Raw genomic sequence first — 57,671 nt, forward strand, 5'->3', positions numbered from 1 at the left:
GAAAGCGCCCAGCCACGGGGCGGCTGGGCGCTAATGATAGCTGATTACCAACAACAGTTGACAAAGAGCCTTTTTTTCTTCTTACGTTTTTTCTTTTTAGTCGCAGGGGGATCTTTCACAACTAGCTTGCGAGCTTTCTTCAACAACTTCTTCTGACCGGCAGCATCTAACTGTTGCCAAATCGTTAGCAATTCTGCATCAATCGTGGCTGGTGCCGTTTCTGGAATTGTCGCCCCGAGTAGCCATTCGGGATCGACTTTCAAAGCTGACGCTAAAGTGACGACCTTGTCATGTTTAGCAACATATTTGCTACTCAACCACTGACTAATCGAAGATCGCCCAATCCCAGTCGCCTTAGCCAATTGGGCGGATGTCATTTGGGCTTGTTGCATCGCGCTTTCAAGTCGTTCAGCAAAAATACTCATTCATAATTCCTCCCATCAAATTTAACTCAACGGATCCCAAGCAGGCAAGCGCCGCGCTGGTTCTTGGAGCAACGCTTGAAATTCAGGGGCTAAGAACTGCTTGTGAACGACCACTTCGTAGACATACTCATCGAACCAGTCTTGCGTCATGACGAAGTAACCTTTATCACCATTGGCATCGCCCCAACTATTTTCAACTTTCCATTTTGTTGGGGTATCATCGACAACATCAACCCCAGTCAACGTCATCGCATGACTCACTTCGCCTTCACCCGTCTGTAACCGTTGAGCTTTGGTCAAATGGCCATTAATGCCAAATAACTTAGCTGATTCATACAAGTGCGCATCTAAATACCCAGCTTTACGGTCCATTTGGCGCAAAACATCGTTGCCAAACCAAATTGTTTCGCCAGATTTAAGTTGTTGAACCGCAACATCCGTCAAAACGCCCATATCCACGTTCAAAAACTCAATCGGTTTGCCCCCGATGACATTGTCCTCATCCGGTAAACTGTATAGTTGATTTAACGGTTTATCTGGGGAATTAGTGACGACCACATAATCATCCAAATCAGTTTCAAAATAGTTCTGATAGAAGGCTTGCGGCGTTAACTGCGCTTCACGATGATACTTTTTATCGTCGTCACGATATTCTAAGTCAAACGTTGTCGGTGGTTCACCAAATGAATAGACCGCAATCCGATAAACTTCTTGTAACATGCTCTTTTCGAGTGATTGTAGTTCGGCTTCATCGGCGCCATCCATGACCAATTGACGCAGTTTTAGCCCATCTTTACGCAATTTACGACTCATGACTTCTTGAAAGTCACTCGTATTCGTCGTGTTGAATGTTTCTGGCATCACGCTGGCCGGCACAACACCGTACTTTTGCACAAGACTTGCCGCCATCGCCCATTGACCACCATCTTCACCAGGATTAGCAAATAAGAACTGAACTAAGCGATCACTAATTGGTTGGCGTGCAGTTTGTTCAACATTACGATAGAACATGTTAGCGCGTTCAATTTTATCCCAGAAAAACAAGTAATTTTGTGATAGTTCAAAATCTTTAACGTGATAATTAGTCGCAAATTTGTGCCGCAAGGTATTTAACAGCGAAAATTCCCAGCAACGGCCACTATGCTTCTGATTGCTAACTTTGCCAGTAGGTAACTCAATCGAGAACGTCCGATCCAATCGACTTGCCGCCTGGTTATCATAACTCGTTGCTTTAATACCATTTTTAGTGACTGCACGAGTCAAAACTGGTGCGAGTTGATCTTCTGCTTGTTTGGCACGTAGCGCAGCCAAAGCAGTTTTCGTTAATTCAGTTGCCATTTGATTACCTCCATTAATTCTCATTTAAAATTAATTTTATCTCATTAATCACAATTTTAGCCTTGTTGGCAGCGGAGTTCAATGTAAACGAACGCAATTTGTTTAGTTTTCTGAAGATTAAACGGGTTACTCTTCTAAACTAAATTAGTGGTGATCCCGCTCCGGCAGGCAGAATCGCTGTGCTATGGTGGGACTTTCCCAGCCATAGTGCGGTCTGTAACTTCGATTCAAAGTCGACAAACCGCGTCTTTGAATCGCCCTGTAAGATTAGGCGGCCAAGAACACCGACCAATCTTACCGACACAGCACAACGATTCTCCCTGCTTCCGCTAAACCTAGCCTAAAAACAGTTAAATTAGCTGGAAGTCGCCGCTGATGGCATCGGTCGTGATGGTGGCGTTGGGGCGGCATGTTTCTTGCCGGCGTTACGCCACGGACGGTCCGGGACACTTGCGATTTATGCAAGGGTTCCGGGCGAGGGACAAGACGTTCCTCAGGCTTGATCCGGTCCCACGACCGCATGTTATCAGTGGCGACTGGAAGCGGCCCTGTCAACTAATCTTCGTACCCTAATCATTGACATGGCGGTAATTGTTAGCGATTTTGATCTTTCAACCTTTTGTTCCAAACAAAAAGGGCTAATAACCAAGTTTCCCCGATTACTAGCCGATTATTTTTTAATAACTGATTGAATTAACATTACGCCGCTTCTTGGCATTCGTATCCCAGAATGGCACCTTAACCACGCCGAGAACCTTCTTAGCCGGCACGAAACCCCAGTAGCGACTGTCATTTGACACCGACCGATGATCTCCTAAAACAAAATAGCTGTTCTTGGGCACGCGCGTCGTTTTGACGGTCCAGCCATACTTGTCAGTCAGGCCACCTAAATCCCAATTACCGGTACCCTGAGTTCGCTCAAACTGGCTGATAAACTTTTCATTTAAGGCCTTACCGTTGACGTAAAGCTTTCCATCTTGGGAACTAATCGTGTCACCAGGCATCCCAATGACCCGTTTAACATATTTCACGGTTTTGGAATGTGCGTCTGGATCAACATTGTGCGCATAAAAAACAATGACTGATAAATGCTTCACTTTAGCTGGTTTAACCACCGCGACCCGTTCACTATTTTCCAAATTCGGCTCCATTGATGGCCCATCGACACGGACCATGGTGAAGACAAAATGTCGAATCACCATCGCAATCAGCAGCCCCACGACAATCGGTAACACCCAACTCATGATATTTTTGAAAGTTTTCATCCACCAGTTTCTCCCTTTATCCCCATGATAACTTTCAATAATTATAGCCTAATTACAAGTTTCTGTCCGATAATCGTCGATGAGTTTTACAAATTCGTAATTTCACCGTTCAATCGTTAGCAACTGCTTGCTGGCAAACATCCTAAATTTCCAGATTTTGAACCCACCGCCGTAAATTCCAATGCAAAATAAAAGCAGCGGCCACCAGGAAGTGATGACTGCTGCTTGTTAGTTTAATCTTGAACCTTAGCGATGCGCCCTTGTTGAATGTAAACACTCAAAATGGCAATATCAGCAGGATTAACGCCACTAATTCGTGACGCTTGTGCAATTGTTGCTGGTTGGATCTTCTTCAACTTTTGATGGGCTTCAGTAGCTAAGCCATCAATGGCATCGTAGTCGATCCGATCAGGAATCTTTTTCGCTTCCATCTTCTTCAAATGGGCTACACGTTCTTCAGCTTTCTTAATATAGCCAGCATATTTGATTTGGATTTCAACTTGTTCCACGATGTGCCGTTCCAATGGTTCAGCTGGTGCCGGGATAAATTTCATCAAGTCATCATAGCGCACTTCTGGCCGCTTCAAGAAATCCGTGGCTAAAACGGCGTCCTTGAGTGCCCCAGAATTGTGGGCTACCAAGAACTGATTCACTTCGTCATTAGGTTTGATGCGAATGTTGTCCAAACGGTCAAGTTCGTTGGTGATTGCTTGGCGTTTCGCTTCAAATGCCGTATAACGTTCATCATCAATCAACCCAAGTTCGTGACCCTTATCCGTCAAACGTAAATCGGCATTATCATGTCGTAAAATCAATCGATATTCGGCACGACTTGTTAACAACCGGTAGGGTTCGTTCGTTCCTTTAGTCACTAAGTCATCAATCATGACACCAATGTAAGCATCACTGCGCTTCAAGGTGAATTGACCACGATCCAAGGCACGTAAACCGGCATTAATTCCAGCCATTAATCCTTGACCAGCGGCTTCTTCATAACCAGAAGTCCCGTTGGTTTGACCAGCAGTGTAAAGATTCTTAACGAGTTTCGTCTCCAAGGTTGCTTTCAATTGATAAGGTGACACGACGTCGTATTCAATGGCATAGCCCGGCCGCATCATTTCAGCGTCTTCCAATCCCTTAATTGAATGCAAAATTCGTTGTTGCACTTCTTCAGGCATTGAAGTCGATAAGCCTTGAACATACCATTCATCCGTGTTTCGGCCTTCTGGTTCCAAGAAGAGTTGATGCCGCTTCTTATCAGCGAACCGGACGATCTTATCTTCAATTGATGGACAGTAACGAGGGCCAACGCCTTCAATCACACCAGTAAACATTGGTGCTCGATCCAAGTTTTCACGAATAATCTTGTGAGTTGTTTCATTAGTATAAGTTAACCAGCAAGATAATTGATGCGCAAGATCCAAATAATCTTCATCTTTCGTTTCAAAACTAAAATGATGTGGTTCTGGATCGCCAGGTTGTTCTTCCGTCACGCTGTAATCAATGGTATTCCCATCAACTCGTGGCGGCGTCCCAGTTTTGAAACGTTCAAGGTCAAAACCGAGTCGCTCTAAATCACCAGATAATTTCATCGCTGGTTGCGAGTTATTCGGACCAGAAGAGTACATCAATTCCCCGATGATAATTTTTCCACGGGCGGCGGTCCCAGTCGTTAACACCACACTCTTGGCGCTATAGCGGGCGCCCGTGTTCGTGATAACGCCTTTGCAGACACCATCTTCCACGATTAAGCCATCAACAATCCCTTGACGCAAAGTTAAGTTAGGTTCGCGTTCAATCGTATGTTTCATTTCTGAGTGGTAAGCGTGCTTATCCGCCTGTGCCCGTAATGCGCGGACTGCTGGGCCTTTACCCGTATTGAGCATCCGCATTTGGACATAGGTCTTGTCGATATTACGGCCCATTTCGCCACCCAAGGCATCAATTTCGCGAACAACGATCCCTTTAGCCGGTCCCCCAACGGATGGGTTGCAAGGCATAAAGGCGACCATATCCAAATTAATCGTCATAAGTAGCGTGCGATTGCCCATCCGCGCCGCTGCTAAAGCGGCTTCCGAACCGGCATGACCGGCCCCGACAACGATAACATCGTAGTCGCGACCAGTGTATTCCTTTACTTCTGTCATAATTAAGTCTTTCCTCCGTACCGTTTACTTACCCAAACAGAATTGGCTAAATAATTGATCGATTAATTCGTCTTCATAACTATCCCCGGTAATTTGACCGAGAAATTCCCAACAACGTGTCATATCAATTTGAACTAAATCAACCGGCATCCCGGTAGCAATGCCAGTTTGAACGTCTTGCAGCGCCTGTTTAGCTTGGTTCAATAAGCCAATGTGCCGCGCATTCGTTACCATCACGCTATTTTGACTACTTTCAATGCCCTCACTAAAGAATAACTTGGCAATCCGTTGTTCAAGTTGCTCAACACCGGCCCGTTGTAAGACAGACATGCTCAAAACATCAGCTGGATCGACCAACTTGAACAATTGAGTTTGGTCCAATTTAGCAGGTAAATCAGTTTTATTCAAAATAACAATCCGTTTAGACGCCTGCGTATCCGCCAATAAAGCTTCATCCTCAGCGGTTAGCGGTTGACTGTTATCCAACACTAATAACACTAAGTCGGCGGCACCAATCGCTTTACGACTGCGTTCAACCCCAATTTTTTCCACTTTATCGTCAGTATCACGAATCCCGGCCGTATCGACCAATTTCAACGGCACACCGCGGACGTTGACATACTCTTCGATCACGTCACGCGTTGTCCCAGCAACATCCGTCACAATCGCCTTATCTTCATGCAACAAGTGATTCAGCAAGCTCGATTTACCGACATTGGGACGACCAATAATCGCAGTCGCCAGGCCTTCACGCAAGACTTTCCCTTGCTTAGCCGTTGCCAATAGTTGGTCAATGCTTTGACTGACTTCGGCGGCTTTTTCCTTCAACATCTTAGTCGTCATTGCTTCAACGGCATCATATTCTGGGTAATCGATGTTGACCTCAACTTGCGCCAAGACATCTAAAATATCTTGCCGTAAATGCCGAATTAACGTGGATAAATCCCCGTCTAATTGATTTAAGGCAACTTTCATCGACTTATCCGTCTTCGCGCGGATCAAATCCATGACAGCTTCCGCTTGAGAGAGATCCAAACGACCGTTTAAGAAGGCACGTTTAGTAAACTCACCGGGTTCTGCCATCCGTGCGCCATGGCTCAAAATCAATTGCAAAATTTCGTTCGTGGCAACGAGACCACCATGACAATTGATTTCAATAATATCTTCACGCGTATACGTTTTAGGCGCCCGCATCACTGAAGCCATCACTTCATCAACTTCTTGTTGTGAGTCGGGATCCACAATGTGGCCGTAATTAATCGTATGAGAGTTAACCTGTCTCAGGTCTTTCCCTTTAAAAATTCTTGCTACTACATCAAATGTTTTATCACCGCTAATGCGAATGATAGAAATCCCACCTTCACCAGGTGGCGTCGAAACCGCCGCAATTGTATCAAATTCCGTGGTCGCTGGCATAACCGATCAAGTCCTTTCTTAACGTCGTTTCAGCGTTTTACCGCCTAATACCATACCAAATTTTACTTACCATTAGTTAATAATATGTCCTAAAATGCAGAAAAAAAGTGCCTACTCCACGCCACCTTAAAGCGTGGATAAAGCACTTTGACTACTTTATCTAAAAGATAAGAATGATTAACACTTACTATAATAGCACAATTGTCGTTTGTCAAACGCTTGTTTGCGTGCCAAATGACCGGTTATTTACGCGCAGCAACCACGACCGCCCGATGCGGGTCACGGCCCTCTGAGAACGTCGTTACGTGGCGATTATTCGCTAGTTCCGCGTGAATTAATTTCCGCTCAAATGATGGCATTGGGTCCAAGAAGACCTGTTTGCCAGTCGCGATGGCCTCCCGTGCCGTGCTCTCTGCCAACCGTTCCAACGTTTCCTCACGCCGTTCACGATAATCATCGACATCCAAGACAACGTTCACGTGTGACGCGCCATGATGGTTCATGTAAACTTGGGCCAAATCTTGCAGTGCATTGATCGTGCGACCATGTTTCCCGATCAAGAGCCCTTGCTTCACCGTATCAAAATTCAACGTCGCATAACGGTTACCAAAGTCAACGTCCAAATCAGCTGTGATGCCCAATTGTTTCACCACTTCAAGCAAATACGCACTCAAATCGCGAACCGCTTGCTCATTAGCCGCTTGCCGCGCAGCAATTTGTTCAGGTGTCCGTTCCGGCGCCGTCGTGTCAGCAGGTTTCGTTATCACGGTGCTAGCAGCCGCTGTCACAACTGGTTTTTCCGAAACAGGAGCGGCGGTAATTACTGGCTTGGGCATCACAACTTTCTTTTGCGTCTTAGGCGCGGTAGTTTTAGCTGGTGTTGCCGTCTTGGTCGTCACTGCGGCCGCTGAAACGCCTGCGTCAGTCGCAGCCGATGGGGTACTTTTAGCCGCCATCGACGCCGCACGAGCTGGCACGGCCGATTTTGGCTGTGGCTTTGCGGTTAAACGCACCTGGGCCGCTTGTTTACCAATTCCTAAAAACCCCTTCTTGGGTTCCGCGAGCACTTCAAGCTCAACTTGCTCACGGGTTAAATGCAATTGTTTTAAACCAGCTGCCGTGGCAGCTGCGACGGTATTACCTTCAAATACTGTCATCCGATTTCCTCCTCGATAAAAATACCTAGCACTATTATAGCATTACACTGTGGCAGGCGGGAATTTGAGGTGGATTACGGCTTGAACGTACTTTGGGCGATGGGGATGCGTAGTTGACTTAATGGGCAGTGATTGCGTTCTGATTTATTGTTGACTGAGTGGTAAAGATGCGTGGGTGTTATGTTTGGTGGGGGTTTTGTGAGGGGGTTCTGCCTGAATTGCCGAAACGTGTTCACTCAACCTGCGTCCTCTGCTTAGCTACACTCTGGTTTTAATTGCCGAAACGTGCTCGACGCCACTGCGAGCTCCGCTTATCCCAGTGAAGCAACCACTCGGAAGTTCACCAAGTAATTGCTTCACTACGATAATGCTCACTAGCAACCCGTGGCGCCTCACACTCTGGTTTTTGCTTAATTGCCGAAACGTGGCAAAGCCAACTGCGAGTTCCGCTTATCCCGGCTAAGTCACTACTCGGAAAACCACCGAGCAATGACTTAGCCACGATAATGCTCACTAGCAACCCGTTGGCTTTGCCACTCTATAAAAAAAGACCCACCACATGGGCAGGTCCATTTGTATTTAACGTTTATGATTCCGAATCGCACGCTTTCTAGCTTTTTCAAGGTCGCGCTTGCGGTCACGTTCTTTTTGCTTCTTCTCTTCCCGTTCGCGATTAATCTTGAAGGGGTTTTGAAGCAACAAGGTCTGACCAACTTGGAAGGCGTTGGAAATAACCCAGTATAAGGATAACGCGGATGGCACGTTGATGGCAGTAATCAAAATGACTAATGGCATCAAGTACGTCATCGAAGTGGTCATCCCGTTTTGCTCTGGTTGCGACTTCATCGACAACCATGAACTAGCAAACGTGAATAACGCCGCTAGGATTGGCAAAACGTAATACGGATCTTTACTCCCAAGTTGTAACCATAGGAACGAACCGGTTTTCAACGCTTGTGTCCGCCAAATTGCTTGGTATAAGGCAATCAAAACTGGCATTTGAACTAGCAACGGCAACATGCTGGCCATCGGATGAACACCATACTGTGAGTACAGCTTCTTCATCTCGGACTGGAGCTTTTGTTGCGTTTCCATATCACGCGAAGAATATTGCTTTTGTAAAGCTTTCATCTGTGGTTGAATTTCTTGCATGGCAACCATGCTCCGAGTTTGGAAAATCATCAACGGTAAGATGATGATTCGGATGATCAACGTAAACGCGATAATCCCAAGTCCATAACTATGACCAAACAAGTGTGATAGCCAAATAATCGCCCGTGAGAAGTTCAAGATGATCATGCCATCCCAAAACCCAGTGCTTTTATCCGTGATTGGTGTATTACTACACCCACTCAAAACTAACACTAAGGCTAGTACGGCCAGCATTGCCAGTGGTTTTCTGTACTTTTTCAAACGAATGTCCTCACTTTAATCATTGTCCAGCAGGTGCGCTAGCTTTAGCGCATGGCTAAGATAAGCTTTGGTTTCGGCTTGCGACTTACCGGCAACGGTTGGTCGGGCAATGACGAGGAAGTCCGCATCTTGTTTTAGTTGCGGTTTCAACTCGGTGATTGATTGCCGAATCCGGCGCTTCACCCAATTACGAGCGACCGCATTCCCAATCTTTTTACCGACTGAGATACCGACTCGAAAATGTGGCTGCCCCGGTTTATCCAAAACGTAAATGACAAATTGACGATTGGCATACGAGTTGCGGGTCTCAAAAACTTGCTGAAACTCAGTTTCTTTTTTTACCCGATATGATTTTCGCATAATCCATCTCCATGTGTGCGCTCAAGCTAACCTGAGCGAATTGCTACATAACGATACAGTCCTGAACAACTCGGTCCAGGACTGTAAAGAAAAAGCCACTGATTATCAGTGGCCTATGCAGACAATACTTTTCTGCCTCGTTGGCGTCGACGGGCTAACACTTTACGGCCATTGCTGGTGCTCATCCGTTTGCGGAAACCATGGACACGTTGACGATGCCGCTTCTTTGGTTGGTAAGTTCTCTTCATCATGACACCTCCTTCTCTATAATGACATGAATCAATTCGATTAAGTCGTTATTTTCAAAACGCAGTCTAACTCTAAACGCATTTCCTGAATACTATAGCATATATTGTCAATTTTGAAAACCATAAAATTATTAAAGCCGTGTCTTACAACGCCCTGATCTTTAGCACCTTTTGATAAAAAGCTTGTGGAAACAGCTCGCATAAGTTTTGCCCATCCCCAAACTATGCACAGGCTTATCGACAAAATGACAGCCTGTGATTTTGTTTTCCACAGGCACTATTTCAGCTGTGCATAACTCTCCGTATCGTTATTAAACCGGGCTTGGTTTTAAACTGCTCGTTGTGTATAACTTGTCAAAAAATAACTTCAGCTGGCTTTTTAAACATCCTGTGGATAACACTAAAAACAGGCTGTGATTTATTTTAACATCTCTTTGTCCACTTGTGGAAAACTCCAGTTGTTCATGCTAGAATAGAATTACGTTTTTTAAGAAAAGGGGTATCCACGTGCTGGAACGTAATGACTTATGGAATATCATTAAGTTCTCCATGAAAGGCGATCTTTCCTCGATCACTTTTCAGACGTTTGTCGAACCGGCGAAACCACTCCAACTCAATAATTTGCAGATGACAATTGAAGTCCCAACTAAATTGCATCGTGATTACTGGGAAAATAACTTGGCCGCAAAATTTACAGATTATGCCTTCCAAGCTACTAATGAGCAGATTACGCCAGTGATGATAACTGAAGAAGAACGTCAGCAGCTTACGAAAAAATCGCAAGCGACTACCGGTAACGTTGCATCTGGTGAAAACACCACTGCAACTACCCCCACATTTATGCGGGAAACGAAACTCAACCCAAAATATACATTTGAAAGCTTTGTCATTGGTAAAGGTAACCAAATGGCCCATGCGGCGGCGTTAGTCGTCTCTGAAGAACCAGGCACAATGTATAATCCGTTGTTTTTCTATGGGGGCGTCGGGTTAGGTAAGACCCACTTGATGCACGCTATTGGTAACAAATTATTAGAGACCGACCCGAATAGCAAGGTTAAATACGTGACGAGTGAAGCTTTCACCAATGATTTGATCAACGCCATCCAAACGGGGACGCAGGAATCATTTCGTGAAGAATACCGTAACGTTGATCTCCTGTTGGTCGATGATATTCAATTCTTTGCTAATAAGGAAGCAACCCAAGAAGAGTTCTTCCATACTTTCAATGCACTTTATGAAGATGACAAACAAATCGTCCTCACTTCCGATCGGTTACCAAACGAGATTCCAAAATTACAAGATCGGTTAGTTTCACGGTTCAAATGGGGCTTATCTGTTGATATTACGCCACCAGACCTAGAAACGCGGATCGCTATTTTGCGGAACAAGGCTGATTTAGAAGGCATCGACATCCCGGACGACACGTTAAGTTACATTGCGGGTCAAATTGATTCCAACGTCCGCGAACTTGAGGGTGCTTTGGCCCGAGTACAAGCCTATTCACGACTAAACAACTCAGCAATCACCACCAGTTTAGTCGCCGATGCCTTGAAGAGCCTTAATCTAAGCAACAAACTATCGGAAGTATCAATTCCGGTCATTCAGGAAAAAGTTGCCAAGTATTATCACGTCACTATGGCGGAGTTAAAGGGTAAAAAGCGTAATAAACAAATCGTCATGCCACGGCAGATCGCGATGTACTTATCGCGAGAATTAACCGATAGCTCATTACCACGAATTGGCAATGAATTTGGCGGCAAAGATCACACCACGGTTATTCATGCCTATGATAAAATTGCAGCGGCCCTAAAAACTGACTTGGATCTTCAACAAGCGATCGGCGATTTGAAAAGTCAGCTAAAAGCTTAGTGTGGATAAAAAAGGCTAACTCGAAAAGTTTTCCACAGTTTATGCACATGTGGAAAACTCGATGCTTACAGCATTTCTTAAACTTTTCCACATTACCCACCGCTCTACTATTACTACGAACTTTTATTACTTAATTTAGTTATAGACACGCATCACAAAGGAGAGAGGATTCAGCCATGAAATTCACGATCAATCGATCAGCATTTATTAAAGAGTTAAATAATGTGCAACGCGCTATTTCATCAAAAACCACGATTCCAATTTTAACGGGCTTAAAATTAGATGTTTCAACCGAGGGCATTACCTTAACCGGTAGTGATGCCGATATTTCAATTGAAACTACCATTCCTGCAGATGACGATAACAATACGTTAGTTGTGGAAAATGCAGGTTCAATCGTGCTACCTGCGCGTTTCTTTAGCGAAATCGTCAAAAAGTTACCAGAAGATACGATGACGGTCGCTGTGACAGATGGGTTTCAAACACAAATTACTTCTGGCGCGGCATCATTTACAATTAATGGGCTAGATCCTGAAAATTATCCGCATTTACCAGAAATTGATACGACCAATACGATTACTTTAGCCGGTGATGTCTTTAAAGAACTCATTGGCCAAACGGTTATCGCGGTTTCTAATCAAGAAAGTCGACCAATCTTAACTGGGGTTCATTTTATTTTAGGTAATGGTGAATTTATGGCCGTGGCCACGGATTCTCATCGGTTAAGCCAACGTAAAATCAAGTTGCCAGAAGCCAATAATGCCGACTACGATGTGATTATTCCCGGAAAGAGTTTAACTGAATTATCACGGATGATTGGTGATGATAATCCCGATGTTCAAATGCGGTTATCGGAAAATCAAGTGCTCTTTGTGCTTGGAAACACGTCGTTTTATTCACGTTTGTTGGAAGGAAACTATCCGGACACGTCCCGTTTAATTCCAAAAGAATCCAACACCACGGTTGAAATTGAAGCGCCAGCCTTATCCGCCGCAATCGAACGGGCTTCGTTACTTTCACATGAAAGTCGGAATAATGTTGTTCGTTTCTCAGTTAATCCAACTGATAAAACCATTACCATTTTCGGGAACTCACCAGACGTTGGTGAAGTTACCGAACAGTTGCAACCAGCTGAGCTCGACGGCGATGAACTTGAAATTTCATTTAATCCAGATTACATGAAGGAAGCCCTACGTTCCTTTGGGCAAGCCATGATCAAGATTTCATTTACGATGGCATTACGGCCATTCACGCTAGTACCAACTGAAGAAGGCGAAAACTTTATTCAATTGATCACGCCAGTTCGGACGTTCTAAAACAACTGAATAAATATTCAATCACGCAAAAAGCCCGCTTAATTCTAGCTGAATTAGGCGGGCTTTTTGACTGTTGTAACTAAGCGAGAAACGGACAAGGAGGCTGGTTACATTGTGATGTAACTTTTGTGGTATCAGAACAAAATCAAGTTATATTAGTTTATACATTATTGACTGTATCTGTGAGAAAAACCAGGGCAAGGACTCGCTAGTCGACCTAGCAGGTAGGGGCTAAATCAGTATGCGTCTGGCCAGTTTGAGGCGGACCAAGTGCTGAAAACGAGATTGGACTTGCTTTTGATGGCAAAAAAATAACCGATTTCGCGAAAATCCGTAAATATTTCGAATTCTAGCAAATTTACCCCTAGGCAAGTACCCCGACATTAGTTTTGCTTAAATCGGCTTAAAATGGCTCTAAACGCCGTTATAAATTGAATTTTCATAATAAAACAGGTATAATATAACCTGTTGAGGAGTGCGCAAAAACACTCGGCACAGACGTTTAATAGCTTGTAATTGAAAGTTAGGCAGGTGACATTTTGAAACAGCCAGTACAGATTGACACCCCTTTTATTACTTTAGGGCAAATGTTAAAAGAAGAGGCCATTATTAGTTCCGGTGGTCAGGCTAAGTGGTTCTTACGTGAGACCAAAGTCTTAGTCAATGGTGAACCCGATGATCGGCGCGGTCGTAAGCTTTATCCCGGCGACACGATTGAAGTTGAGGCGAACGGGTCATTTTTTATTCGCTCAAATCGGACAGAAACGACTGATTAGATGTACTTAGAGAACTTAGAACTGCATGACTTTCGGAATTATGAGCAGCTAGCGGTGACTTTTAGCCAGGGCGTCAATGTCTTGTTAGGTGAAAACGCGCAAGGCAAGACGAACTTGCTAGAAGCCATTTATGTTTTAGCGCTGACCCGTAGCCATCGTACCGCCAACGATAAGGAACTCATCCGCTGGCAGGCGTCTACGGCAACTTTAAAGGGTCGGTTACATAAAGCGACCGGTAGCCTGCCGTTAGAGTTGGAATTGGGTAAGAAAGGCAAGCGTGCCAGAGTTAATCATTTGGAACAAGCCAAGTTGTCGCAATATATTGGCAACTTAAATGTGATTGTCTTTGCGCCAGAAGACCTCTCCATCGTGAAGGGCGCACCGGCAATTCGACGCCGCTTCATGGATATGGAATTCGGTCAAATGAGTCCACGATACCTTTATAACCTTAGCCAGTACCGGGCAATTTTAAAACAACGTAATCAATACTTACGTCAATTAAATCATCATGAGGCTAAGGATAAAGTGTATCTCGGCGTGTTGTCAGATCAGCTAGCCGCTTTTGGCGCTGAGATTATCGCCAAGCGACTAGAACTATTGAAACAACTCGAACACTGGGCGCAAGTGATCCATGCTGAAATTACACAAGACCAGGAACAACTAAGCTTTCACTATGTCACTCAAGTGGCGGCCGACCAATTAACGTCGGTGGATCAGATTTATCAAACGCTACAAAAGATGTATGCCCAGCAACAGGCTAAGGAAATTTTTCAAGGCACAACGTTACTGGGACCACATCGGGATGATCTCCAATTTAGTGTTAATGATAAAAATGTTCAGACATTTGGGTCGCAAGGTCAGCAGCGAACGACCGCGTTGTCGGTTAAGTTGGCTGAAATTGATCTGATGAAAGCTGAAACAGGTGAGTATCCGGTCTTACTATTAGACGATGTGCTATCAGAATTAGACGCTGCGCGGCAGACGCATCTGCTGACAGCGATACAAAATAAAGTTCAAACTTTTTTGACAACCCCTAGTTTAGATGGCATTGCCAGAAAATTAATTAATGAACCCAAAGTATTTGAAGTTAACCATGGCATTTTACATGAGGAGGAACCGCATTGACCGAAAATGAAAAAGAAACCAAACTTGAACGCGCTCGCGAATATGACGCCAGCCAAATCCAAGTTTTGGAAGGCCTCGAAGCTGTCCGGAAACGTCCCGGCATGTATATCGGGACGACCAGTAGTCAAGGACTACATCATTTAGTCTGGGAAATTGTCGATAACGGTATTGATGAAGCGTTAGCTGGTTTTGCTGACAAGATTCACGTGACCGTTGAAAAGGACAATAGCATTACCGTGACTGATAATGGTCGTGGGATTCCGGTCGGCACACAAGCTAAGACCGGGAAGCCAGCTTTGGAAACAGTTTTCACGATTCTCCATGCTGGGGGTAAGTTCGGCGGTGGCGGTTATAAAGTTTCCGGTGGGTTACATGGGGTTGGGGCTTCGGTCGTCAACGCCTTATCGACGGAACTAGACGTCAAGGTTTATCACGAAGGGCAAGTTTACTATATGGACTTCGCGCGTGGTAAAGTCAAAACGCCAATGAAAGTCATTGACACTTGCCCTAAAGATGCTCATGGGACCGCCGTTCATTTCTTGCCAGATCCAGACATCTTCCGCGAAACCACGACTTATGACATTGATATTTTAACCACGCGGATTCGTGAGCTGGCTTTCTTAAACAAAGGCTTACAAATTTCCATTCGCGACGAACGGCCAGAAGAACCCACTGAAAAAGATTTCTTGTATGAAGGTGGGATTCGGCATTATGTTGAATTCTTAGATAAAAATAAGACTGTTTTGTTCCCAGAACCAATTTACGTCGAAGGCGAACAAAATGGGATTACCGTAGAAGTTGCCTTGCAATATACGGATGACTATCACAGTAATTTGATGACGTTTACGAACAACATTCACACTTATGAAGGTGGGACCCATGAAGAAGGGTTCAAACGGGCCTTAACGCGGGTGATTAACGACTATGCCCGTAAAAATGGGATGTTGAAGGACAACGAGTCTAACTTATCTGGTGAAGATGTGCGTGAAGGCATGACTGCCGTTGTCAGCGTCAAGCATCCAGATCCTCAATTTGAAGGTCAAACGAAGACCAAATTAGGTAACTCGGATGCTCGCGCAGCGGTTGACCGCTTATTCTCTGAACATTTCAGCAAATATTTGATGGAAAATCCTAGCATCGGCCGTAAAGTGGTCGACAAAGGGACTTTAGCTTCCAAAGCCCGGGTCGCGGCCAAACGCGCTCGTGAAGTGACGCGGAAGAAGAGTGGTCTGGAAATCAGTAATTTACCTGGTAAATTAGCTGATAATACGAGTAAAGATCCAGAAATCAGTGAATTGTTCATTGTCGAAGGGGATTCCGCCGGTGGGTCGGCCAAACAAGGTCGTTCCCGGTTAACCCAAGCGATTCTCCCAATTCGGGGTAAAATCTTGAACGTTGAAAAGGCCAGCATCGATAAGATTTTGGCTAACGAAGAAATTCGCTCCTTATTTACCGCGATGGGAACTGGTTTTGGCGGCGACTTTAATTTAAGCAAAGCCAATTATCATAAATTGATCATTATGACCGATGCCGATGTCGATGGGGCCCACATTCGGACCTTACTACTGACGTTGTTCTATCGCTACATGCGGCCATTAGTGGATGCCGGCTTCGTTTATATTGCCCAGCCACCGCTGTACCAAGTTCGACAAGGTAAATTCGTGAAGTATATTGATTCCGACGAAGAATTAAAAGAAGTCGTCGGTCAATTAGCCCCATCACCAAAACCCGTTGTCCAACGATACAAAGGGCTTGGTGAAATGGACGCGGAACAATTGTGGGAAACCACGATGGATCCTGACAAGCGGCGCTTGCTGCGAGTTCGGGATGAAGATGCCGCGGATGCCGATGGCGTTTTCTCCATGTTGATGGGGGATCAAGTTAAACCACGGCGTGAATTTATCGAAGACAACGCCGTGTTCGTTAAGGACTTGGACGTCTAGTGATTGGGCTTTGTGTTCACTTCGACGCCAATTGAGCGCCGTGACGGGCTGAGCCCCGGTGCTCAATTGGCTGCAGGTCTGCCTCACAGCATTGCAACTGGTCGGCGGAAGCGAAGCGGAAATAAGCGACAAACGAAGCAGTTAAAAACGAATTGGCAAACACAGATGAAGGAGGATACAAGACTTGGCTGAATCAGAGTTACCAAATCGAATAACCGATGTGAACTTGTCCAAGACGATGCGGACGTCATTTCTAAGCTACGCCATGAGTGTTATCGTGGCGCGGGCCTTACCTGACGTACGTGACGGCTTGAAACCTGTTCACCGGCGGATTCTTTACGGTATGAGTGAACTTGGGGTGACCCCCGATAAGCCGTATAAGAAATCAGCCAGAATTGTTGGGGATGTCATGGGGAAATATCATCCTCATGGTGACTCGGCGATTTACGAATCAATGGTTCGAATGGCGCAAGACTTTAGTTACCGCTACATGTTAGTGGATGGTCATGGGAACTTCGGGTCGGTCGATGGTGACGGTGCCGCCGCAATGCGGTATACCGAAGCACGACTGAGCAAGATTGCCGTTGAAATGTTACGTGATATTAATAAAGATACCGTTAACTGGCAACCAAACTACGATGATACTGAACGGGAACCGGAAGTTTTACCTGCCCGTTTTCCTAATTTGCTCGTTAATGGTGCCACTGGGATTGCCGTCGGGATGACGACCAATATTCCACCACATAATTTGTCTGAAGTTATTTCGGCGATTCATTTATTGATGGACAACCCGGATGCAACGACGGCAGATTTGATGGAAGCTGTTCCGGGACCTGATTTTCCAACTGGCGGGATTGTCATGGGAAAATCTGGGATTCGGAAGGCCTATGAAACTGGTCGCGGGAATATTATTATTCGCGCTAAAGTGGACATTCAAGACCAAAAGAATGGTAAAGAGCGCATTATTGTGACGGAATTACCATACATGGTCAACAAGGCCAAATTAATCGAACGAATTGCTTCCTTAGCTCGGGACAAGGAAATCGAAGGCATTACTGATATCAATGATGAAAGTGACCGTGAAGGGATGCGGGTCGTCATTGATGTTCGCCGTGATGCAAGTGCTTCTGTCATTCTGAATAATTTGTATAAGATGACCCTGATGCAAACTAACTTTGGGTTTAATATGTTAGCCATTGTTAAGGGCGCGCCAAAAGTGTTGAGCTTGAAGCAAATCTTGATCTATTATTTGGAACATCAAGAAGATGTCATTCGTCGACGGACACAATTTGATTTGAAGAAGGCCCAAGCCCGAGCCCATATCCTTGAAGGATTACGGATTGCGCTGGATCATATTGATGAAATTATCACGATCATTCGTCAATCACAAACGAGTGATATCGCGAAGAACCAATTAATGGATAACTATGGGTTATCTGACAAACAGGCCCAAGCCATCTTAGATATGCGGCTGGTTCGTTTAACTGGTTTGGAACGTGAAAAGATTGAGAGTGAATACCAAGATCTTCTGGAATCAATTGCCGATTACAAAGCCATCTTAGCTAGCAAGGAACGGATCAACCAGTTGATTTACGAAGAATTGCTTGAAATTCAACGTAAATTTGGTGATGCCCGTCGGACTGAATTGATGGTCGGCGAAGTGCTCAGCATCGAAGATGAAGATTTGATTGAAGAGGAAGAAGTCGCGGTAACTTTAACGCATAATGGTTATATCAAACGATTGCCAACGACTGAATTCAAATCACAACACCGTGGTGGCCGTGGGATTCAAGGGATGGACGTTCATGATGATGACTTTATCGAACATTTATTGACGACTTCGACACATGATGTGTTGTTGTTCTTCACGAATGCCGGGAAAGTTTATCGAATGAAGGCGTATGAAATTCCTGAATACGGTCGGACTGCCAAGGGGATTCCAGTCATTAACTTGCTGGGAGTCAACTCTGGTGAAAAGATTCAAGCCGTCGTGAATGTTTCTGGCGATGCGAGTGACAGCGACAAGTTCTTGTTCTTCACAACTGTTAAAGGGGTCGTTAAGCGGACGCCGGTTCAAGAATTCTCAAATATTCGGAGTAACGGTTTAAAGGCCATTACTTTGAAAGATGACGATGAATTGATTGGCGTCACGATTACGGATGGCAGCCAAAATATGATTATCGGGACACATGATGGTTATGCTGTCAGTTTCGATGAGAAGACGGTTCGTTCGATGGGACGGACTGCTGCTGGGGTTCGAGGAATTCGATTACGTGACGATGATTTTGTCATTGGGTTTGATATTCTCAAGCCGGATAGCAATGTCTTTATCATTACCGAAAAGGGTTATGGTAAGCAAACCCCAGCCGCCGAATATCCAATCAAGGGTCGTGGTGGTAAAGGGATCAAGACAGCCAATGTCACTGAAAAGAACGGACATTTGGCTGGATTGACGACGGTCACTGGCCTAGAAGATATTATGGTGATGACTAACCAAGGGGTTATGATTCGTTTCAATATCGCGACTGTGTCACAAACTGGTCGGGCAACCTTAGGTGTTCGTTTGATTCGTTTGGACGATAAGGGGCAAGTTGCTACCATGGCGAAGGTTGATCCAGAGCCAGAAGATGATGGTGACCAAGCCGCCGATCAACCAGTTGCAGGCGAAGCGACGACAACTGGGACAGCAACTGACGATCACGATGAAACAGCTAGTGAAGCTGCAACTAGTGAAACGCCAACTGGTGATGCCAACACAGATACACCAAATTCAGAAGCTTAATGAGGTTTAAAAGATTGCAACCAGGATTTTCACTGGTGCAATCTTTTTTTCTGAAATAAAAAGTATTTCCCGGGAAATAGTCGTAACTGATAACTGTAACGTGATTGGGATTTTTTGTACGTCGGCCGCTTCAAACCTTGCAACATCCTAAGTTAGATGTTATACTTTTAATTCGTGAGTATCTAAGCTTGATTAGATTACTTTCCTTGCTCTTTCAAAAGAAAGGGCCTGAAGTCCATAAGGAGGTGCAAATTTCATGAGTGAATCAAAGAAATATGAAATTACTTACATCGTACGTCCAGACATCGATGATGCTGCAAAGACAGCTTTAGTTGATCGTTTTGACAAAATCTTAACCGATAACGGTGCAGAAGTAATTGATTCAAAAGACTGGTCGAAGCGTCGTTTCGCATACGAAATCGGCGGGTTCACCGAAGGTACTTATCATATCGTTAACTTAACAACGACTGATGACGCTTCATTGAACGAATTCGATCGTCTTTCAAAGATCAATGATGACATTTTACGTCATATGATCGTTCGTCGCGAAGACTAATTAATTCGAAATAATTTACGAGAGGAGCACTTCTGTCTATGATTAACCGTTCAGTTCTTGTTGGCCGACTAACAAGAGATCCCGAATTACGATACACTTCTGGTGGCGCCGCGGTGGCATCGTTCACCTTGGCTGTTAACCGGAGTTTTACTAATCAAAATGGGGAACGTGAAGCGGACTTCATTAATTGCGTCATTTGGCGTAAGGCTGCTGAAAACTTTGCGAACTTCACCCATAAAGGGTCACTTGTTGGGATTGATGGCCGGATTCAAACCCGGAATTATGAAAACCAACAAGGGCAACGGGTTTATGTCACAGAAGTGGTCGTTGACAACTTCTCATTATTAGAATCACGTGCAGAATCTGAACGTCATCAGACTGCTGGTGGTAATAGTAACGGCGGCAACGCTGGCTACAATAACACTAATAATGGGTACAATCGTCAAGACCAAAATGCAGCTCCTCAACAATCTTCATCGAATAACAATAACAATCCTTTTGGTAATGGTGCGCCTGCTAGTGCTGCAAGTACTAACACGCCTGCTGGTAATAATGGTGCCCCAACAAGCGGGTCCAATAATAACCAAGCAGATCCATTCGCCAATAACGGGGATCAAATTGATATTTCGGATGATGATTTACCATTCTAGTAGCCTAGCTACAGATATCGAGGAGGGAAATACCAATGGCACAACAAAGAAGAGGTGGCCGTCGTCGTCGTAAAGTCGACTTCATCGCCGCTAACCATATCGAATACATCGATTATAAAGATACTGATTTATTACGTCGTTTCGTTTCAGAACGAGGCAAGATTTTGCCACGTCGTGTAACGGGCACTAGTGCTAAGAACCAACGTTCTTTAACTATTGCAATCAAACGCGCACGGATCATGGGCTTATTACCATTCGTTTCAGAAGAATAATAACGCCACTAAAAACCACAGCATAGGCTGTGGTTTTTTTATTTGGCGTTCGGGAATACTCAAATTTGACGCTTTCGGTAACGGGTCATGAAATTTGCTGTGGGGGCCAGTTCCAGCCTGAGGAGCTGTCTGGGACTTCGCTTTCAAGCCTAAAAAGCAAGTCTTGAAAGACTCCCGTGCTGTAAGCGCCAGGCCCATGCGCTAACACCGCCGACACGGCAAATTCCATGACCTGTCACCTGCAGCTCGATAGTGAGCTTATCAAAATAAAGAGTCTGGCCAAAATCTCCAGACTCTTTTGTAGCTCCAAATATTTATGGTCGAAACGTGGAACAAGAGGCACAGATGCAACAGAGCTACGTAAATCGAACGATTGAAAGTCCCAATCATTCGGTTTCCTATGCTATGCTCGGTAGCAACCCGCCGTTTGTCCCACTCTAACTGCTTTGATAAGGTCAATTTTAAATACTCGTTTTCGAATCAACTGACTAGCTGGCTAGACTTGTTTTATGTCGTCAGCGCATGGCGCGTTGGTTAACTTAGTTCGTGGAATCGGGAAGAAGCGTGCTTTTAACTAGCAATCACTGAAACGACTCCCCGGTTTGTGATAAAATATAACTATTACTGAGAACACTTGAGGGAATTTCAAATGAAAAAGATTTTTTCGCGCGAAAACATTCCATTTTTCTTACAGAATCAACAATTACGCCTATTAGCTTTAGTTATTGTGGGCCTATCGTTGATTACATTAGTGACCGGTTATTTAATGAACTGGATTTTTGGCACGGTGGTGCTGGTTCTCATCATTATGGCTGGTTTTATGTCGTACAATACACTGATTGAATTGAGTTCTAGTGCCAATGAATATATTTCAGATCTCTCATACCGAATCAAACGTGGTGAGCAGGAAGCCCTGATTCAAATGCCAATTGGGGTGCTGATTTTCAATGAAGATCAGTCGATTGAATGGGTCAATCCGTATTTGCAACGGTACTTTGGCAATCAAGATGTGATTGGCTACCGACTGGAAGATATTGATGAGGAGCTGGCAGCAGCCGTCAGCGCTAATTTAGAGACGCCGGCAACAATCCGTTGGCAAGATTATCAGTTTGATTTGCGCGTTCAACAGAGTACCAATACGTTGTATTTGATGGATGTCACAAAATATGCTGAACTGTCAGATCAATTTGAAGCCGAGAAGCTCGTCATTGGACAAATTTTCCTAGATAATTATGACGAAATTACGCAATCCATGGCCGATACCGATATTTCAAATTTAAACAATTATGTGACCAATGAGTTATCTAAGTGGACCCAGATGTTTGGGATGTATCTCAAACGACTGGATGACGATCACTTTTTCTTATTAGGTTATGCCAGCAGCCTGCAACGGGTCGAAGCGAATAAGTTCCGCATCTTGGATCGAATTCGCGAATCGACTTCGAAGCAAAACTTCCCATTAACGTTAAGTATCGGGATTGCCTATGGTGAACGAAATATGAATACCCTAGCCGATTTAGCGCAGAGTAACATGGATCTGGCGCTTGGTCGGGGTGGGGATCAAGTTGTCGTTAAGGCTGAAGATGAACCAGCCCGTTTCTACGGGGGCAAAACGAATCCAATGGAAAAACGGACGCGGGTTCGGGCACGAATGATTAGTCAGACGTTACAAGAATTAATGAACCAATCAGATCAAGTCTTTGTTCAAGGCCATCATCAACCAGATATGGATGCCGTTGGGGCCTGTTTAGGGATTCGACGGATTGCGGAAATGAATGGCAAGCAATGCTGGATCGTCCTAGACGAACAGAATTTGCACTCAGATATTCAGCGGCTTTTAGATCAATTGAAGGCTGATGAAAAGATTGAGGCGGCAATTATTTCGCCTGCGGAAGCCTTGGAAAAAGCCACTGATCAGAGTTTATTAGTGATGGCGGATCATTCAAAGCCTAGCATCTCAATGTCTCAAGAACTCTATGAACGACTTGAAAACCACGTGATGATTATTGATCATCATCGTCGAGGCGAAGAATTTCCGGAAAACCCAGTTTTGGTTTATATTGAACCATATGCTTCTTCAACTTGTGAATTGATTACTGAAATGTTCGAATATCAGTCACATGATGCGGAACCGATTAATAAGATTGAAGCCACCGCGATGTTAACGGGGATCGTGATTGACACGAAGTCGTTTTCATTACGTTCCGGATCACGGACATTTGATGCGGCCAGCTATTTGCGGTCTGCTGGGGCTGATAGTTTGCTTGTCCAACAATTCATGAAAGAGAACGTTGATAGTTATTTGCAACGTAATCATTTGATTGAATCGGTTGAATTCGTCAATCAGGACATGGCACTATGTGTTGGTGAAAATGATCAGGTCTATGATCCAGTCACGGCGGCCCAGGCTGCGGACTCATTATTATCGATGTCTGGGGTCGATGCCTCTTTCGTCGTTACGCGACGTGAAGATGGTCGGATTGGGATTTCAGCACGGTCATTGGGCGAAATCAATGTCCAAGTTTACATGGAAGAATTAGGTGGCGGTGGTCATTTGTCGAATGCCGCGACCCAAATTGAAGGTCAATCAGTGGAAGCTGTCAAACAAACGTTGATTGATCTGTTGACAGCACCAGATGATGATAAAAAGCCAGAATCTAATTAGGAGTGAGCACAGATGAAAGTTATTTTCTTAGATGATGTACGTGGTAAAGGTCAACGAGGCCAAATCAAGAATGTCCCTGATGGTTATGCCACGAATTTTTTAATTAAAAAAGGGTTAGCGAAAGAAGCAACTAAAGCTGCCATTAATGCGTTAAAAGCTGAACAAAAAAATGAAGCAGCTCGCGAAGCCGAAGAATTGGCACAGGCTAAAACAACCAAAACGGCTTTAGAAGCCGATACGACAGTCGTTGAATTGACTGCTAAGGCTGGCAAAGATGGTCGGTTATTTGGCTCAATTCCTAGCAAACAAATCGCGACTGCTTTAGCAGATCAATATCAAGTTAAGTTAGACAAACGCAAGATCGAATTATCAGAGCCAATTCGGGTGTTGGGTTACACTAATGTTCCCGTAAAGTTACATTCCGAAGTAACGGCAAAGATTCGCGTCCACGTTGTCGCACAATAGAAGGACGGACTGCGCATGAACAATGATGGGCTAGATCAAACCCCACCACAAAATATTGAGGCCGAAAAAGCCGTTTTAGGGGCCGTATTTTTAAACAGTGATGCCTTAGTTGAAGCGATGGAATTCGTGGAAGCCCAAGATTTTTATCGGCGTGCGCATCAAATTATTTTTGCCAGCATGGTGACCTTAAATGATCGCGATGAGGCAATTGATGCGGTGACGGTAAGTGATTTACTCACGGCGCAGAATCAATTAGATGATGTCGGCGGCATGGGTTATATCGCTGAACTCGCTGGGTCGGTACCGACTGCGGCGAATGCGGGTTATTATGCTAAAATTGTGGCCCAAAAAGCCACGGTGCGACGTTTAATCAAAACCGCAACCGAAATTACGACGAAGGCCTACACCGAAAATGATGATGTCACGACCTTATTAGACGATGCTGAACGGGATATTATGAATGTCTCGGAACAACGAAATCAAAGTGGGTTTAAGTCGATTGCGGACGTGTTAAACTCATCAATTGAAGAAATTGATCGGTTATACCAAAATGATGATGATATTACTGGGCTACCAACGGGATTTAGCGAACTCGATAAAATGACCGCTGGACTGCAGCCGGATAACTTGATTATTTTAGCTGCGCGACCAGCCGTCGGGAAAACGGCCTTTGCCTTGAATATCGCGCAAAATGTTGCGACTAAAACAGATACAACGGTGGCGATTTTCAGTTTGGAAATGGGCGCTGAATCGTTGGTTAACCGGATGCTTTGTGCGGAAGGCAGTATTGATGCCGGGCATTTGCGAACGGGTCAATTAGATGAAGAAGAGTGGGAACACTTAGTGGTGGCGATGGGGAGTCTTTCCAAGGCCAGCATTTTCATCGATGATACGCCGGGGATCAAAATGTCTGAAATCCGGGCCAAGAGTCGTCGGCTAGCTAAGGAACAAGGTAACTTGGGCCTGATCGTGGTCGATTACTTGCAACTGATTGAAGGTGGTAACACCGAAAGTCGGCAACAAGAAGTTTCCGAAATTTCGCGGCAAATGAAAAAATTAGCCAAGGAACTTGGCATTCCGGTCATTGCGCTATCCCAATTATCGCGTGGCGTGGAACAACGACAAGACAAGCGACCAGTGCTGTCAGATATTCGTGAATCTGGGTCAATTGAACAAGATGCCGATATTGTGGCGTTTCTTTATCGTGAAGATTATTATCGCGATGAAGATGGTGACGATGATAACGGCGGCGGTAATTTTGGCGGTGGTGGCGGTGATTTCAACGGCGGTGATCCGCGTGACGCGGATGACCAAGATGTTGGTGAAGTCGAAGTTATTATTGAAAAGAACCGTGCTGGTGCGCGGGGAACGGTCAAGTTATTATTTGTGAAACCATTTAATAAGTTCTCGTCCGTTTCGTACGCGCAAGAACCACAAGCATAACTGAAATATTGGTCTGCAATCTTCGGATTGTGGACCTTTTTTTAGAGGAATGGCTGGGAAAACTGCTGCTTCCGGTTGGGACTGATCACATGCGGTCGTGGGACCGGGCCAAGCCAAGTACGTCTTGGCCCTCGCCCAGAACCCTTGCTAAAAACGCAAGTGTCCCGGACGGTCCGTGGTGTAAAATCGGCAAGAACGGCCGATTAACGCCACGATCACGACCGATGCAATCAGTCCCAACCTGCAGCTAATCAACGGTTACTAGGCTTTTCAGACAGGTAGAGTGCCCACTCGCAAACATTACTGACATGGCAGTGATTTGCGATCCTTTTATACTTTCAATGTTCAGATGAACGTGTCGGGCTAGAAAAGCTTAAAATCAGCGTCAAAGCTGTGATACCAGTGGCAATGATTAACCCGATTTCTCATGAATTCGGCTAAAATAACTTAGTTAAATCAACCGTCTCCCTGTTATTTTGATTAAATTTTGCTATGATGAAAATAGTGTCTTTAAAAAAGGTGGCGGGGTAATGGGGCGCGAACGAACAATTGGTATTCCATGGTTAATCGTGGGACAGTTTATGAATAACATCGGCATGAGCTTTATTTGGCCGTTAACGACGATTTATATGCATAATGTGTTGGGAAAATCGCTGACCGAAACGGGTGTCGTCTTGATGCTCAATTCAATTGCTAACGTATTGGCTAGTACGATCGGCGGTCGTATTTTTGACCGGGGCAATCCTTATTATTTGTTGTTAATGGGAATTGGGTTGAACGGTCTAGCTAACTTTAGTTTGATCTTCTTGCATAGTTGGCCGATGTACCCAATTTTGCTAGTAGTCACAGGTTTTGCGAGTGGTTGGTTGAACACGATGTTCAATGCGCTAGCTGCCAGCGTGCCACACGACAAAATTCGGCGGACGTTTACGTTCATGTATTTGGCAGCTAATCTAGGCGTGGTTTTCGGAACGATGTTTGTTGGAATCGTCTACAGCATGGGTATGGCGCTATTGTTCTCAATGGTCACTGGCCTGTATGTCATCTTCTTAGTCATTGCTTTTCTGAAATATAATGTTGATTCGTCTGAAGTAACTGGTGTCGATCCGCGTCAGGCACGTGATGTCAAATTACCTAAAGCGAATGCCCGCATGGTTTGGACTTTTTTTATTAGCTTATTTATTATTTGGCTATTATACGAGCAATGGGTCAGCAATTTATCGGTACACATGACAGATTTAGGGATGCCGTTACGGAATTATAGCTTTCTGTGGACCGTGAATGCTGGGTTACTGGTTATTATCCAGGGGATTTTAAGCTTATTAGGGGACAGAATTAAAAATCTGTATTATCAATTTTTCTTTGGGATGTTATTTGTCGGATTATCATTTCTATCGTTGGTCAGCGCGCATGACTACTTGCATTTTATTTTTGCGATGGTGTTGTTAACGATTGGTGAAGCCACTTGGTCGCCAGCGATGCCAACGCTCGTGAGTCAGCTCTCGCCTGTGAGCGCTAAAGGGCGCTACCAAGGATTGGTTCAAGCCTTTAGCGCACTAGGTCGATCATTAGGACCGCTGTTTGGTGGCGTTGTCATCGACAATTGGTCCTACAAAGCCTTGTTCTTATTGGCCTTCGTAGTATTATTAGTTGTACTAGCAATTAATATGGGCGTGGTGCATTTTAACCAGCATCAAGCTAAGAATTATTTGAATACCGAAATTAAATCAGACTAAATGTTTCACGTGAAACAAAATAATGTAGAAGTTGGTGGCAGTAGTGAAAGTCATGCGAAAATTACGCGCAAAACGAGTCGTGATTAAGGTTGGGACGAGCACTTTAGTTTATCCTGACGGCTCAATTAATCTGCGTGCAATTGATCAGTTAGCCTTTGTCATTAGTGCAATGCGACATCATGGTCGTGAGGTTGTCCTAGTTTCATCAGGAGCGATTGGGGTTGGGCTAAATTATATCGGACTCAAGCAGCGCCCGAAGGCTATTCCAGAGCAACAGGCCGTTGCCGCGATTGGTCAAACAGAGTTAATTTCGATTTATAAGGAACGATTTGCCGTCTATGAACAAAAAATCGGGCAATTACTGTTAACTCGTGATATTTTTGTCTATCCTAAGAGTCATCATAACGTGCTCAATACTTTTGATGCCTTATTGGCACAAAACATTGTGCCAATCGTCAATGAAAATGATACGGTTGCCGTTGATGAGTTGGACCATGAAACAAAATTTGGTGATAACGATCAGCTGTCGGCAATTGTTGCCACGAATATTGGGGCCGATTTACTCATTATGTTATCGGATATTGACGGTTTCTATGATGGTAATCCTAACGGCGACGCGCAGGCCAATCTATTACCGCACATTGAAACGGTGACACAACACACTTATGAGCTTGCTGGTGGCAGTGGCAGTCGCTTTGGGACTGGTGGTATGGTTACTAAGTTAAAGGCAGCAGAACGGATGTTAAAGGCCAATGGTCAAATGATTTTGGCTAATGGTGAAGATCCGACAATTATTTTTCGAATTTTGGCGGGTGAACCGGTCGGAACCTTATTCGGCTCATAAAAACTGACAGGAGGAATTCAGGATGGATGTGGCAACAAGTAAGTTACAAATACTTGGACAACAAGCGCAAACCGCGAGTTATGCGTTAGGCTTATTGAGCACAGCTAAGAAAAATGAGGTGTTATTAGCGATGGCAGCGGCCCTTGACAGCCATCAGGCGGAAATTTTGGCGACGAATGCCAAGGATCTCGAAAATCCGCAAGTTGCCAACAAGTTTATCGACCGATTAACTTTAACGGCAGATCGGCTTAACGATATGGCGACCGGACTCAAACAAGTCGCGGCCTTACCAGACCCAATTGGGAATGTTGACCGTGCTTGGCGTAATGAAGCCGGCCTAATGATTGCAAAGGAACGCGTTCCGCTAGGGGTTATCGGCATGATTTTTGAGGCCCGGCCCAACGTGACTGTCGATGCGTCCGCACTTTGTTTTAAAACTGGCAATGCAGTTATTTTACGTGGTGGCAAGGAAGCCTTGCACTCTAATCAGGCATTGGTTAAAGTTTTACGTGGGGCGTTGGCTGAAGCGGGTATTGACGAAAACGCGATTCAGTTGATTCAAGATACGTCGCATGAAACGGCCGCCAAATTTATGCAATTGACCGATTATATTGATGTGTTGATTCCACGAGGCAGTGCGCGCTTGATCCAAACCGTGCTAGCCAAAGCGACTGTCCCAGTCATTGAGACCGGGGCTGGTAATTGTCACGTCTATGTTGATCAGGCCGCCCAATTACCAATGGCAACTGATATCGTTGTTAATGGCAAGGTTCAGCGGCCATCTGTCTGCAATGCGACTGAAAAATTATTGATCCATCGTGCGGTTGCGGCTGACTATTTGCCAACGATGATTACCGCGTTACGTGATCAAGGTGTTGAAGTACGTGGCGACGCTGCCACACAAGCGATTATCCCAGATGTCGTCCCGGCAACCGAAGCGGACTGGGGGACTGAATATAATGATCTGATTATCGCGGTTAAAGTGGTCGACTCGGAAGCTGAAGCCATTCAACATATTAATCACTATAATACGCAACATTCTGAAGCAATCGTCACAGATAATTATCAAGCTGGCAAATTATTCCAACAACGCGTTAATGCGGCTTGTGTTTATATCAATGCCTCAACCCGTTTCACAGATGGGTTTGAGTTTGGCTTTGGTGCCGAAATTGGTATTTCTACTCAGAAATTACACGCCCGTGGCCCGATGGGATTAGCCGAGTTGACCTCATATAAGTATGTGATCGATGGTAATGGTCAAATCCGGAAATAGCAACTTGCGGTTCGATTGTCTAGCCAAAATAACAAATCAAGCAACGCCGACATAAAAAAATTTTGTCGGCGTTTTTAGTGTGGATTTTAAAGAACAACTTCTGCCCTGGAAGCCGGTAGTTGGTGTCAATGTGCGGAACAGTCGCTTGATTGGCTAAAGGTTGACTCCGTCAGTCAAAAACGCTGACCAATCTGACGAACATGGCACAACTGTTCTGCTTGTCTCCGTTAAACATGGTAGCAGTTGATCAGCTCCAACCGGAAGCGGAAATATTCCTTATTCTGGATGGCCTATTTATGGTCTCAAACCCAGTTTTTTCAGTTCGTAAGGTTACCAAATAAACTTCGTGAAAAAAGCGCAAATTAGCGTAAAATTAATGCTATAAAGCGCTAGGCTATAGAACCGTACTACGACCGAGTTCCTGTGAATAGGGTACTGGCAACAGTCTACAGCAATTAGAACTAAAAACCAGTTGAAAGCTTGTTGTAGCGGTGATTTACGCATAATATTATGGCTTTAATAAGGCCAGCTTATCAAGGATAGGCAAGGGCCTAAGACCACTGTATACTAAAGTTAAGTTTAGCATTGTTCAATCTATCACATGTAGGGGGTGTGGCTATTTTGGCGGAATCAGAAATGACGTCGACAACTCAAAGTTATTTGTTTAATACGGGACGGGGATTTGCAAGTCAGGATTATTTAGGTTGTCACGTTGAAGCTGATGGACAAGTCAGCTTTCGAGTTTGGGCGCCACAAGCACAGGCTGTTGCAGTAGTTGGTACTTTTAATGAGTGGCAACCCACGGCGTTGGCACTGATCGGGACGACAGGAATTTGGCAAGTGACATTATCCCAAGTGACGCTTGGGGACTTGTATAAATTTGAAATCACGAGTGCTACGGGGGAAAAGCAGTTAAAGATTGATCCATTCGCGCAGCAGTTTGAGCGCAAGCCGGGTGATGCGGCAGTTGTCGTGGCACCGATTTCCGAACAGTGGCATGACAGTTTGTGGCTCGCACGACGCAAAAAGTCCAACCCAGCGAATCGGCCGATCAATATTTACGAAGTGCATTTGGGCTCATGGCGGCGACACGCTAATGGGGACTACTATACCTATGCGGAATTGGCCGAAGAATTGATTCCGTATGCGCATCAAATGGGTTATTCACATCTGGAATTGATGCCCATCATGGAACATTTGTTGGATGCGTCCTGGGGGTATCAGCAGTTAGGCTACTTTGCACCAACGAGTCGTTTTGGTAGTCGTGATGACTTTTTGAGTTTTGTCGATCAGTGTCATCAAGCCAATCTTGGGGTGATTGTGGATTGGGTGCCGGGGCATTTTATTCGCAATTATGATGCCTTGTACCAGTATGACGGGACGCCAACTTATGAATACGCTGATCCGGATCAAGCTAATAATCGGCGTTGGGGTGCCTGGAATTTTGACCTCGGGAAAACCCAAGTACAGAGTTTCTTAATTTCCAGTGCCTTGTATTGGTTACAGGATTGCCATTTGGATGGGTTGCGCGTGGACGCCGTCTCAAACATGTTGTATCTGGATTATGACGAAGGTCGTGAAGGCCAAGTCAACCAGTATGGCGACAATCGCAACTTGGCTGGAATTTCATTTTTACAAGCGTTGAATACGGAAATCTTCAAACGGCATCCAGATGTTTTGATGATTGCGGAAGAATCTTCAGCGTTTCCACAAGTGACCGGGCGCGTTGATCAAGGTGGTCTCGGCTTTAATTACAAGTGGAATATGGGCTGGATGCACGACACATTGGATTTCTTTGAAATGGACCCGTTGTATCGTCACGACCATTTCAATCTACTCACCTTTGCATTTGTTTACATGTTTGATGAGCAGTTCATCTTACCGTTCTCACATGATGAAGTGGTTCATGGTAAGAAGTCATTAATGCATAAAATGCCGGGCGACCGCTATAATCAGTTTGCTAATTTACGGACGATGATGACTTATATGGCGGCGTTTCCTGGGAAACAGTTGAATTTTATGGGCGCAGAATGGGGTCAGTTTTTGGAATGGCGTGATTGGGATCAATTGGAATGGGTCGATTTAAAAGATCCACTCAACCGACAAATGCAGCATTTTACGGCCACATTGAACCAGCTCTACCATGCCAATCGGCCGTTATGGGAACTCGATCATGACCCAGCCGGCATCATTTACAGTTATACGGATGACGCTGCCAGTTCAACCATGGGCTTTATTCGGCAAGCCAAACGAAAATACAGTTTTATCGTCGCGGCCTTTAATTTTGTGCCGGTTGAACGACGACAATATCGGATTGGTGTCCCATATGCAGGTGAGTATGCCTTAGTAATCAATACCGAGGCAAAAGCTTTCGGGGGAACTTGGACGCAACTTGAAACAACATTTACTGCGGTTAATCGGCCGTATCATGGGCAACCAGCGAGTTTTGAGCTGACCTTGCCAGCAATGGGTGCCTTACTAATTCGGCCAGTCAAAGTTAAAAAGGGGAGTCGAGAAAATGAATGATGACATGCTAGGCATTATTTTAGCTGGGGGTCAGGGGACCCGTTTAGGAAAATTAACCAAAGGGACGGCTAAGCCAGCCGTGCCATTTGGTGGCCGCTACCGAATCATTGATTTCACATTAAGCAATTGTGCTAATTCTGGCGTGAATACAGTTGGTGTGATTACGCAGTATCAACCGTTGGAGCTCAATGCCCACATTGGGAACGGCGCTAGCTGGGGATTAGACGACTTAAATGGCGGCGTCACGGTGTTGCAACCTTATTCCTCTAGTGAAGGGGAAAAATTCTTTGAGGGTACGGCCCATGCCATTTATCAAAATATTGAATATATTGATCAGCAAAATCCAAAATATTTATTAGTTTTATCGGGTGATCATATTTATAAAATGGACTACGATGCGATGTTGGATTATCACAAGGCTAAAAAAGCGTCGTTAACCGTGGGGGTCATTCCGGTAACGAAACAAGAAGCTAAACGATTCGGGATGATGAATACCGATGAAACGGATCGCATTATTGAATTTGAAGAAAAGCCAGAACACCCTAAGAGTGATAAGGCTTCGATGGGGATCTACATTTTCAACTGGCCGACCTTGCGGGACTATCTGGTGAAGAGTTATGCGACCGACAAATCAATGGAAGATTTCGGTAAAAACGTCATTCCATCCTACTTGGCACATAACGAATCCGTATACGCCTACGCATTCAAGGGATACTGGCGTGATGTTGGGACAATCCAGAGCTTGTGGCAAGCGAATATGGAGTTTCTCTCGCCACACAATCGGCTCAACATTGGGGACAATAATTGGCGCATTTATTCGAAGGCCCAAGTTTTGCCGCCGATGTTCTTAACGGAGACGAGCCAGGTTAATAATTCGATGATCGTGGATAGTTGTTATGTTGCCGGTGAAGTTGATCATTCGATCTTGTCACAACGCGTCTCTGTCGGGATGGGAAGTCGCGTGGTTGACAGTATGGTCATGCCCGGGGCCACGATTGGCAAAAATGTGGTGATTGATCATGCCTTGATTGGGGAAGAAGCGGTAATTGGCGATGATGCGATCGTCAAAGGGACCGCGACGGATATTGCAGTTGTTGGCTATGACGAAGTTGTGGGGGTGGAGAAACCATGAAACGTGGAAGTGTCAGTGCAATTATCAACTTGGTGGAACCTTGGGAAGCGTTAGAACCGTTAACGGCGGCGCGTCCGGTTGGCATGCTGCCATTTGGTGGGCGATACCGGTTATTAGACTTTCCGTTATCCAGCGCCATCAATGCCGGAATTCAAAATGTCATGGTCACGTCGCCGCGGTCAGGCCGCTCGGTGTCAGACCACCTGCGTAGCGGGCGTGATTGGAATTTGGATACGATCCGTGGGGGTCTCTTCATGTACCCTTATAATGATTTAAAATTAGTCGCACCGGAAAAGAAAGCGACGCTGATTCATCATTATTACGATAACTCGATCTTATTTTTAAAACGCAGTCACAGTGAATACTCGGTGGTGATGAGCACGCGAAATGTCGGCAATATTGATTTAAAGGCACTTTTAAGATATCACGAGGAACGTGATAATCCAGTCACGACCGTCTACAAGAGTGTTGATCCGAAACTGCTGATGCCGCAAAATACGATTTTGCAACTCACAGATAAGGGCATGGCGACTGCGGTGATGCCGGCTGAAAAGGCCAAGTTGCCAAAAACTGCTAAAAAAGCCGCCAAAAATATGGATATTTATTTAATGAGTACGGTTGACCTGATTGAGATTCTAGATGAGGCTAATCGGCGTGGTGACTTGATTAGTCTGGAAGAATTAATGAAACAGGCCGTGATTCAACATAACGCGAATGCGTTTGAATATACCGGATTCCAAGCAAATATTCATGATTTGGCAAGCTATTTTGCCGCTAACATGTCGATTTTGGACGAAGCTAACTTCCGAGCCCTCTTTTACAGTTCGCGACGAATCTATACGAAAGTTAAAAATGAAGTGCCAACTTTCTTCGCGGAGGGGTCACAGTTCCGGGCCAGCCTTTGTGGGACCGGTGGCTATATTGAAGGCCAAGTCGACCATTCAGTCATCTTCCGCAATGTGTTGATCAATCGGGGCAGTCAGATTAAAGACGCCGTTATAATGCAGGGCACGCGAATTGGTGCGGGGACCAAGATTGAAAATGTGATCATTGATAAAAATGTGGTTATTGGGCCCAACTTGATTCTCAAAGGCACACCGACAGAACCGTTAGTCATTAGTAAGGGCCAACATATCTTTCGCCAAACGGAGGTGGTCACCAGTGACTAAGGTACTGTTTGCTGCCGCCGAAGCTGCCCCATTTTATAAAACGGGTGGTCTCGGTGACGTGAGCTTGGCGTTACCCCGGGCATTAAAAGCCGATGGTGTCGAGATTCGGGTGGTGATTCCTTACTACGAAAAGTTATTTCCAGAAAAATATCGGGCGCAAGTCAAAGACCTCCTGAATTTTACGGTGAAAGTCGGTGACAAGTCTCAATATTGTGGGATTAAAACGCTCCAGCTCGATGACCTCGATTATTATTTAATTGATAATCAGGAATACTTTGGCCGCGAGGGCTTGTACGGTTATTGGGATGATGGTGAACGCTTCGCCTTTTTCCAAATGGCAATCTGCGAGATGTTAGAACGCGTCGATTATATTCCGGACGTGTTGCATTTGAATGACTGGCACACCGCTTTTATTCCAGTTCTGTTGAAAGAAAAGTATTACTGGATCAAGGCCTACCGTAAGCTCAAAACGTTGCTGACGATTCATAATATGCAGTTCCAAGGAATTTACGATCCAGTTATTTTGGATAGTCTCTTTAAAATTGGTTGGCAGACGTTTAATGAAGATGGGATTGCCTTTTATGATCAAGTCAACTTTCTAAAGGCGGGCATTAACTTTGCTGATGCGGTCAATACCGTCTCGCCATCTTACGCGCAAGAAATTCAAACGCCGCAATTTGGCGAACGGTTAGACGGTGTCCTCCGTGCGAATCAGGCAAAACTAACGGGTATTATGAACGGTATTGATATGCAGCTGTACGATCCGGCTACAGACCCAGCTTTGACCGCCAATTATTCTGCCAGTGATTTAGCCCCAAAGGCCAAAGACAAAGCTGCCTTGCAAAAAGCTGTTGGATTGCCTGAAGCTGACGTGCCAGTTTTTGCGGTGGTGTCACGCTTGACGACCCAAAAAGGGATGGATTTGTTGCTAGATGCCTTGGATGATTTTCTCAAAAAGCAGGCGGTGCAGGTCATCGTTTTGGGGACGGGTGATCCGGCGCTGGAACATGCTTTTGAGATTTATCAGTTGGCGTATCCCGATAAAATTGCGCCGCAAATTAAGTTTGACGTCAACTTGGCCCAACAAATTTACGCCGGCAGTGATAGTTTCTTAATGCCATCCGCATTTGAACCTTCTGGCTTATCACAAATGATGGCGATGCGTTACGGCACATTGCCACTGGTTCATTTAGTTGGTGGGTTGAAAGACACGGTGGTCCCTTATAACCACTATACAGGTGCGGGGACTGGTTTTGGCTTTGAAGATTACCGGCCAGCCGTGTTAAGAAAAATGATGACAATGGCGGTTGAGTGCTACACCAAGCACCCGAAAGCCTGGGCAAAGCTGCAGCAACAAGCGATGGCGCTCGACTTTGGTTGGGGAAAATCCGCTAAAAAGTATCAACACGTTTATGACACGATCACGAGTTAGGGCACAGGGGGTGCAGTTTTTTGAAATTAACAGAGGCACAGTTTAAACAAGACTTTTTAGCAGAAATCAAAACGTTATACGCGACCGAGTTGAGTGACACGTCTAACTATAACCAATTTGTCGCCTTGGGACAGTTGGTGCGGCGTTACGATGGGCCAAATTGGACGAAGACATCGGCTGACTATCGCGAAAAGGATCGTAAACAAGTTTATTATTTCTCAATTGAATTTTTACCTGGGCGGTTATTGAAATCCAACCTATTGAACTTAGGCTTGCTAGATACCGTTCGCCAGGGCTTAAAAGCACTGGGACTAGATTTTGATGAAATCAGTCGCGCCGAACCAGATCCTGGCTTAGGCAATGGTGGTTTAGGGCGCTTAGCAGCCTGTTATATGGATTCGATGGCCAGCTTGGGGATTGCCGGCAATGGGAACGGGATTCGTTACCGCTATGGCCTCTTCAAGCAAGTCTTCATGGATGGCTATCAGGTCGAACTACCTGACGATTGGTTGCGTAATGGAAATGTTTGGGAGATTCGGCGGGAAAACAAGGCCTGTCTCGTTCGTTTTGGTGGCAATGTCTGGATGGCACCGCAACCAGATGGGCAGTTAAAGGCTATGTATGAAAATACCGATGATGTCTGGGCCGTGCCTTACGATACTGGCTTGGTCGGCTATCACAATGATGTGACCAATACGTTACGGCTCTGGTCGGCGGAGTTACCGCCAAGTGCCGACGAGACCGGATTTTCACAGGCACGCCGCGATCGCATTGATGAGATCACCAAGGTGCTCTACCCCGATGACTCTAATTCGGCTGGTCAGTCGTTGCGACTGCGGCAGGAATACTTCTTCTCATCCGCGGGGGTTCAAAGTATTGTGCGCCATTATGGGCTGCGGCATCAAGGAATGAAAGAATTGGCTAAAAAGATTGCGATTCATATCAATGATACGCATCCGACGCTAGTCATTCCGGAAATGATGCGGATTTTGATGGATGAGCATCACTGCAGCTGGGACGTCGCCTGGTCCTTGACGACGCAAGTGATGAGTTATACGAACCACACCATCATGCAAGAAGCGTTGGAGACCTGGCCAATCGAGATGTTTAAGGGCTTATTACCACGAATTTATCAAATTGTTGCCGAAATTGATCGCCGCTATCGTGAAGCGAAAACGCCGATTTTTGGTGAAGCGCTAGTTAATCGAACGGCGCCACTTGGCAATGGTCAAGTGCGGATGGCGTTCTTAGCCGTCATTGGAAGTCATAGTGTCAATGGGGTCGCCCCACTACACACCGAATTACTCAAAGAAGATGTGCTGCGTGAGTTGTACCAAGTGTATCCAGAACGTTTTAATAATAAGACGAATGGGATTGCGACACGGCGGTGGCAACAATTGGCAAACGAGCCATTATCAAACTTGATTGACTCGAAAATCGGGCCAACTTGGCGGCGGCAACCCAACCAATTAAAGTCGCTGGCTGCTTACCGAGATGACACGAAGTTTCTCAAGCAACTGACTGCGGTCAAAGTCGAAAATAAGGCCGCCTTGGCAGCGTATATTCAGTCAGAATTGGGTGTAACCGTGCGGACGGATGCCATTTTCGACGTTCAGATTAAGCGACTACACGCCTATAAACGGCAACTCTTACATGTCTTTGAGATTATTCGTGAGTATTTGGCTATCAAAGACCAGCCGAAAAATACTGAGCCACCACGGGTCCATGTTTTCGGGGCCAAGGCGGCGCCAAGTTATCATTATGCGAAATCAATCATCAAGCTAATCAATGCCTTAGCTGATTTGGTCAACCACGATCCAGAAATTGGTGATCAGTTGAAAGTGGCGTTCATTCCAAATTATGGCGTGTCATTAGGTGAATTGATCATTCCGACGGCGGATGTCAGTGAACAGATCTCAACGGCCTCCAAGGAAGCCTCCGGGACGAGTAATATGAAGATGATGGCGAATGGCGCTGTTTCTTTAGCAACGCTGGACGGTGCCAATATTGATATTATTGAAGCCGCTGGTGAAGAAAATGAGTATTCGTTTGGTTTGACCGCCAAAGCGGTGTATGGGTACTACGAACGTGGCGATTACCATGCAGCTGATTTTTACAACGCCAATCCTGAGTTGAAACGAGTGCTCGATACGCTGATTGATGGGACGATTCCGGGCATCAGTACGGAAGGCCGAGAAATTTATGATTCATTGCTGCGTTATAACGACGAATTCTTTGTGCTGGCCGACTATGACAGTTATGTTCAGCAGCAGCGACAAATCAGTCATGATTTCCAAGATCAAAAGTTATGGCAACAAAAAGCCTTAGCCAATATTGCCGCCTCGGGAATCTTTTCGGCTGATTTAGCGGTGGCCCGTTATAGCGATGAGATTTGGCAAGTGCCCCATACGAAATTGCTCAATTAGAAAAGGAGGCTGGGGATGATGATCCAACTCGATTACGATTCGTTTCAACCCCAATTTAAGACCCCCTTTGGCGCGGTCCCACAACAATTACCAGTTCAATTTTCACTCAACGTCAAGACAACTGCCACGATCGGTCAAGTTGCGTTATGCATCGTGCACGATGGTCAGTGGGATGCGGAAAAGGTTTTACCAATGACGGCCAAGAGCGCAACCTGTTATCAGGTAAGCTTTACACCGACACAAGTTGGCTTGTATTTCTACTATTTTCAGGTCAGCACTAGTCAGGAGACGAGCTTCTATGGTTGTGTTGACGGTGGTTATGGCGGGCACGGCGTTCAGTACGCACGCCGCGAGCAAGTCCAGATGTATCAATTAACGACCATCGCGACGGCGGAAACGTTGCCGAAATGGTATCGTGAAGGGGTTGCGTATCAAATTTTTGTGGACCGGTTCTACAATGGCAATCCGGATGGGCACGTGAATGCACCCAAACCAAACAGCTTTATTTATGGGCGGGCGAGTGATCGGCCGATGTATGTTCGGGGTGCCGGACAAGAAATTTTACGTTGGGACTTTTTCGGCGGCAATTTGCGCGGGATTGAAGCCAAAATTCCTTATTTGAAAAAACTAGGCGTGACGATCCTATATTTGACCCCGATTTTTCAAGCCACTAGTAATCATCGCTATGATACCGGTGATTATTTGAAAATAGATCCAGTCCTAGGTGATTTGGCTGATTTTGACCATTTAGTCAGTGCGCTACACCGTGCCGGGATGCGGGTGATTTTGGATGGCGTCTTTAATCATGTCGGCGTGGATTCACGCTACTTCAACCGCAGCGGTCATTACGATACGGTTGGAGCGGCGCAATCGCGGACTAGTCCGTATTATCCTTGGTTTACCTTTATCAATTATCCAACTGAGTATGATAGTTGGTGGGGGATCACTGATTTGCCAACGGTTGATAAAGAAAATGACGCTTATCGTGACTTTATTTTTGGCGCCAGTGATTCCGTGATTGATTACTGGACGGCGCGTGGCGTGGACGGTTGGCGTTTAGATGTGGCGGATGAGTTACCCGATGATTTCATTATGGGCATTCGAAAAGCCTTGGATCACTATCCAGATAAGGTGCTGATTGGTGAAGTTTGGGAAGATGCCTCTCATAAGCTCGCTTATGGTCAACGCCGTCACTATTTAGAGGGCGGTGGGCTGCAAGCGGTGATGAATTACCCATTACGGCGGTTAATTATTCACGTTTTGACGGGAACCATGGCCCCCAGTGATTGGTGGCGTGAACTGATGACGCTAAAAGAAAATTATCCAAAATCAACGTTTCAGTTTAATTTCAACAACATCGGGAGCCACGATACTCCCCGAATTTTGACGATGCTACAAGAAGATATGGCGCGCTTGCGGTTGGCGGTAGGAATGCTCCTAACGCTACCTGGCGTCCCCTGCTTGTATTATGGTGATGAGGCCAAAATGACTGGTGGTAAAGACCCAGACAACCGGGCATTCTATCCGTGGGCGCGCGCCGATCAAGCTGAAATTCAGGTGGTGACACAGTGGACACATTGGCGTCAAAACCATCCGTGGTTAAACAACGCGAATTTTGCGCCGTTCTATTTGGCAGATTATGGCATTGGCTACGTTTACTGGCAAGATCAACAACAGGTGTTAGTCGTCATTAACGTTACGGCCATGACTCATGAAATCACCACGGCTGCTTGTCAGTTGGATGTCGTGCCAGACACACTAGCAGCGGCAATTCGACAGCGATTGGTCGGACAAACCTTGAGTGGCAATCAATTGCAACTTATTGAAAACTTTACTTGAAGTTTACATGAATGCGATAGTTTGAAATGGGATTGCTGGTTATATTATAAGGGTACTTCTTAATCAGCACCCCGCGATTATGTCATTAAGAAGTATCCCCGTCGATCCTTAAGAGACGACAAAGAAGTCATGGCTTACCTTGATTGGTCGTGACTTTTTTGATGTGTATTTTTATGAAAACTGGATTGTGAAACGGCCAAACTCGTTTTTCATAATCAGTGCCGTTCAGCGGTATAATAGTCCTAGTGAAAACCGGTTAAAGGCCTGTTTTCAACTGTTTCACTAGGAGGTAAGGTGTGTGTATCAAGCAGTAGTATTTTTTGATTTGGATGGCACCTTGATGCAGGACGATAAAACCGTCGCCCCCAGCAGCGTGGCAGCAATCCATCAGTTAAAAGCCAATCACGTGCTACCGGTCATTGCGACGGGGCGTAACGTGTTTGAGGTGGCCAATCTCATGCGGCAAACGGGGATTGACTCAATCGTGAGTGCTAATGGGAGTTATGTGCAATATCAAGGAAAATTTTTGGCGGCCCATGAGTTGGATAAGGGGTTACTTCAAGACATTACGCATTATGCGAATCAACATCAAGATGCGCTGGCCTATTATAATGCCACTAGTTTTGCGTTGAGCCATCGGGATGCCTTGACGGTGGCGAATTATCGCGGCCTGGGACAAAAAGCGATTGTGCAACCAGACTTCTTTTTGCGGGAGCATATTAACTTTTTGCTGACCTTTGATCCGATCAGTGCTGAGAAATATCAGCGACGTTATCATGGTTATTTAACGTTTGTCCGTAATAATCCACGGGCCTTAGACACGATGGCTTGGGGTGTTTCTAAAGCCACCGGGATTCGCGAGATTCTAGTTAAGGCTGGCTTAACCGCTGTCCCAACCTATGCCTTTGGTGACGCCGCTAATGATTTAGAAATGTTTCAGTTGGTCGATAAACCAGTGGCCATGGGGAATGGCTTAGCCAAAGTGAAAAGTTTAGCTGCCTATATCACAACGGATAATATGCATGATGGCATTAAAAATGGTTTGGCCCATTTTGGATTGATCTAAGGGTGAGCCTTGGGTCAAAATAACTTAGGGAAGGCTGATGACATGAACTTAGTGGTGTTACGTGGTAATTCTGGTGCTGGCAAAACAACCACTGCTAAGGCCTTACTGGCAGCACTGGGCCCAGCAACGTTACTACTTAGTCAAGATACCATTCGACGCGTGATTTTAAAGGCGCCGGATCATGTTGGAACCCCGGCCATTGCACTGATTCTGGCCTTGATCGACTGGGGTAAGGCGCAGTCATTTGAGACGATTATTTTAGAAGGAATTTTGAAAAAATCCGTTTATGGTCCCATGTTAGCGGATTTGAAGCAAACTTGGGGCGACCAGATGATGACTGTTTATTTTGACCTGCCGTTTGCGGATGCCTTTAAACGAAATCAGATGAAACCGGTTGCTTTTGATCGGAATACTTTGACCGATTGGTGGCAGGCTGACGATTTGCTTGGTGATGAAGCGCTTTGCTTTGGCCCAGAGGTGACGCTGGACACGCAAGTCAGCTTAATTATTGAAAAGTGCGCGGGATAGTAACGGTTGAAAATAAAATTTCGGACAAAAAAATAAGGCCCCGATTATGGGAGACCTTATTTTTTGTTACTAAAGGTTGAAAGACCAAAATTACTAATAACTACTGCCATGTCACTGATTAGGGCATGGAAATTAGTTGACAGTGCCGCTTCCAGTCGCCACTGATAACATGCGGTCGTGGGACCGGTCCAAGCCTGAGGAACGTCTTGTCCCTCGCCCGGAACGCTTGCACAAATCGCAAGTGTCCCGGACAGTCCGTGGCGTAACGCCGGTAAGAAACATGCCGACCTAACGCCACCTTCACGGCCGATGCCATCAGCGGCGACTTCCAGCTAATTTAACTGTTTTTAGGCTAGGTTTAGCGGAGGCATGCAGAATCGTTGTGCTGTGTCGGTAAGATTGGCCGGCGTTCTTGGCCGCCTAATCTTACAGGGCGATTCAAAGACGCGGTCTATCGGCTTTGAATCGAAGTTCCAGACCGCACTGTGGCTGGGACAGTCCCACCATAGCACAGCGATTCTGCATGCCGGAGCGGGATCACCACTAATTTGGAAGTGCCTGTTGCCTATATGACAGTGTTTATGAGTCCTTTTGTCCTTTCAACCTTCAGTTTGTTACATAAAATGCGGCTCATTATTGGGCAATGCCGATTAAGCCATTGCTTTTTTGATGTTGGCTAAAGTTAATTGACTTGTTTCGGTAAAGTTGACGTCGGCAGCCGCTAAGACGGTGACATCACCAATCCCAACGGACGTTTCACCGGCACCGTTGATTGATTGGACGCCAGCAGCGGCATCTTCGACACCAATACATTGCGCTGGGTCTAAATTAAGAATTTCAGCGCCGCGCCGGAAAATCTCTGGATCTGGCTTGCCATGTTTCAAGCTGGCTGGATCAACCGACTTGGTAAAGTAGTCGCTTAAGCCTAAATGTTTGAGAACTAGTGGCGAATTTTTTGAAGCGGAAGCAAGTGAGAGTAAGTACCCTTGTGCTTTTAAATCATCAAGAAAAGCTTGAATCCCGGGTAAAATGTTTGCCGGGGTCATCTGAGCAACTAATTTCAAATAATTATCGTTTTTCTCGGTGGCAAGCGCTTCTTTTTCAGCATCCGTAAAATCATTTTCTTTATGATCACGAGCCAAAATGAGGTTCAATGAATCCATCCGGCTGATGCCCTTTAACGCATCCGCCAAACTATCATCCCATTTCACGCCAACTTTATCGGCAACTTGATGCCAAGCTTGACTATGAAAAATAGATGTATCCGTAATAACCCCGTCTAAATCAAAAACAAATCCTTTAATATCAGCAAATTTTGCCATTTGTAACATCCTCCTAGTTATGAGCGTACGCCACGGTGAGTGGTTTTTTAGCTTGTAATTGATAGTCTTTACCAGCAATCGTAATGGGTTGTTTCTGGTCCGCTGTGATCGTGAGCTTTTCATGGTTAATCACAAACGTGTAGTGCGTCCCACGGAAAGTGTGCTTGAATTTCAAAGATTGCCAGTGTTCAGGCAATTGTGGGCTCACTTGTAGCTGTTCACCGAGCACACTCACGCCACCAAAGTTGCGCGTTTCGAGCAATAACGTGGCACACATCACGCCCAAATGAATGCCTTCAGCCGTCGTCCCGCCTTGAATATCGTAATAGTCCGAGAACAGCGCTTCTGAGAACAGCGACCAAGCTTGATCGTAGTTCTCATCCAGTTGATTTAAAACGGCGTACACGATGCGTGACAAGGTAGAACCGTGGGTCGTCCGTTCCAAATAATACTGAATATTATGCGTGAGATATTCTTTGGGCAGGGTGTAGCCTAGTTGCTTGATCAACTTTTGAACGGTCGGCACGTCAAAATTGTAAAAGGCCATCAAGGCGTCCGCTTGTTTGGCAACTTGGTAGGCATCTGGTGTTTTACCTTCCGCCTTTAGAATACGATCCATTCGGGAAATATCACCAAATTTTTGGCGATAAGCTCGGAAATCAAGCGTTGGTAAGTTGAAATAGCCTTCAAATTGGGCAATGATCCCGCTGTGATTGATTTCCAACGTTAGTTTGTGGCTAATGTCAGTCATTTTATTCGCCAAATCGGTATTAAAGTTGGCCGCGGCGGCGGCTTTTTGATAGGCAGCGTTGTCCAATTGATCTCGGAGCTGTGCGATGGTATCGAATAACCACGCTACCATAATATTGGTATAGGCGTTGTTCTTTAACCCCGGTGTTTGGTGATTTGGATAATTTTCATGAAATTCATCCGGTCCCATGACCCCCGCAATACTGTAGCGACCAGTCGTTTCGTCATAAGTGGCCTTGCTAATCCAAAATTCGGCAATCGACAACAACATTTCCATGCCATAGTTAGCCAAAAAATCACGATCTAGCGTGGTATGGTAATAGGTCCAAACGTCATAAGCAATATCTAATGAGACGTGCCGCTGTAAGCGACTGTTGTCGGGATCCCAGGCCTGTGTAATCGGGTTCAAATGAGTAAATTGCGACTGCTCGTCCCCTTTTTGCGCTGATTGCCAAGGATACATTGCGCCAGAGAAACCGGCCGCTTTCGCATTTGCTCGAGCTGCTGGCAGTCGATGATAGCGATACAACAACAGCTGTTTGGCTAATGCTGGTCGGTGGAGTGTGTAGAAGGGAAGCATAAACATCTCATCCCAAAACACATGCCCCCGATAGGCTTCGCCATGTAGGCCACGCGCGCCGACCGAAGCGTCCAATTGCCCACTTTCTAGTGCGGCAGTGGAGACGAAACTATGGTAAATATTAACCCGTGTTAGCCGTTGACTAGTGAGGTCGCCACGGATTTTGATGTCTGCATCTTGCCAAGTCTGATCCCAGTAGTCACGGCTTGCTTTGACGGTATCGTCGAAGCTAGCTTGGGCGAGCGCTGTCGGCACATGTGTGAGTGCGGCATCATCAGCCACGTTGCTAGTAGCAATGACCACATCCTTATCAAACGTGTAAGCTTTGTTAGCCTGCACGTTGAGTGACAAGACTTGCTGAATCCCTTGTGGCTGATGTTTGAGCGCAATCAGGTCGCTCGTGTCACAATCTGGACTCGTCAATTTAGCGCCAATGGTATAGTTGATTTTTGACGTTTTTGTTTGACCTGCAAGAAACATGGTGTTTGCACAAGATTCCATACCCAATAATTTTAAATGATGCTGGTCAAAAACATTATACCGGCTAACGTTGCCGTTGACAACGCTTCCATCAATTTCGGAGGTGAGTTGTAAGCTACCAGAGAAGTTAAGCGGTGTCACGGTGTAGCGAATGCTGAAACGGTGCCATGCTTGCATGTTAGCTAATTTTTGAGACTGGACTTGTAACATGTGTCCAGATTGTAACTGAATCAGCATCGTGGTCGTCAAAATTCCCGTTTTTAAATCGAGGCTGCGATAAACGTCTTGGATATCACGATCATTGATTTCAAATGGGGCTTGATGATCAACGCCAAACGTCATAAACTGGGCGTTTGGTAGGTTGACTAAGTCTTCATTGACGACGTCGTGACCTTTGATCGTAGTTGTTTCTTGATCAAAGACATCGGCGACGTATGTGCCAGGATAATTATTCTTATCTGCACGGGATTCAACATAGGCGCCGCGAAGGCCAAAGTAGCCATTGCCAACCGTTAGCATGGCTTCTTGACCGTTGTTACGAACGCCTTCGTATTTGCCATAATAGTCGAGATGCCATTTTAAATAAGCCTTTTTGGCTTTAACCGCGGCAACTAGGCCATCGCGGTCAACTGCTGTTCGACTCACAACCGGAATGTTCAGCAAATTAGTTAACGCTAAGCCGACGTCGATTCGATCATAATTGACCCCCACAATTGTGTCGGAAAAATCATAGTCCAAGCCGTTTTCCAAAATGGCTGCGTCAAATTTGAGCCCCGCTAATCTGACTTTAATGTTTTCTAGGTTATCACTGATCGATTGGTCAGGATTGTAAGCAATCGCATAGCGAGTCGTTGCTGGCCCATCGGCGGTTGGATAGTAAGCAATGTCCATGGCATCGTTCTCAATTCGTAATTTAATCAGTTGCACGAATAACCACTCCTTAGTTAATTGACTGAAAAAACGTCATAAATACATAGAAAAACTTTTATCCCACTTTCAAGCCTAGACCAGATTTTTAGCCGTTTCAAATATTGTTACCGTAAGCGTTGTCGCAGCCACAGAAAAATGAAATTAATAATTAAGTTGAATAAACTAGTGCATTTACTTGCTTTTAGCGGTGCGCTTCAGGACATTAAATGGTTTGGGATAGACCGCTTTCGGTGACGGGCATTTCATTAGCTGTGGGGGACAGACCCAGCCTGAGGAGCGGTCTGGGTCTTCGCTTTCAAGCCTAAAAAGCAAGTCTCGAAAGACGCCTGTGGTGTAAGCACCAAACCCAGGCACTAACGCCACCGACACAGCAAATGAAATGCCCGTCACCTTCAGCTCGATAGTGAGCCACTCAAAATAACGCCAATACAGTTGTACTGACGTTTTTTTTGGCAGATTCAATTTTAAATTTTGAATCAATCACTTCAGAGGCTGGTCGGTTAGTGTGGGTGTACTAGTATTGCGTATCTCGACATAGCGTTTACGTGCTTAAAGACTGCCAAGCTTTCAGACGGCGACAATCATAACTTTGGCAGCAATTCCAAATGGTCCATGGCCATCATTTGGCGAATCTTGATGCTATTTGTTTGAAATTTTAGGATAACTGGGTCATGATAAGCCAATTGTTTCTGAAATGGCGTAAGTTCGTTGCGCCAATTGGTGGTGAAGGCTTCGTGACCCACGAGTGTTAAGTGGCCCTTCATCATCAATGATGAAAAGTTAGCGAGATTATAGCAAGATAGCGTTGCGCGGTTATTGTGTTGGATGTTTTTAACCGTGGTGGTTTGTCGACTAGTATAGAAGAAAAGTTGTTCTAAGCTGCGGTCTAAGGGCAGGGGACTTAGAACGACGGTCGTTGGAAAGCCGGTTTCGTCAATTGTGGCAACGGTGAACACGGCGATGGTCTGAATCATATGTAGCGCTGCCTGACGGGTTGTGTGTTGCATGTGTGTCACCTTCTTTACCCTTTAGTATGCCGAAAACACTAGGTGATTGTCATGTGTTATGCTCAAATTAAGGGTATAAAAAAATCAGCTTTCACGGTGGATTATCACAGCGTGAAAACTGATTAGTGGTTATATGATGGGCAGTCAGGGGATCGAACCCTGGACCCACGGATTAAGAGTCCGTTGCTCTGCCAGCTGAGCTAACTGCCCATAACTCAACAAAAAATATAATATCATGAATCGGGGACGCTGACAATACTATTTTAGCTTTTTTTTCAAAAAAGGCGACTTTTTCAGTAAAATTGACAATCGATAGTCGTTTTAAATGATCGTTAATTCCCTAATAAAGCGCGGTATCATGCGGATTAGCAAACAAAGAAAGCCACGGTTATTTGTGATATACTAAAAATAGCGCTGAAAAGTGATTTTCAGCGCGCCAGACGCAGGTCAGGGCTCAGCGACCTGTACTAATCGACGTTTACCTAAATTTGACTTGAACTTGTATTCCCCTAAGGAGGAAGAAGTGTTATGAAAAAAATCTTAGTTGTTGATGATGAGAAACCAATCTCAGATATTATGAAGTTTAATTTAACCAAAGAAGGTTATGAAGTCCACGTTGCCGCCGATGGTGAAGAAGCGCTACAAAAAGTGGAAGAAGTCCATCCCGATTTAATTCTCTTAGATTTAATGTTACCAAAAATGGATGGGCTGGAAGTTGCCCGGCAAGTTCGGAAGAATTATGACATGCCAATCATTATGGTCACGGCCAAGGATTCAGAACTCGATAAAGTCTTAGGACTAGAACTCGGTGCGGATGATTATGTGACTAAGCCATTTTCAAATCGTGAATTAGTGGCCCGAGTTAAGGCCAATTTGCGACGGCAAGGAACACCAGCAGCGCAGCCGGCTGAAGAAGAAGCGAACTCTGATATTGAAATCGGCGACCTGGTCATTCATCCAGATGCTTACATGGTTTCAAAACGTGGGGACAATATTGAATTGACCCACCGCGAATTTGAATTGCTGCACTATTTGGCGCAACACATTGGCCAAGTGATGACGCGTGAACATTTATTGCAAACGGTCTGGGGTTACGATTATTTTGGTGACGTGCGGACGGTCGATGTGACGGTGCGGCGCTTACGTGAAAAGGTTGAAGATAATCCAAGCCATCCAAAGTGGTTAGTGACACGGCGGGGTGTCGGATATTATCTCCGCAATCCTGAAAATGAGTAGAGGTCATTAAACCGTGTTTAAACTGAAGCGGAAGAACTTTTTTAAGTCGATTAATTTCAAAATTGCGCTAGTTTTCGCGTTATTGCTCTTGATTACGCTGGAAATCGTTGGCGCGATTTTTGTGCGGCAATTGGAATCCAAAAACTTGGATCAATTTAAAACACAAGTCCAAATTCCAACGTATGTCGACAACTCATTAGCAGAACAATTATCGTCCACTAATACGACGAAGGCCAATGCGCAACTGAAAACGATCTTGTCAGATATTAATAACTCGAATATTGATGAGGTCCGAGTCATTGATAGTAAGGGTACGATTCGTGGGACTAATGATGTGAATGATCAGGCGGTTGTGGGTCAAAAAACAACTGATCGTAATGTCAAAAATGCAATTTATAATAATCGCTCGTACACTAAGAATACCTATGACACCTCGAATAATAGCCAGTATTATATTTCGATTGTGCCCTTGTATAGCTCAAATACGACTGGTAATAACAGTCAGTTAGTTGGGGTATTGTATGTACGGGCTAATATGAAGTCTGTTTATAATACAATCAATTCAATTATGCAGATTTTTGCCGTTGCGTCACTAGTAGCGATGGCGCTCGGACTCGGAATTGCCATCATTATTGCCCGGGCAATTACGCGGCCAATCGAGGAAATGAAGCGGCAGACCCAACGGATTTCGCGTGGTGATTATGCGGGTCAAGTCCGGGTTTACAGCGATGACGAATTGGGCCAACTTGCCGGCGCCATTAATAATTTGTCGATTCGTGTGGAAGAGTCGCAAGAATCGACCGAAGCGGAACGGCGTCGGTTGGACAGTGTTCTCGCACATATGAGCGATGGCGTTATTGCGACCGATCGACGTGGCAATATTACGATTATTAATGAAACCGCGTCTGATTTTGTCGACGTGACCGCTGAAAAAGCCATTGGTAACTCAATTTTGGACATGTTGCAGATTCGTGATAGCTATTCGTTACGTGATTTGATTGAAAATCAAGATGAATTGACCCTAGACTTCTCGTCAAATGAGCGGGATTTAATCTTAAACGCTTATTTCTCACTGATTCAACGAGAATCTGGGTTTATTAGCGGCTTGGTCTGTGTCTTACATGATGTGACGGAACAACAAAAGATCGATAACGACCGGAAACAATTCGTTTCGAATGTGTCGCATGAATTGCGGACACCACTGACGAGTTTGCGTAGTTACATCGAAGCGTTGAGTGATGGTGCTTGGAAAGATCCCGAAGTCGCACCCGGTTTCTTAAAAGTGACTCAAGAAGAAACGGACCGTATGATTCGTATGATTAATGAGCTGTTAAGCTTGTCACGGATGGATTCTGGCACGACGCGGGTCGACATGGAACTCGTTAATATCAACGAAATGTTCAACTATGTGCTGAACCGCTTTGATATGATTTTGAAAAAAGATGATAATCCCGCCAAGTACTATACGATTAAACGGGAATTTACGAAACGAGACCTCTGGGTTGAAATCGATACCGATAAGTTTACGCAAGTCCTTGATAACATTATGAACAACGCCATCAAGTATTCGCCTGATGGTGGGGTGGTGACTTGTCGTTTACTTGAGACTCATAATCAAGTGATTATTAGTATTAGTGACCAAGGTCTTGGGATTCCACGTGCTGATCTGGGGCATGTTTTCGACCGGTTCTTCCGGGTTGATAAGGCCCGGTCACGAGCCCAAGGCGGGACTGGCTTGGGGTTAGCGATCTCCAAAGAAGTCGTCCAACTATTAGGTGGCCGTATTTGGGTCGACAGTGTTGAAGGTCAAGGGTCGACTTTCTATATTTCGTTGCCGTATGAACCTTATGAAGAGGAGGATCTTTGGGATGACGACTCGCAAGCTTAGACGCCTTATTTTGCCCGTTACCTTAACTTTATTGATCATTCTCAGTGTCGGACTGTCGGTCTACATTTGGACGAATCCGTCGCGTTATGAGCATGAAAATAAAGTCAGTACCGCCTCTTCAAGTTCAACCTTAGCCACGCGGACGATTGATGATATCTATTTGCCAACCCAGCTAGTACACACCGACTCTGCGGGAAAGCAGACTTTGTTGATCAATAAGAATGTCAGCTTGGTTAGTCAATTTAAAACGCAAATTAGTCAATGGCACGCGACGAGTATCGTGAAGGTCCGAGTCACGTCTGCCAAGAGTTATGAAGCCTTACTCAATGGGCAAGATTCCTATGTGCTAAATTTTCCGGACAGCGTCACGGTGGCGATGTTCAACACGATTTTTAATCAAAATTTGAAAAATTACCGGTCATCCGAATTTAGTCGCGTCGTGATTCCGGTCAACGATACCGACCACTTATATTTGCTCAATGACAGCAAACATCAAATCTATAGTGTCCGGCTAGAAAAGAAATCCTTAAAAATGATGCGGAAGGTGTTGCAGGCCAAAAAGGTGACCGCCATTGCGGTTAAGATGACCTATGAGGGCAATACCACCTATCTGGATTATACGCAGCCAGTGACGATGCAGCATTATAGCTACTTGATGAATGAACAGTCTGCGAGTCAATTAGCCAACCGGTTGCTGGATTCCGATGGCAATTCGTCCGTTTCGGTTCGAACCCATAATGGTGAACAGATCTATACGACCGGGGCCTTTAAACGGATGACGGTGAATAATAAACTCGGGACGGTTTATTTTGAAGATTACAGCGATTCCGGTGATACGCGCCAGATTTCATTTACGACGCAGTTACAGAAGAGCTATAGTCACTTGGTTAACCTTGGCGTTCCGATGGATAATATTCGTTACTATGGTTACGATACAACGAGTAGCAGTGTGATCTATCGGAGTTATGTGGAAGGTTTTCCAATTTTTAATCAAACGGAAAATGGTGATGTGCGTATTCAGATGACCTCAAATGGCCTGGATCGCTACTATTTTTCATTGGACAGTTTGCAAGTGCCTGTGCCAACTACTGGCAAGCAGACGGCGGTAACGTTGCCGAGCTCAACGACGGTGTTAAAACAATTAGTCGCAGCGGGTTATAAAGATAATAAGATTGGTAGTATTGAATTAGGCTATCAATGGTCGCAAAATAAGTCGTCTAAACTGGTGATTGACTTAACGCCGACCTATTACGTCTACTATAATGGTGCTTGGCGGACGTATACGTCGATGCTGAACGAATCGTAAGGGGGCGGCGCAATGAATTTTCGAAGAATTGAATGGATTTTCATGATGGCGTTTGTCGTCCTTGATATTTTCCTAGTTTATATGTTTGTGCAGACCAGTTCGAGTGATACGAGTACCAAATCATCAAGTGATACGTCGACGACGGTGATTCGTGAAATGCGGGATGACAATATTAGTTTTAGTAATCCTAGCAGCAATGAGGGCACCGGTTATTATATCGCTGGCAATAACGATAGCGGTTTGAAGCAACATCTGGGTCAGCTAACTGAACAGACGCCGCGATTGGTGACCACTAGTAAATTAACGAGTCTATTGCATACCACTATGGCCGTCGATAAGGATCACCCACAAGTGGATTTGGATGCCTTCGTTAAACAAGCGACCAATGTGATTCATGGAGATCAGTATGTCTATTCAGCGGCGTTATCCTCTTCCAGCGACTACGTGTATGTTCAAAAAGTGGCTGATGGCGAGATTATGACGGGAACGGGTCAATTGCACTTGCTGGTTAATAAAAATCATCAGTTGATCAGTTATACGCAGTCATACGTGAATAACGTCAAGACATTGCGTGAAAAAGCGGTCACGATTAGTGAAAAGAAAGCCTTGGTTGCACTGTATCAGTATAATCAAGTTTCTAATAACTCACGCATCGTTTGGGGAAAGTTAGGCTATACCCGCCTACTTAAGCTGAAAGATAGCAGTGTGTATGTGCCAACTTGGCTGTTCGCAGTTAAAAGTAAAAATAGTGCCAACTACAGTTTGCATCGGATCAATGCCTTTACGGGCGCTGCAATGAAGACTGGCAGTACGGAAGCCGCCACTGAGGATGCTAGCGGCGAAAGCAGTACCGCAGGGATGATTTGGCAGGTGGCCTCTTAATGAGAGTCGATAACGTCTGGAATTTTGGTTCCAGGCGTTTTTTTATTATCGTTGAACTGGTCAAGGTTGTGCTTGGCCCTTGAACGCCTGCCTTGCACAGCGGACCTAAAAGCGTGTATCATAACAACGGTAGTTACTGAATTTCAGAGATGGGAAGAACCTAAATAATGGTATTAAAATTAGCAACGGATCAAATGCAAGTTAGTGTCTTAGCGTCTGGGAGCACTGGGAACGTGACGTATATTGAAACGCCTGAACATAAAGTCTTAGTTGACGCGGGGTTGAGCGGTAAAAAGATCGCAGCCCTGATGACGTCAATTGGGCGTGACATTAATGAAGTAGACAGTCTTTTCGTGACCCATGAACATACCGATCATTGTCACTCGGCCGGCATTCTCGCGCGAAAGTACGGGCTAGATGTGTATGCCAACCAGGGAACTTGGGACGCAATGTCGCATCGAATCGGGGAAGTACCAGCGGAATTAAAGCATGTTTTTGATCCCGATACCACCCTAGGTTTGGGTGATTTGGATATTGAATCGTTCAGCGTTTCGCACGATGCGGCTGAACCGCAATTTTATGAATTGCACCATGCGGGTAAATCGTTCGTGATTATCACCGATACCGGTTATGTCTCTGAACACGTTGAAGGGGTCATCAGCAATGCTGATGGGTATCTCTTTGAATGTAATCATGATTTGGAAATGTTACGAATGGGGCGCTATCCTTGGCCGCTAAAACAACGAATTCTCGGCGATGAGGGTCATTTATCAAATGAAGATAGTGCCAATGCGTTGATGGACGTGATTGGTCAGCGGACGAAGCGTATCTACTTAGGTCATCGGAGCCAAGATAATAATATGAAGACGTTAGCGCACTTGACGGTTGCGTCGATGATGACCGAACATGATTTTGGCGTTGAACATGATTTCCAACTTTATGATACGGATCCAGAGACCGCAACGAAGTTAGTCACGCTCTAATAACGATTTAACAGTTACACAATTGTTCAGTCATAAAAAAATCATATTTTTTAGCTAGAATGAAGTTAAAACTTAGTATTACGTAGGGAGGGATCGCGTTTCGACGCGAAATTATGGCAAATAACTCATTAGTTAAGGTCGCTGTAACTGCACTTGTTGCCGGCTTGTTAGGTGGCGGGGTCGCTTATGGGGGCATCAATTACTTCAGCAATAATAATGTCACAACGTCTTCGACCAGTGTTCCAACCGGTTCTAACAAATCTGGGTCAACTTCCACGGCCAATGTGAAAGTTAATGTCAGTTCCCAAGCCACGAAAGTCTTTAAAGATAATAAGGCGGCCGTGGTCTCTGTAATCAATTTGCAAAAGCAAAGTACTTCTAGCGGTTGGAGCGGTATTTTAGGCGGTGCGGATGGGTCGAATGATGATAGCTCCAGTTCTAGTTCTTCTAGTAACAGCAAGTTACAAGAGTATAGCGAGGGTTCTGGGCTCATTTATAAGACTAGCGGCAATGCAGCCTATATTGTGACGAATAATCACGTGGTGAGTGGTTCTAATGCCATTCAAGTGATTATGAGTAACGGGACCAAACTTTCTGCTAAATTAGTTGGGACGGATTCCGTCACTGATTTGGCCGTGTTGAAGATTAACTCGGCTAAAGTTACGAAGACTGCTAGCTTTGGTAATTCAGACAATATCGAAGTTGGTGAAAATGCGTTGGCGATTGGGTCGCCACTTGGGTCCAATTACGCGACGACCTTAACGGAAGGCATCATTTCCGCTAAGAAACGGACGGTGGCCACGACGAATACATCTGGTCAACAAACTGGGTACGCCACAGTCATTCAAACGGATGCCGCGATTAACCCTGGGAACTCTGGTGGGCCACTCTTCAATTTAGCCGGCCAAGTGATTGGGATTAACTCCATGAAGCTATCTTCTGATAGTTCTGGAACGAGCGTTGAAGGGATGGGCTTTGCCATTCCAAGTAACGAAGTGGTGAAGATCATCAATGAATTGGTTGCCAATGGCGAAGTCGTTCGACCAGCCTTGGGCGTTGCGACCTATAATCTTTCAAGTATTTCCGCGAGTGATCGTAAATCAGTCTTGAAGTTGCCAACGAGTGTGACTAGTGGTGTCGTGATTATGAAGACCTACTCAGGATCACCTGCCAAGGCCGCTGGATTAGCAAAATATGATGTGATTACCGAACTTGGTGGTAAGAAGATTACCAGTTTAGCCAACTTGCGGACCGCGTTGTATGAGCATAAAGTGAACGATACCGTGACAGTAAAGTATTATCATGAGGGGTCACTAAAGACCGCCAACATGAAGTTAACGGAAACTACCAAAACGTTAACAAAACAGTCCAATTAAAGATTAAGCTTTCATGAGCGTGTTAGGATACCAACCGTGTCCTGGCGCGCTTTTTTGTGTGTTGCTTGAAAAGCCGAAGACCGATTTTTCAAGCGACTATGATACTGGGCGATTATCAAGTTGCGGGTGAGAGAAACCGAACGAAGGGAGTCAAATCACGAAAAACCATTTTTTACCAGTCGTGTGACTGGTGGCTAATTGTGCATAACTTCGGGGATAACTTTCACCCTTGGTTGTGGTAATTTATTAACAAGCGACAGGTCGGTAATTTGGCCTGTTTAGAAGTTATGCACAAGCAGGACTTTTGGCTGTGGATTAAATTTTTAAAATTTATTTTAATTGAATGAGTTTGTTGATATAATGGGATTTATAACCGACTTCTACGAACAAATGTTGCTGTGGAAAACTGTGGATAAGTCGGAGAGAACTTGACAAAAGCGGTCTAAATAAATGTTGTGGCAAACATACGTTCAACACAATATATAGAGAAATTAGTTATGCACCTGTGGATAACTTTGTTGATAACTTGTGTAAAGGTGGTAGATTATGAACATCAAAATTATCTGTGTCGGAAAATTAAAGGAAAAATACTTCAAACAGGGGATTGCGGAATATGCGAAGCGGATGAGTAAATTCGCAAAATTCCAAATTGTCGAAGTTCCCGATGAAAAGGCGCCCGAGTCATTAAGTAACGCAGAGATGGCTAATGTCATGCAAAAAGAAGGCGAACGGATTTTAGATAAGATCAAGGATCGCGATTACGTCTATGCATTAGCGATATTAGGAAAAGAACGCTCAAGTGAAGAATTCGCCGCGGAAATTGATAAGTTAACGACGTACGGGCACAGCGATATTGATTTTGTCATCGGCGGCTCGCTGGGGTTGGCGCCGGAAGTTCTGAAGCGTGCCGACACGCAGATTTCGTTTGGACGCTTTACGTTGCCACATCAGTTGATGCGGTTAGTGTTGACGGAGCAGGTTTATCGGGCGTTTATGATTAATATTGGGTCTCCGTACCACAAGTAGTGCCATCAGTGAAGGCATATAGTATTATTTGTGATAAAGAGGAGAAATACCAGCGGGTCATACGTTTCGATATCATCCGATGCAACAAAGCGATGCGAGTATGATTCATGAACTCATTTGTAAGCTGCTATTGTATCAACCTCAGCTCAGCGATACAGAACGCTCGCTCTCTGAAATCATGGCAAGTTCTAGCGAAAATACTTTTGTTTGTGTAAGTGAAGAGCGTGTAGTTGGCTTTATCCACATCGCCATTTATCATAGCCTGTTAGTGGCACCACGCTGAATATCATGGGTATAACGGTTAGTTCTGATTTTCAGCATCTGGGTATCGGTCGCCGTTTAATTGAAATAGTTGAAGATGAAGCGCGGACGCATTCGATTCACAATATTCGGGATGAATTCTGGTATCGAGCGGGAAGGTGCACATCATTTCTGCCGGTCGTTAGTCTTTTCGATTGATAAGACTCAATTCAAATTATCTAAACAGCTTGACTAAATTAATTTAGGAGGATGATAACATGACACTGAGGGACCGGCTGGCCATGGGTCTCAAAAGAGCCGTGGCACTTGATATCATCAAGTATGGTAATCCGAACTGCCCGTATTGCGGTAGTACGTCGGTGGCAAGTATTCGCTACGGACTGGTTCACGCTGATGATGTGCACGATCAATTAGATTCTGGGGAAATCACTTTGGGTGGCTGTATGATTTCAGATACGGGGGACCCAGCGTTTGAGTGTAATCTTTGTTATCAGACATTCGATACTGATTTGAGTTGGGTGAAATTCATGCAATTACGTAATCAAGCTTCACCATACTCAGGCCGTTGGAAAAAATTTCGTGAACACCAGGATTGGAGAAATGTCGCTTATTGCGAATTATCGGCTATTTGCGCCACCACGACTCTTGAGCAGGCTGTCCTGGCGGGACGTCAAATTGAAGGAGAAACGGCACAGGATACTGTAATCAATCATTTTTTCTGCGACTGGCGGACTGGCAAAGCTGTTTGGTGTTGGCTATATCGAGCTGGAGATGTTTTTACTTTTGACGAAAACACTCGATGCTTAATTCGTAAGGCTGATTATTTAGACACAGATAATTATATGTTTGATTGCGATGAGGACGTTGTGGTTTACATTGAACCTAATCTATATGAAGTTAGTGCCGAAAAATTTTTTGCTTATTTGAACGAGCAAAATTTATTAAATCAACATAGGCGGGCTCAAGTTGGACTAGCACAGTACACCGGGGAACGGACGGATTTGCGCCATGACAAATTATATGAAGTGGAAGTACTGCTTGATCACACATTTAGAATGCCTACAGAAAATGGTGATTGGCGGACAATTAACTTGCTAGAAGAAACGCATCAGACACCTCTGAACCTTGGTAAAGCTAGGTATCCTGAAGTCTTGTATAGGAACGATGATTGGACAGTATCTTATGGTGAATATTTTGCCAAGGATGCTGCAGAATTAGGATCGTATTCTATAAAGGGTTTCAACATGGCAAAATAGCAAAGTATTGGCGTAGGATTTGTTGTTTTAGCGCTAGCACTATTTTTGGTGAGTTATCATGTTTGCCTGAGTTTAAGTTAACTAAGCGTGGAAAGTTTATTATTGGTTGCTCAGATCAACGCAGTTATCTCTAATATGGGAGTCCGTACTACAAATGACGGGCTAATACTTGGAAGCTTTTATCATAAAATAGCGTATCGAGTAAATGATGTTATCTCAATACGCTTTATTTTTATCCTATGGGTGCGATAAGCTATTGTTTGGAGGTGTCGTGATGACTGATATGCGAAAATTTAAGAGCAAGCGTGACATTCAAAATGGCTTAATTGATTGTCTTGCAACACAGGACTTTGCTGATATTACGGTAAATAACATTTGCACACAAGCTTTGGTGGGCCGTAGTACTTTCTACCATCATTACGAGGATAAGTATGCGTTATTGACAGAGATAGTGACTGATTATGCTGATAAGTTTAGCCAATTATTAACCGTACGTATTGCAAAGATCACTAACGATGAACCGCTAGTTAGATTGTATCAAGGACTAGCTACCGATGCACCGGCAATTATTAGGCTACTTCAAATCCATATCAGGGACGGTGATTTGAGAGAACGCTACTTAGCCAGTTTGTCTGAGCATGCCGAGAGAATTTTGCCACAAGCACAGCTTGCTATCCCACGTTCTTTTGCACTAGACCTGTACGCATCAACGGCATTTAGCGCTATCAGTTGGGCGCTTGCCAATGGTAGTGTGACAGAAATTGCTCACTTTATGAATCACCTGAT

Annotated in this window: 46 protein-coding genes and 1 tRNA gene (1 of these 47 running past the window's edge); 33 read left to right on the forward strand and 14 right to left on the reverse strand. The window is 45.0% G+C overall.

Translation table 11 applies throughout. From position 1 onward, the window contains the following. Window positions 1-44 precede the first annotated feature (44 nt). From FFM74_RS08435 to rpmH, 9 genes are all read right to left on the reverse strand, one after another. The gene (locus FFM74_RS08435; protein WP_137626193.1) at window positions 45-425 is read right to left on the reverse strand and encodes a helix-turn-helix domain-containing protein; all 381 of its coding nucleotides are present in this window, start codon (window positions 423-425) and stop codon (window positions 45-47) included. Window positions 426-446: 21 nt separating this feature from the next. Then, on the reverse strand, window positions 447-1,763 hold the full coding sequence (locus FFM74_RS08440; protein WP_137626194.1) for a C1 family peptidase: 1,317 nt from the start codon (window positions 1,761-1,763) through the stop codon (window positions 447-449). A gap of 677 nt (window positions 1,764-2,440) precedes the next feature. Beyond that, entirely contained in the window at window positions 2,441-3,028 is a 588-nt protein-coding gene (gene lepB, locus FFM74_RS08445) for a signal peptidase I (protein ID WP_137626195.1), read from the reverse strand. 233 nt (window positions 3,029-3,261) lie between these two features. Continuing rightward, window positions 3,262-5,175 (reverse strand): tRNA uridine-5-carboxymethylaminomethyl(34) synthesis enzyme MnmG, encoded by a 1,914-nt coding sequence (mnmG, locus tag FFM74_RS08450; protein ID WP_137626196.1) that lies wholly within the window; start codon window positions 5,173-5,175, stop codon window positions 3,262-3,264. 24 nt (window positions 5,176-5,199) lie between these two features. Next, window positions 5,200-6,591, reverse strand: coding sequence for a tRNA uridine-5-carboxymethylaminomethyl(34) synthesis GTPase MnmE (gene mnmE, locus FFM74_RS08455; protein WP_137626197.1), 1,392 nt, complete (start codon window positions 6,589-6,591; stop codon window positions 5,200-5,202). A gap of 242 nt (window positions 6,592-6,833) precedes the next feature. Continuing rightward, the gene (jag, locus tag FFM74_RS08460; RefSeq protein WP_137626198.1) at window positions 6,834-7,748 is read right to left on the reverse strand and encodes an RNA-binding cell elongation regulator Jag/EloR; all 915 of its coding nucleotides are present in this window, start codon (window positions 7,746-7,748) and stop codon (window positions 6,834-6,836) included. Window positions 7,749-8,327: 579 nt separating this feature from the next. Next, window positions 8,328-9,161, reverse strand: a complete 834-nt coding sequence (gene yidC, locus FFM74_RS08465; protein ID WP_137626199.1) for a membrane protein insertase YidC — start codon at window positions 9,159-9,161, stop codon at window positions 8,328-8,330. Between the two features lie 15 nt (window positions 9,162-9,176). Further along, window positions 9,177-9,521, reverse strand: coding sequence for a ribonuclease P protein component (gene rnpA / locus FFM74_RS08470; protein ID WP_137626200.1), 345 nt, complete (start codon window positions 9,519-9,521; stop codon window positions 9,177-9,179). Window positions 9,522-9,634: 113 nt separating this feature from the next. After that, a complete protein-coding gene (rpmH, locus tag FFM74_RS08475; RefSeq protein WP_003640225.1) occupies window positions 9,635-9,769 on the reverse strand; it encodes a 50S ribosomal protein L34 in 135 nt (44 codons plus the stop codon). A 507-nt stretch (window positions 9,770-10,276) separates the two neighbouring features. Here rpmH and dnaA point away from each other — a divergent pair. From dnaA to FFM74_RS08590, 23 genes are all read left to right on the forward strand, one after another. Continuing rightward, window positions 10,277-11,638, forward strand: coding sequence for a chromosomal replication initiator protein DnaA (gene dnaA / locus FFM74_RS08480; protein WP_137626201.1), 1,362 nt, complete (start codon window positions 10,277-10,279; stop codon window positions 11,636-11,638). A gap of 176 nt (window positions 11,639-11,814) precedes the next feature. After that, window positions 11,815-12,954: a DNA polymerase III subunit beta gene (dnaN, locus tag FFM74_RS08485; protein WP_137626202.1), complete on the forward strand. Its 1,140-nt coding sequence runs from the start codon at window positions 11,815-11,817 to the stop codon at window positions 12,952-12,954. Window positions 12,955-13,493: 539 nt separating this feature from the next. Then, complete coding sequence (gene yaaA, locus FFM74_RS08490) at window positions 13,494-13,730, forward strand: S4 domain-containing protein YaaA (protein ID WP_137626203.1); 237 nt, start codon at window positions 13,494-13,496, stop codon at window positions 13,728-13,730. Continuing rightward, window positions 13,731-14,855 carry a DNA replication/repair protein RecF gene (gene recF / locus FFM74_RS08495; RefSeq protein ID WP_137626204.1) on the forward strand — a complete coding sequence of 375 codons (1,125 nt, stop codon included), beginning with the start codon at window positions 13,731-13,733 and terminating at the stop codon, window positions 14,853-14,855. After that, window positions 14,852-16,798 (forward strand): DNA topoisomerase (ATP-hydrolyzing) subunit B, encoded by a 1,947-nt coding sequence (gene gyrB, locus FFM74_RS08500; RefSeq protein WP_137626205.1) that lies wholly within the window; start codon window positions 14,852-14,854, stop codon window positions 16,796-16,798. Before recF ends, gyrB begins: the two co-directional genes overlap by 4 nt. A 238-nt stretch (window positions 16,799-17,036) precedes the next feature. Further along, window positions 17,037-19,580: a DNA gyrase subunit A gene (gene gyrA, locus FFM74_RS08505; RefSeq protein WP_414672075.1), complete on the forward strand. Its 2,544-nt coding sequence runs from the start codon at window positions 17,037-17,039 to the stop codon at window positions 19,578-19,580. Window positions 19,581-19,836: 256 nt separating this feature from the next. Next, window positions 19,837-20,136: a 30S ribosomal protein S6 gene (rpsF, locus tag FFM74_RS08510; protein ID WP_137606848.1), complete on the forward strand. Its 300-nt coding sequence runs from the start codon at window positions 19,837-19,839 to the stop codon at window positions 20,134-20,136. 38 nt (window positions 20,137-20,174) lie between these two features. Next, on the forward strand, window positions 20,175-20,786 hold the full coding sequence (gene ssb, locus FFM74_RS08515; protein ID WP_137626207.1) for a single-stranded DNA-binding protein: 612 nt from the start codon (window positions 20,175-20,177) through the stop codon (window positions 20,784-20,786). 35 nt (window positions 20,787-20,821) lie between these two features. Next, the gene (gene rpsR / locus FFM74_RS08520; RefSeq protein ID WP_057705745.1) at window positions 20,822-21,058 is read left to right on the forward strand and encodes a 30S ribosomal protein S18; all 237 of its coding nucleotides are present in this window, start codon (window positions 20,822-20,824) and stop codon (window positions 21,056-21,058) included. 649 nt (window positions 21,059-21,707) lie between these two features. Continuing rightward, on the forward strand, window positions 21,708-23,723 hold the full coding sequence (locus FFM74_RS08525; RefSeq protein WP_137626208.1) for a DHH family phosphoesterase: 2,016 nt from the start codon (window positions 21,708-21,710) through the stop codon (window positions 23,721-23,723). A gap of 12 nt (window positions 23,724-23,735) precedes the next feature. Continuing rightward, window positions 23,736-24,188 (forward strand): 50S ribosomal protein L9, encoded by a 453-nt coding sequence (rplI, locus tag FFM74_RS08530; protein WP_137626209.1) that lies wholly within the window; start codon window positions 23,736-23,738, stop codon window positions 24,186-24,188. 15 nt (window positions 24,189-24,203) lie between these two features. Continuing rightward, window positions 24,204-25,631, forward strand: a complete 1,428-nt coding sequence (gene dnaB / locus FFM74_RS08535; protein ID WP_137626210.1) for a replicative DNA helicase — start codon at window positions 24,204-24,206, stop codon at window positions 25,629-25,631. Window positions 25,632-26,161: 530 nt separating this feature from the next. Next, window positions 26,162-27,367: an MDR family MFS transporter gene (locus tag FFM74_RS08540; RefSeq protein ID WP_137626211.1), complete on the forward strand. Its 1,206-nt coding sequence runs from the start codon at window positions 26,162-26,164 to the stop codon at window positions 27,365-27,367. Between the two features lie 43 nt (window positions 27,368-27,410). Further along, window positions 27,411-28,211: a glutamate 5-kinase gene (proB, locus tag FFM74_RS08545; protein ID WP_137626243.1), complete on the forward strand. Its 801-nt coding sequence runs from the start codon at window positions 27,411-27,413 to the stop codon at window positions 28,209-28,211. 22 nt (window positions 28,212-28,233) lie between these two features. Beyond that, the gene (locus FFM74_RS08550) at window positions 28,234-29,484 is read left to right on the forward strand and encodes a glutamate-5-semialdehyde dehydrogenase (protein ID WP_137626212.1); all 1,251 of its coding nucleotides are present in this window, start codon (window positions 28,234-28,236) and stop codon (window positions 29,482-29,484) included. Between the two features lie 636 nt (window positions 29,485-30,120). Beyond that, a complete protein-coding gene (glgB, locus tag FFM74_RS08555) occupies window positions 30,121-32,010 on the forward strand; it encodes a 1,4-alpha-glucan branching protein GlgB (protein WP_137626244.1) in 1,890 nt (629 codons plus the stop codon). Then, window positions 32,003-33,142, forward strand: a complete 1,140-nt coding sequence (locus FFM74_RS08560) for a glucose-1-phosphate adenylyltransferase (protein ID WP_137626213.1) — start codon at window positions 32,003-32,005, stop codon at window positions 33,140-33,142. Before glgB ends, FFM74_RS08560 begins: the two co-directional genes overlap by 8 nt. Beyond that, complete coding sequence (gene glgD, locus FFM74_RS08565) at window positions 33,139-34,311, forward strand: glucose-1-phosphate adenylyltransferase subunit GlgD (protein WP_137626214.1); 1,173 nt, start codon at window positions 33,139-33,141, stop codon at window positions 34,309-34,311. Before FFM74_RS08560 ends, glgD begins: the two co-directional genes overlap by 4 nt. Beyond that, on the forward strand, window positions 34,304-35,743 hold the full coding sequence (gene glgA, locus FFM74_RS08570) for a glycogen synthase GlgA (protein WP_137626215.1): 1,440 nt from the start codon (window positions 34,304-34,306) through the stop codon (window positions 35,741-35,743). Before glgD ends, glgA begins: the two co-directional genes overlap by 8 nt. Before the next feature lie 20 nt (window positions 35,744-35,763). Then, window positions 35,764-38,169, forward strand: a complete 2,406-nt coding sequence (locus FFM74_RS08575) for a glycogen/starch/alpha-glucan phosphorylase (RefSeq protein WP_137626216.1) — start codon at window positions 35,764-35,766, stop codon at window positions 38,167-38,169. 18 nt (window positions 38,170-38,187) lie between these two features. Then, the gene (locus FFM74_RS08580) at window positions 38,188-40,008 is read left to right on the forward strand and encodes a glycoside hydrolase family 13 protein (protein ID WP_414672076.1); all 1,821 of its coding nucleotides are present in this window, start codon (window positions 38,188-38,190) and stop codon (window positions 40,006-40,008) included. A gap of 298 nt (window positions 40,009-40,306) precedes the next feature. Continuing rightward, window positions 40,307-41,074 (forward strand): Cof-type HAD-IIB family hydrolase, encoded by a 768-nt coding sequence (locus FFM74_RS08585; RefSeq protein WP_137626217.1) that lies wholly within the window; start codon window positions 40,307-40,309, stop codon window positions 41,072-41,074. A 42-nt stretch (window positions 41,075-41,116) separates the two neighbouring features. Next, window positions 41,117-41,602 carry an AAA family ATPase gene (locus FFM74_RS08590; RefSeq protein ID WP_137626218.1) on the forward strand — a complete coding sequence of 162 codons (486 nt, stop codon included), beginning with the start codon at window positions 41,117-41,119 and terminating at the stop codon, window positions 41,600-41,602. A 650-nt stretch (window positions 41,603-42,252) separates the two neighbouring features. On the opposite strand, the gene pgmB is transcribed toward FFM74_RS08590, so the two are convergent. The 5 genes from pgmB to FFM74_RS08615 form a co-directional block, all read right to left on the reverse strand. After that, window positions 42,253-42,924, reverse strand: coding sequence for a beta-phosphoglucomutase (pgmB, locus tag FFM74_RS08595; protein WP_137626219.1), 672 nt, complete (start codon window positions 42,922-42,924; stop codon window positions 42,253-42,255). Window positions 42,925-42,937: 13 nt separating this feature from the next. After that, window positions 42,938-45,661, reverse strand: coding sequence for a glycoside hydrolase family 65 protein (locus FFM74_RS08600; protein ID WP_137626220.1), 2,724 nt, complete (start codon window positions 45,659-45,661; stop codon window positions 42,938-42,940). 174 nt (window positions 45,662-45,835) lie between these two features. Next, complete coding sequence (locus FFM74_RS08605) at window positions 45,836-46,144, reverse strand: hypothetical protein (RefSeq protein ID WP_137626221.1); 309 nt, start codon at window positions 46,142-46,144, stop codon at window positions 45,836-45,838. A gap of 101 nt (window positions 46,145-46,245) precedes the next feature. Continuing rightward, window positions 46,246-46,671 carry a pyridoxamine 5'-phosphate oxidase family protein gene (locus FFM74_RS08610; protein ID WP_137626222.1) on the reverse strand — a complete coding sequence of 142 codons (426 nt, stop codon included), beginning with the start codon at window positions 46,669-46,671 and terminating at the stop codon, window positions 46,246-46,248. A gap of 137 nt (window positions 46,672-46,808) precedes the next feature. After that, window positions 46,809-46,881 (reverse strand) — tRNA-Lys (locus FFM74_RS08615). Window positions 46,882-47,199: 318 nt separating this feature from the next. Here FFM74_RS08615 and yycF point away from each other — a divergent pair. The 10 genes from yycF to FFM74_RS08665 all read left to right on the forward strand — a co-directional run. After that, complete coding sequence (gene yycF / locus FFM74_RS08620; protein ID WP_137626223.1) at window positions 47,200-47,907, forward strand: response regulator YycF; 708 nt, start codon at window positions 47,200-47,202, stop codon at window positions 47,905-47,907. 13 nt (window positions 47,908-47,920) lie between these two features. Then, window positions 47,921-49,795, forward strand: a complete 1,875-nt coding sequence (gene walK, locus FFM74_RS08625; protein ID WP_137626224.1) for a cell wall metabolism sensor histidine kinase WalK — start codon at window positions 47,921-47,923, stop codon at window positions 49,793-49,795. Beyond that, window positions 49,776-51,101: a YycH family regulatory protein gene (locus FFM74_RS08630; protein ID WP_137626225.1), complete on the forward strand. Its 1,326-nt coding sequence runs from the start codon at window positions 49,776-49,778 to the stop codon at window positions 51,099-51,101. Before walK ends, FFM74_RS08630 begins: the two co-directional genes overlap by 20 nt. Before the next feature lie 12 nt (window positions 51,102-51,113). Next, complete coding sequence (locus FFM74_RS08635) at window positions 51,114-51,983, forward strand: two-component system regulatory protein YycI (RefSeq protein WP_137626226.1); 870 nt, start codon at window positions 51,114-51,116, stop codon at window positions 51,981-51,983. A gap of 167 nt (window positions 51,984-52,150) precedes the next feature. Next, window positions 52,151-52,966: an MBL fold metallo-hydrolase gene (locus FFM74_RS08640; RefSeq protein WP_137626227.1), complete on the forward strand. Its 816-nt coding sequence runs from the start codon at window positions 52,151-52,153 to the stop codon at window positions 52,964-52,966. 113 nt (window positions 52,967-53,079) lie between these two features. Further along, on the forward strand, window positions 53,080-54,342 hold the full coding sequence (locus FFM74_RS08645) for a S1C family serine protease (RefSeq protein WP_137626228.1): 1,263 nt from the start codon (window positions 53,080-53,082) through the stop codon (window positions 54,340-54,342). A gap of 546 nt (window positions 54,343-54,888) precedes the next feature. Continuing rightward, window positions 54,889-55,368 carry a 23S rRNA (pseudouridine(1915)-N(3))-methyltransferase RlmH gene (rlmH, locus tag FFM74_RS08650; RefSeq protein ID WP_137626229.1) on the forward strand — a complete coding sequence of 160 codons (480 nt, stop codon included), beginning with the start codon at window positions 54,889-54,891 and terminating at the stop codon, window positions 55,366-55,368. 285 nt (window positions 55,369-55,653) lie between these two features. Next, a complete protein-coding gene (locus tag FFM74_RS13885; protein WP_414672077.1) occupies window positions 55,654-55,827 on the forward strand; it encodes a GNAT family N-acetyltransferase in 174 nt (57 codons plus the stop codon). A 59-nt stretch (window positions 55,828-55,886) separates the two neighbouring features. Continuing rightward, entirely contained in the window at window positions 55,887-56,885 is a 999-nt protein-coding gene (locus FFM74_RS13705) for a hypothetical protein (protein WP_179951380.1), read from the forward strand. Between the two features lie 274 nt (window positions 56,886-57,159). Then, on the forward strand, window positions 57,160-57,671 hold the 5' portion of the coding sequence (locus tag FFM74_RS08665) for a TetR/AcrR family transcriptional regulator (RefSeq protein WP_171000690.1). 31 nt of this gene lie beyond the right edge of the window; the window shows 512 of its 543 coding nt (coding positions 1-512); it begins with the start codon at window positions 57,160-57,162; the stop codon falls past the right edge of the window.

It is taken from the genome of Lactiplantibacillus pingfangensis, assembly GCF_005404945.1.
Lineage (GTDB): Bacteria > Bacillota > Bacilli > Lactobacillales > Lactobacillaceae > Lactiplantibacillus > Lactiplantibacillus pingfangensis.

What these genes read in the sequence shown, in the direction of transcription:
- mnmE (WP_137626197.1), bottom strand. Translation starts at nt 6,591, where the DNA reads ATGCCAGCGACCACGGAATTTGATACAATTGCGGCGGTTTCGACGCCA.
- FFM74_RS08525 (WP_137626208.1), top strand. Translation starts at nt 21,708, where the DNA reads ATGAAAAAGATTTTTTCGCGCGAAAACATTCCATTTTTCTTACAGAAT.
- FFM74_RS08635 (WP_137626226.1), top strand. Translation starts at nt 51,114, where the DNA reads ATGAATTTTCGAAGAATTGAATGGATTTTCATGATGGCGTTTGTCGTC.
- FFM74_RS08630 (WP_137626225.1), top strand. Translation starts at nt 49,776, where the DNA reads ATGACGACTCGCAAGCTTAGACGCCTTATTTTGCCCGTTACCTTAACT.
- FFM74_RS08610 (WP_137626222.1), bottom strand. Translation starts at nt 46,671, where the DNA reads ATGCAACACACAACCCGTCAGGCAGCGCTACATATGATTCAGACCATC.
- ssb (WP_137626207.1), top strand. Translation starts at nt 20,175, where the DNA reads ATGATTAACCGTTCAGTTCTTGTTGGCCGACTAACAAGAGATCCCGAA.
- glgB (WP_137626244.1), top strand. Translation starts at nt 30,121, where the DNA reads ATGACGTCGACAACTCAAAGTTATTTGTTTAATACGGGACGGGGATTT.
- FFM74_RS08550 (WP_137626212.1), top strand. Translation starts at nt 28,234, where the DNA reads ATGGATGTGGCAACAAGTAAGTTACAAATACTTGGACAACAAGCGCAA.
- FFM74_RS08435 (WP_137626193.1), bottom strand. Translation starts at nt 425, where the DNA reads ATGAGTATTTTTGCTGAACGACTTGAAAGCGCGATGCAACAAGCCCAA.
- FFM74_RS08645 (WP_137626228.1), top strand. Translation starts at nt 53,080, where the DNA reads ATGGCAAATAACTCATTAGTTAAGGTCGCTGTAACTGCACTTGTTGCC.
- rpsR (WP_057705745.1), top strand. Translation starts at nt 20,822, where the DNA reads ATGGCACAACAAAGAAGAGGTGGCCGTCGTCGTCGTAAAGTCGACTTC.
- yycF (WP_137626223.1), top strand. Translation starts at nt 47,200, where the DNA reads ATGAAAAAAATCTTAGTTGTTGATGATGAGAAACCAATCTCAGATATT.
- FFM74_RS13705 (WP_179951380.1), top strand. Translation starts at nt 55,887, where the DNA reads ATGACACTGAGGGACCGGCTGGCCATGGGTCTCAAAAGAGCCGTGGCA.
- rpsF (WP_137606848.1), top strand. Translation starts at nt 19,837, where the DNA reads ATGAGTGAATCAAAGAAATATGAAATTACTTACATCGTACGTCCAGAC.
- rplI (WP_137626209.1), top strand. Translation starts at nt 23,736, where the DNA reads ATGAAAGTTATTTTCTTAGATGATGTACGTGGTAAAGGTCAACGAGGC.
- dnaN (WP_137626202.1), top strand. Translation starts at nt 11,815, where the DNA reads ATGAAATTCACGATCAATCGATCAGCATTTATTAAAGAGTTAAATAAT.
- lepB (WP_137626195.1), bottom strand. Translation starts at nt 3,028, where the DNA reads ATGAAAACTTTCAAAAATATCATGAGTTGGGTGTTACCGATTGTCGTG.
- pgmB (WP_137626219.1), bottom strand. Translation starts at nt 42,924, where the DNA reads ATGGCAAAATTTGCTGATATTAAAGGATTTGTTTTTGATTTAGACGGG.
- gyrA (WP_414672075.1), top strand. Translation starts at nt 17,037, where the DNA reads ATGCGGACGTCATTTCTAAGCTACGCCATGAGTGTTATCGTGGCGCGG.
- FFM74_RS08640 (WP_137626227.1), top strand. Translation starts at nt 52,151, where the DNA reads ATGGTATTAAAATTAGCAACGGATCAAATGCAAGTTAGTGTCTTAGCG.
- FFM74_RS08440 (WP_137626194.1), bottom strand. Translation starts at nt 1,763, where the DNA reads ATGGCAACTGAATTAACGAAAACTGCTTTGGCTGCGCTACGTGCCAAA.
- rpmH (WP_003640225.1), bottom strand. Translation starts at nt 9,769, where the DNA reads ATGAAGAGAACTTACCAACCAAAGAAGCGGCATCGTCAACGTGTCCAT.
- FFM74_RS08580 (WP_414672076.1), top strand. Translation starts at nt 38,188, where the DNA reads ATGATCCAACTCGATTACGATTCGTTTCAACCCCAATTTAAGACCCCC.
- mnmG (WP_137626196.1), bottom strand. Translation starts at nt 5,175, where the DNA reads ATGACAGAAGTAAAGGAATACACTGGTCGCGACTACGATGTTATCGTT.
- FFM74_RS08590 (WP_137626218.1), top strand. Translation starts at nt 41,117, where the DNA reads ATGAACTTAGTGGTGTTACGTGGTAATTCTGGTGCTGGCAAAACAACC.
- rnpA (WP_137626200.1), bottom strand. Translation starts at nt 9,521, where the DNA reads ATGCGAAAATCATATCGGGTAAAAAAAGAAACTGAGTTTCAGCAAGTT.
- recF (WP_137626204.1), top strand. Translation starts at nt 13,731, where the DNA reads ATGTACTTAGAGAACTTAGAACTGCATGACTTTCGGAATTATGAGCAG.
- glgD (WP_137626214.1), top strand. Translation starts at nt 33,139, where the DNA reads ATGAAACGTGGAAGTGTCAGTGCAATTATCAACTTGGTGGAACCTTGG.
- rlmH (WP_137626229.1), top strand. Translation starts at nt 54,889, where the DNA reads ATGAACATCAAAATTATCTGTGTCGGAAAATTAAAGGAAAAATACTTC.
- FFM74_RS08540 (WP_137626211.1), top strand. Translation starts at nt 26,162, where the DNA reads ATGGGGCGCGAACGAACAATTGGTATTCCATGGTTAATCGTGGGACAG.
- dnaB (WP_137626210.1), top strand. Translation starts at nt 24,204, where the DNA reads ATGAACAATGATGGGCTAGATCAAACCCCACCACAAAATATTGAGGCC.
- FFM74_RS08560 (WP_137626213.1), top strand. Translation starts at nt 32,003, where the DNA reads ATGAATGATGACATGCTAGGCATTATTTTAGCTGGGGGTCAGGGGACC.
- jag (WP_137626198.1), bottom strand. Translation starts at nt 7,748, where the DNA reads ATGACAGTATTTGAAGGTAATACCGTCGCAGCTGCCACGGCAGCTGGT.